Annotated in this window: 43 protein-coding genes and 1 pseudogene (2 of these 44 cut by a window edge); 26 read left to right on the top strand and 18 right to left on the bottom strand. The window is 43.0% G+C overall.

Going from position 1 to position 57,671, the window contains the following annotated elements; all coding sequences use genetic code 11:
• Together ACVW2L_RS08620 and ACVW2L_RS08615 are read right to left on the bottom strand one after the other, a co-directional pair.
• Positions 1-1,360 carry the 5' portion of a sulfatase gene (locus tag ACVW2L_RS08620; protein WP_457127559.1) on the bottom strand. Its footprint begins 194 nt before the window's first position, so only the first 1,360 of its 1,554 coding nucleotides appear in the window; its start codon is at positions 1,358-1,360; the stop codon falls past the left edge of the window.
• 18 nt (positions 1,361-1,378) lie between these two features.
• Positions 1,379-2,542, bottom strand: coding sequence for a formylglycine-generating enzyme family protein (locus ACVW2L_RS08615; protein ID WP_457127558.1), 1,164 nt, complete (start codon positions 2,540-2,542; stop codon positions 1,379-1,381).
• 355 nt (positions 2,543-2,897) lie between these two features.
• On the opposite strand from ACVW2L_RS08615, the gene ACVW2L_RS08610 reads away from it, so the two are divergent.
• The 3 genes from ACVW2L_RS08610 to ACVW2L_RS08600 all read left to right on the top strand — a co-directional run bounded on the left by ACVW2L_RS08610 (position 2,898) and on the right by ACVW2L_RS08600 (position 6,824).
• Positions 2,898-5,396 carry a TonB-dependent receptor domain-containing protein gene (locus tag ACVW2L_RS08610; RefSeq protein WP_457127557.1) on the top strand — a complete coding sequence of 833 codons (2,499 nt, stop codon included), beginning with the start codon at positions 2,898-2,900 and terminating at the stop codon, positions 5,394-5,396.
• Between the two features lie 76 nt (positions 5,397-5,472).
• Positions 5,473-5,799, top strand: a complete 327-nt coding sequence (locus ACVW2L_RS08605) for a hypothetical protein (RefSeq protein WP_457127556.1) — start codon at positions 5,473-5,475, stop codon at positions 5,797-5,799.
• A complete protein-coding gene (locus ACVW2L_RS08600; protein WP_457127555.1) occupies positions 5,796-6,824 on the top strand; it encodes an IS3 family transposase in 1,029 nt (342 codons plus the stop codon). Before ACVW2L_RS08605 ends, ACVW2L_RS08600 begins: the two co-directional genes overlap by 4 nt.
• Before the next feature lie 42 nt (positions 6,825-6,866).
• Here ACVW2L_RS08600 and ACVW2L_RS08595 read toward each other — a convergent pair whose 3' ends face one another.
• From ACVW2L_RS08595 to ACVW2L_RS08585, 3 genes are all read right to left on the bottom strand, one after another.
• Positions 6,867-7,448 carry a hypothetical protein gene (locus tag ACVW2L_RS08595; protein ID WP_457127554.1) on the bottom strand — a complete coding sequence of 194 codons (582 nt, stop codon included), beginning with the start codon at positions 7,446-7,448 and terminating at the stop codon, positions 6,867-6,869.
• A gap of 175 nt (positions 7,449-7,623) precedes the next feature.
• A complete protein-coding gene (locus tag ACVW2L_RS08590; protein WP_457127553.1) occupies positions 7,624-8,121 on the bottom strand; it encodes a helix-turn-helix domain-containing protein in 498 nt (165 codons plus the stop codon).
• A 683-nt stretch (positions 8,122-8,804) separates the two neighbouring features.
• Positions 8,805-9,275 (bottom strand): hypothetical protein, encoded by a 471-nt coding sequence (locus tag ACVW2L_RS08585; protein ID WP_457127552.1) that lies wholly within the window; start codon positions 9,273-9,275, stop codon positions 8,805-8,807.
• Between the two features lie 59 nt (positions 9,276-9,334).
• Here ACVW2L_RS08585 and ACVW2L_RS08580 point away from each other — a divergent pair, with 59 nt between their 5' ends.
• The 4 genes from ACVW2L_RS08580 (at position 9,335) to ACVW2L_RS08565 (ending at position 19,135) form a co-directional block, all read left to right on the top strand.
• Positions 9,335-9,490 carry a hypothetical protein gene (locus tag ACVW2L_RS08580; protein ID WP_457127551.1) on the top strand — a complete coding sequence of 52 codons (156 nt, stop codon included), beginning with the start codon at positions 9,335-9,337 and terminating at the stop codon, positions 9,488-9,490.
• A gap of 33 nt (positions 9,491-9,523) precedes the next feature.
• A complete protein-coding gene (locus ACVW2L_RS08575) occupies positions 9,524-13,633 on the top strand; it encodes a hybrid sensor histidine kinase/response regulator transcription factor (RefSeq protein ID WP_457127550.1) in 4,110 nt (1,369 codons plus the stop codon).
• Between the two features lie 329 nt (positions 13,634-13,962).
• On the top strand, positions 13,963-17,181 hold the full coding sequence (locus tag ACVW2L_RS08570; protein WP_457127549.1) for a SusC/RagA family TonB-linked outer membrane protein: 3,219 nt from the start codon (positions 13,963-13,965) through the stop codon (positions 17,179-17,181).
• A 13-nt stretch (positions 17,182-17,194) separates the two neighbouring features.
• Positions 17,195-19,135 (top strand): RagB/SusD family nutrient uptake outer membrane protein, encoded by a 1,941-nt coding sequence (locus ACVW2L_RS08565; RefSeq protein ID WP_457127548.1) that lies wholly within the window; start codon positions 17,195-17,197, stop codon positions 19,133-19,135.
• A 688-nt stretch (positions 19,136-19,823) separates the two neighbouring features.
• On the opposite strand, the gene ACVW2L_RS08560 is transcribed toward ACVW2L_RS08565, so the two are convergent.
• Both ACVW2L_RS08560 and ACVW2L_RS08555 read right to left on the bottom strand, forming a co-directional pair.
• The gene (locus tag ACVW2L_RS08560) at positions 19,824-20,135 is read right to left on the bottom strand and encodes an RNA polymerase sigma factor (protein WP_457127547.1); all 312 of its coding nucleotides are present in this window, start codon (positions 20,133-20,135) and stop codon (positions 19,824-19,826) included.
• A 65-nt stretch (positions 20,136-20,200) separates the two neighbouring features.
• The gene (locus ACVW2L_RS08555) at positions 20,201-20,359 is read right to left on the bottom strand and encodes a hypothetical protein (protein ID WP_457127546.1); all 159 of its coding nucleotides are present in this window, start codon (positions 20,357-20,359) and stop codon (positions 20,201-20,203) included.
• Positions 20,360-20,417: 58 nt separating this feature from the next.
• On the opposite strand from ACVW2L_RS08555, the gene ACVW2L_RS08550 reads away from it, so the two are divergent.
• Complete coding sequence (locus ACVW2L_RS08550) at positions 20,418-22,001, top strand: RHS repeat-associated core domain-containing protein (protein WP_457127545.1); 1,584 nt, start codon at positions 20,418-20,420, stop codon at positions 21,999-22,001.
• Entirely contained in the window at positions 21,998-22,336 is a 339-nt protein-coding gene (locus tag ACVW2L_RS08545; protein WP_457127544.1) for a hypothetical protein, read from the top strand. Before ACVW2L_RS08550 ends, ACVW2L_RS08545 begins: the two co-directional genes overlap by 4 nt.
• Positions 22,337-22,373: 37 nt before the next feature.
• Here the strand turns inward: ACVW2L_RS08545 and ACVW2L_RS08540 are convergent, their stop codons facing one another.
• From ACVW2L_RS08540 to ACVW2L_RS08515, 6 genes are all read right to left on the bottom strand, one after another.
• A complete protein-coding gene (locus tag ACVW2L_RS08540; RefSeq protein WP_457127543.1) occupies positions 22,374-22,523 on the bottom strand; it encodes a hypothetical protein in 150 nt (49 codons plus the stop codon).
• A gap of 185 nt (positions 22,524-22,708) precedes the next feature.
• The gene (locus ACVW2L_RS08535) at positions 22,709-23,071 is read right to left on the bottom strand and encodes a YncE family protein (RefSeq protein WP_457127542.1); all 363 of its coding nucleotides are present in this window, start codon (positions 23,069-23,071) and stop codon (positions 22,709-22,711) included.
• Positions 23,062-23,541, bottom strand: coding sequence for a YncE family protein (locus tag ACVW2L_RS08530; protein ID WP_457127541.1), 480 nt, complete (start codon positions 23,539-23,541; stop codon positions 23,062-23,064). Before ACVW2L_RS08530 ends, ACVW2L_RS08535 begins: the two co-directional genes overlap by 10 nt.
• Before the next feature lie 527 nt (positions 23,542-24,068).
• Positions 24,069-24,296 carry a hypothetical protein gene (locus ACVW2L_RS08525; protein WP_457127540.1) on the bottom strand — a complete coding sequence of 76 codons (228 nt, stop codon included), beginning with the start codon at positions 24,294-24,296 and terminating at the stop codon, positions 24,069-24,071.
• A 250-nt stretch (positions 24,297-24,546) separates the two neighbouring features.
• Positions 24,547-25,239 (bottom strand): hypothetical protein, encoded by a 693-nt coding sequence (locus ACVW2L_RS08520; protein ID WP_457127539.1) that lies wholly within the window; start codon positions 25,237-25,239, stop codon positions 24,547-24,549.
• Positions 25,236-32,285, bottom strand: coding sequence for an MBG domain-containing protein (locus ACVW2L_RS08515; protein ID WP_457127538.1), 7,050 nt, complete (start codon positions 32,283-32,285; stop codon positions 25,236-25,238). Before ACVW2L_RS08515 ends, ACVW2L_RS08520 begins: the two co-directional genes overlap by 4 nt.
• Positions 32,286-32,799: 514 nt before the next feature.
• On the opposite strand from ACVW2L_RS08515, the gene ACVW2L_RS08510 reads away from it, so the two are divergent.
• The 5 genes from ACVW2L_RS08510 to ACVW2L_RS08490 all read left to right on the top strand — a co-directional run bounded on the left by ACVW2L_RS08510 (position 32,800) and on the right by ACVW2L_RS08490 (position 38,616).
• Positions 32,800-32,961: a hypothetical protein gene (locus ACVW2L_RS08510; protein WP_457127537.1), complete on the top strand. Its 162-nt coding sequence runs from the start codon at positions 32,800-32,802 to the stop codon at positions 32,959-32,961.
• A 373-nt stretch (positions 32,962-33,334) separates the two neighbouring features.
• On the top strand, positions 33,335-33,667 hold the full coding sequence (locus tag ACVW2L_RS08505) for an HNH endonuclease domain-containing protein (RefSeq protein WP_457127536.1): 333 nt from the start codon (positions 33,335-33,337) through the stop codon (positions 33,665-33,667).
• Between the two features lie 172 nt (positions 33,668-33,839).
• The gene (locus ACVW2L_RS08500; protein ID WP_457127535.1) at positions 33,840-34,037 is read left to right on the top strand and encodes a hypothetical protein; all 198 of its coding nucleotides are present in this window, start codon (positions 33,840-33,842) and stop codon (positions 34,035-34,037) included.
• Between the two features lie 386 nt (positions 34,038-34,423).
• On the top strand, positions 34,424-36,646 hold the full coding sequence (locus ACVW2L_RS08495) for a tetratricopeptide repeat-containing sensor histidine kinase (protein ID WP_457127534.1): 2,223 nt from the start codon (positions 34,424-34,426) through the stop codon (positions 36,644-36,646).
• Positions 36,647-36,666: 20 nt separating this feature from the next.
• Positions 36,667-38,616, top strand: coding sequence for a sigma 54-interacting transcriptional regulator (locus tag ACVW2L_RS08490; RefSeq protein WP_457127533.1), 1,950 nt, complete (start codon positions 36,667-36,669; stop codon positions 38,614-38,616).
• 30 nt (positions 38,617-38,646) lie between these two features.
• Here the strand turns inward: ACVW2L_RS08490 and ACVW2L_RS08485 are convergent, their stop codons facing one another.
• On the bottom strand, positions 38,647-40,017 hold the full coding sequence (locus tag ACVW2L_RS08485) for an alginate export family protein (protein WP_457127532.1): 1,371 nt from the start codon (positions 40,015-40,017) through the stop codon (positions 38,647-38,649).
• A gap of 462 nt (positions 40,018-40,479) precedes the next feature.
• On the opposite strand from ACVW2L_RS08485, the gene ACVW2L_RS08480 reads away from it, so the two are divergent.
• From ACVW2L_RS08480 to ACVW2L_RS08460, 5 genes are all read left to right on the top strand, one after another.
• Positions 40,480-41,262 (top strand): alpha/beta hydrolase, encoded by a 783-nt coding sequence (locus ACVW2L_RS08480; RefSeq protein ID WP_457127531.1) that lies wholly within the window; start codon positions 40,480-40,482, stop codon positions 41,260-41,262.
• A gap of 4 nt (positions 41,263-41,266) precedes the next feature.
• On the top strand, positions 41,267-43,030 hold the full coding sequence (locus ACVW2L_RS08475; RefSeq protein ID WP_457127530.1) for an amidohydrolase: 1,764 nt from the start codon (positions 41,267-41,269) through the stop codon (positions 43,028-43,030).
• Between the two features lie 23 nt (positions 43,031-43,053).
• On the top strand, positions 43,054-44,058 hold the full coding sequence (locus ACVW2L_RS08470) for an MBL fold metallo-hydrolase (protein WP_457127529.1): 1,005 nt from the start codon (positions 43,054-43,056) through the stop codon (positions 44,056-44,058).
• A 27-nt stretch (positions 44,059-44,085) separates the two neighbouring features.
• Entirely contained in the window at positions 44,086-45,015 is a 930-nt protein-coding gene (locus ACVW2L_RS08465; RefSeq protein ID WP_457127528.1) for an alpha/beta fold hydrolase, read from the top strand.
• Positions 45,016-45,175: 160 nt separating this feature from the next.
• The gene (locus tag ACVW2L_RS08460; RefSeq protein WP_457127527.1) at positions 45,176-45,970 is read left to right on the top strand and encodes an SDR family NAD(P)-dependent oxidoreductase; all 795 of its coding nucleotides are present in this window, start codon (positions 45,176-45,178) and stop codon (positions 45,968-45,970) included.
• A gap of 270 nt (positions 45,971-46,240) precedes the next feature.
• Here the strand turns inward: ACVW2L_RS08460 and ACVW2L_RS08455 are convergent, their stop codons facing one another.
• The 3 genes and pseudogenes from ACVW2L_RS08455 to ACVW2L_RS08445 form a co-directional block, all read right to left on the bottom strand.
• Entirely contained in the window at positions 46,241-46,930 is a 690-nt protein-coding gene (locus ACVW2L_RS08455) for a hydrolase (protein ID WP_457127526.1), read from the bottom strand.
• A gap of 717 nt (positions 46,931-47,647) precedes the next feature.
• Entirely contained in the window at positions 47,648-48,010 is a 363-nt protein-coding gene (locus tag ACVW2L_RS08450) for a nuclear transport factor 2 family protein (RefSeq protein ID WP_457127525.1), read from the bottom strand.
• 244 nt (positions 48,011-48,254) lie between these two features.
• Positions 48,255-49,112: pseudogene (locus ACVW2L_RS08445) on the bottom strand (sigma-70 family RNA polymerase sigma factor).
• 478 nt (positions 49,113-49,590) lie between these two features.
• Here ACVW2L_RS08445 and ACVW2L_RS08440 point away from each other — a divergent pair.
• The 5 genes from ACVW2L_RS08440 to ACVW2L_RS08420 all read left to right on the top strand — a co-directional run bounded on the left by ACVW2L_RS08440 (position 49,591) and on the right by ACVW2L_RS08420 (position 54,715).
• Positions 49,591-49,731, top strand: coding sequence for a hypothetical protein (locus tag ACVW2L_RS08440; RefSeq protein ID WP_457127524.1), 141 nt, complete (start codon positions 49,591-49,593; stop codon positions 49,729-49,731).
• A gap of 284 nt (positions 49,732-50,015) precedes the next feature.
• Complete coding sequence (locus tag ACVW2L_RS08435) at positions 50,016-52,565, top strand: TonB-dependent receptor domain-containing protein (RefSeq protein ID WP_457127523.1); 2,550 nt, start codon at positions 50,016-50,018, stop codon at positions 52,563-52,565.
• Between the two features lie 38 nt (positions 52,566-52,603).
• The gene (locus ACVW2L_RS08430) at positions 52,604-53,119 is read left to right on the top strand and encodes an RNA polymerase sigma factor (RefSeq protein ID WP_457127522.1); all 516 of its coding nucleotides are present in this window, start codon (positions 52,604-52,606) and stop codon (positions 53,117-53,119) included.
• A 4-nt stretch (positions 53,120-53,123) separates the two neighbouring features.
• Positions 53,124-53,924, top strand: a complete 801-nt coding sequence (locus tag ACVW2L_RS08425) for a hypothetical protein (RefSeq protein WP_457127521.1) — start codon at positions 53,124-53,126, stop codon at positions 53,922-53,924.
• A gap of 20 nt (positions 53,925-53,944) precedes the next feature.
• Complete coding sequence (locus ACVW2L_RS08420) at positions 53,945-54,715, top strand: DUF4097 family beta strand repeat-containing protein (RefSeq protein ID WP_457127520.1); 771 nt, start codon at positions 53,945-53,947, stop codon at positions 54,713-54,715.
• A 263-nt stretch (positions 54,716-54,978) separates the two neighbouring features.
• Here the strand turns inward: ACVW2L_RS08420 and ACVW2L_RS08415 are convergent, their stop codons facing one another.
• Entirely contained in the window at positions 54,979-55,188 is a 210-nt protein-coding gene (locus ACVW2L_RS08415) for a hypothetical protein (RefSeq protein ID WP_457127519.1), read from the bottom strand.
• Between the two features lie 1,133 nt (positions 55,189-56,321).
• Here ACVW2L_RS08415 and ACVW2L_RS08410 point away from each other — a divergent pair.
• Both ACVW2L_RS08410 and ACVW2L_RS08405 read left to right on the top strand, forming a co-directional pair.
• Positions 56,322-56,888: a hypothetical protein gene (locus ACVW2L_RS08410; protein ID WP_457127518.1), complete on the top strand. Its 567-nt coding sequence runs from the start codon at positions 56,322-56,324 to the stop codon at positions 56,886-56,888.
• Positions 56,889-56,893: 5 nt separating this feature from the next.
• A protein-coding gene (locus ACVW2L_RS08405; RefSeq protein ID WP_457127517.1) for an RtcB family protein crosses the window boundary here: on the top strand, positions 56,894-57,671 show its 5' portion. 623 nt of this gene lie beyond the right edge of the window; the window shows 778 of its 1,401 coding nt (coding positions 1-778); the start codon lies at positions 56,894-56,896; the stop codon falls past the right edge of the window.

The following is a 57,671-nucleotide window of genomic DNA, read 5'->3' as shown; positions in this document are numbered from 1 at the left end:
CTTCTCTTTCATTAATATATAATTTATAATCCCCTGAGCGAATGGCTTTAGCCCAGCCCGATTTCCAGTATAAAGTATTATGCGGATTACCTTTATTATTCCCTGCAACAAACGGCAATAAATTAACGCCATCATACTTTACACCTTTTGGCAATTCCGCTCCTGCTGCTGCTGCAACGGTAGGTAATATGTCAAGCGTAGAAACAGGGGCGTCATACACTTTGCCTGCCGGTATTACCCCAGGATATTTAATAAAATACGGCACCCTTATTCCACCCTCGAAATGTGTGGCTTTTCCAGCGCGTAACGGCTCATTATCATAAGCATGGGTGTAAGAAGCACCTCCGTTATCGCTGGTAAAGATGATAATCGTGTTTTTATCAAGGTTCAGATCTTTCAGTTTTTGGGTAATAATGCCAACTGCGTTATCCAAGGATTTTACCATGGCCTGATATACCCTTTTAGTGCTGTCGGCAACTGTCGTTACGCTGGCAAAATCTGCTTTTGTAGCCATAAAAGGATCATGAGGCGCATTGAAAGGCACATACAGAAAGAAGGGTTCATCTTTATTTTTCTCGATGAAGTCGGCAGCTTCATTCGCGAAACGGTAAGTAAGATACTCGGTGGTTTTTACCGCTTCACTATTCTTGCGTAAGGTAACCGGCCCTTTACCATATTTTATTATGCTGGCATTCCAGTATAAATGAGGCAGATCTTTTGTTATCAGGTCAACGTCATCTACCGAACCGTAACGTGAACCGCCGGATAAGAAGCCGTAGTGATAATCAAAGCCGTGTTTTTCCGGAATAAAATCATCCGTTTCACCTAAGTTCCATTTGCCGACAATACCCGTTTTATATCCACGCGCTTTCAACAGTTCAGCAATCGTGGTTTCCTTTTCAGGTATGCCCTGTTTTATCTTTCCGTAAGCTTTATAATCTATGCCGTCGGTGTACGTAACACCAAAAGGTTTTAACGTCTTCCTGGAATCCGCTGCGTGGGCGCTATCCTGCACGCCCCAGGTTTCCGCCGTTGCCGCGAAGAACTCAAATCCGAAGCGCTGTTGATAGCGACCGGTGATCAACCCGGCGCGGGATGGTGCACATATAGGCGCAGATACATAGGCCTGCGAAAATTTTGCCCCCTCTTTTGCCAGTGCATCAATATGGGGTGTTTGAATCAGTTTACTTCCGTAAGAAGAAAGATCGTTATAACCCAGATCATCTGCCAATATGAAAACCACATTGGGTCGGTCCGTTCTGCTTTGTGCCTGCGATGTAAAACCCACAAGGGCGGTTAAGGCCATTGCTGCTATACTGCGGTTTATCAATTTGGTTGAGTGTTTAGATGCCTTATTCATATGAAATGATTTATTGAACTATTTATCCTGAACACATCTGAAACCCAGATGCTCCATACCACTATCTTCTGATGTTTTCATGCGCCTTGCTACCCTGTAACCCGAGCAGTAATTATCATTACATAAAAACGAACCACCCCGAACCACCCTTTTAACAGCGTAAGGCTCATCGGGATCATAAGATTTTGAGGGTCCCTTGGGATTGGAAATACCTTCGGGCTTATTTATAGTTGCGTAATACTTATTATCATAATAATCCGCACACCACTCCCAAACATTGCCGGCCATATCATACAAACCATAGCCGTTTGCAGGGAATGATTTTACGGGCGATGCGTAATAGAATTTATCCTGCAAAGTGTTTTTATAAGGGAAATCACCTTGCCAGTAATTGGCTTTTGCTTTGCCTGTAGTAATAGATTCATTACCCCATGGGTAAATATTATTCTTTAATCTACCACGGGCCGCCCATTCCCATTCTGCTTCCGTTGGCAGGCGCTTACCGGCCCACTTGCAATAAGCCAGCGCATCGTAATAAGAAATATGAACTACAGGATAGTTCTCTTTTCCTTTGAGATCGCTTTTGGGTCCGTGGGGGTGTTTCCAGTCGGCTCCTTTAGACCATGACCACCATTGCGCATAATCATCCAGATTAACCGGTTTTGTTGACGGTACAAAAACCAGCGATGCAGGTACTAATAATGATGCGTCAGGCTTGGGTGTGCCGGGAGGTACCTGTTTCTTCAATATTTCCCAGTCCGGCTTTTGCTCTGCAGTAGTAACATAACCGGTAGCTTTTACAAACTTGAAAAATTCTCCGTTGGTCACCTCTGTAACATCAATCCAAAAGCCTTTAACACCGACTTTATGCTTGGGGTACTCGTCTTTAGCGGCTTGCTTGTTATCGCCGCCCATCATAAAACTTCCTGCATCCACCCATACCATGTTAGCATGTTTGGCATCAGCAGTTAGTCGATTGCTTCCTTCCTCAAGGGCCACCTCTATGGGGTTCGATGCAAAGCGCTTAGGGATATTGGACGAGCAACACACTTTAGGCGCTTTCAGGGCAGATGAAAATGTGGCATCTACCACCGGTACCGGTGCGTTTTTTTTCTGTTTGCATGAAGAAATAATGATTACAGTAATTAATGTAAAAGCCCAAATTTTTGTAATGCGAATCATTTATGGTAAAAATTAAAATAAGAAAAATTAGATTGACGAAGTCGTAAACTTTGAGCCTGTGGATAGTAAGCCTCAAACTTTTTATTAAAGCAGATTGCAACAACAGTTGAGGACCATTGTCTGTTGATAGCGGTTCATAGCTAATATTACAATAGATGTGTTTTCAGATAAATGGTTATTCATAACAGTATTGCTCGTGCCAAATATAGTAAAATCTATAAATTCTATAGATTTAATATATTTTTTTGTTGTTTTAAAAATGGTAGCTTAGATTTGGCGCATAAAGATTAGGATGAGGTGCCATCTAACCCTTTAGTTTTACTACTTATTGTTTATTCATACTTTTCACTTTTAAATGTCTTACATCCTTAAAAAAGCGTTTACCCAACACTTCCTTAAAATCACGTTTATTGCCATTCTGGTTTTTTCTTTTTCTTCGTTGTTTGCTCAAAATGCTGTTATCAAGGGTGTTATTGTTGATCAGCAAAGTAAACAGCCGGTTGAGTATGCCAGTGTTGCCTTACTTACGAGCGCCGATTCTTCGTTAGTAAGTGGCACCCTATCAAAAGCAAACGGTTACTTTGAGTTTGATAAATTACCAGCTGGCACCTACAAACTCAGGATAGCCTTTATTGGTTATCACAATAAAAATACGGCACCTGTTACGTTAAACACGGGTACACAGATAGACCTCGGTAGCATCGCTTTAACCCCCAGTCAAAAACTTTTAAACGAAGTGCAGGTAAGCGGGCAGGGGGCAAATGCATTGAATAAAATAGACAAGCAATCCTACCGCGCAGGTCAGTTTGAAAGCGCCCGTGGGGGCACCGCCATTGATGTGCTGAAAAATCTACCTTCAGTTACCGTGAATGGCGAAGGTGCAATAAGCGTACGCGGCTCGACCGGTTTTTTAGTGCTGGTAAATGGGAAGCCTGTATTAACCGATGCGCAAACCGTGTTAAGCCAGCTAGCGGCAAATAGCCTGCAAAATATTGAGTTGATAACTTCACCATCCGCAAAGTATGATCCGGATGGCAAGGCCGGTATTATAAATATCATCACAAAGAAGGGTGCAAATGACGGCTTTACCTTATCCGCTAATGCGCAGGCGGGTTTGCCGAGCACAACTGACCATAACAACAAGGAAAAGCCGCAACGCTTCGGCGGCGATCTGACGCTTAATTACCGAACAGGCAAGTGGGATATATCTGTAAGTGGCAACTACCTGAGGGCCGATGTTAACGGCTATCGTGAAGGCGATGTTTATACGCAAAACTTTGCTAACAATACCATTACCCGTTTCCCGTCAAACGGAGAGCGCAGTTTTGACAAATACAATTACGCCGGCAGAGCTTCAATCAGCTTTACTGCTGATCAGAATAATACATTCTCCGCAGGCTTCTTTACCGGCAAACGGTTCCAGTCGCGCCGGGCAGATCTTATCTATAACAACACTACATCTGACCTTACAACCAACCAGGTGATTAAAAGTCTTACTTATTATAATTCCAATCTACAAACCAAAGAAGGTGCATTCGCATTGGCTAACTTTGATTACACACATACGTTTACCGATAAATCGACATTAACTACATCATTGTTGTACGAGCACGCCGACCTGAATGGTGATACAAAAAACAGCAATGTACATTATCCCAACACCGCAAACCTTATTCAATATGTTTATAATCCTTATAAAAACCCTATAAAAGGTTATCGGTTTAAGTTGGATTATGCAATAGACATTGGCAAGGGAAAGCTGGAAAGCGGATATCAATGGAGATATGACACGCAGGATGGGCAGTTTGGTTACGAGGTAGCACCGCCTGCCTCGCAAAGTGATGCAGCGCGTTTCCGGGGCAGGGCCGAGGCGAAGAATCAGATCAACTCCTTTTACTCACAGTACTCCGGCGAACAAGGAAAACTTGCCTATACAGCCGGTTTACGCTATGAATATGCCGCACGGACAGTTAATTTATCGTATGATCCTCTTCCGCATAAACTAAATTTATCCAATTTATTTCCTTCGGCCAACTTGCTGTATACGTTTAAAGAAGGTTGGCAGGCCAAAGCCGGATACAGTAAACGTGTGCAGCGCACCACTAATTTTGAACTGAACCCGATACCGGAAAGGGAACACTCAGAAACGTTGGAGCAAGGTGACCCGGACCTGTTGCCGGAATTTGTGGATCTGGCCGAATTGGGTCTGATCCGGACTTTCTCTACAAGATCATTTTTTACCTCCCTGTACTATCAAAATATTAAAAACCCGATACAGAGGGTAAATAGTGTTTATGCTGATACCATTTTGAACCGTGTATACACCAACGCCGGCTCGGCCCGCTCTATCGGTTTTGAAGCTGGAGCTAACGTTCAGCCGCTAAAATGGTGGACCTTATATGTAGGAGCCAATGTATACAACTATAAGATAAACGGCGATCTGTCCATTTTGGGTGTACGTTCAAACGTATCCAATGCACGCTGGGTATATTCCCTAAATGCTAATACCAACTTCAAGATCAGTTCTACATGGAGCGCGCAAGCCAATGTAAATTATTTATCTAAAAGACCCACGGCGCAGGGCGAAGATTCTGACTTCCTGGTTCCGAACACTTCAATAAAAAAGACCTTTATGAACGGCCGTTTTTCGGCGACCCTCCAATGGCAGAATATGGATTTGGGACTGAACAAGGCCAACCGGCAGCGCATCACCACGCGTGGACGCGATTTTTATACGACTACAAATTACATTTACGAGACAGATGTCGTCCTGCTGAACTTCAGCTTTAATTTGAATAAGCTTACCGGGAAATCCAAACTGCCCAGCAGCGAATTTGGGGATAAAGAGTTTTAAGTCAACTGGATAAGCTGCAATGCGCCTGCGATCCGACTTGACTTGTCGTGAAATGGGTTGACAAAAAAGGTCAACCATGAGCAAAAATAGAAACAAGCAAGAGATTATAGCAGAATATTTGTTAGGAGACACAAGTACACGTAAATTAGCCATGAAGTATGGCTATGGCCGTGTTACCATATCAAGATGGGTTATGGCATATCAAAGACAAACAAAGAACCACCCTTTAAAGTATTCCAAAGCTATTTTGGAATCAAAGGAAATGCCGGTTACTGTAGAGGAGCTACAGGAAGCCTTGCGCTTAAGCCAGCTTAAGGTTGAGCTGCTGGAAGCGATGATCGATATCTCGGATGAACAGTTTGGTACCGATATCCGAAAAAAAGCTGGAGCCAGGCAGTCATGAGAATAGAGCAAAGCAGCGGGCGTAGTTTATTGCTGCTATGTTTACTGTCTGGCCACAGCCGTCAGGCTTATTACAAACAACGTTCACAAGCGGAAAAGGAGCCATTACAAGAAGATCTCATTGTTCAGCAGGTGCTCAAACACCGCCGGTTGCAGCCTCGCATAGGTGGCCGTAAACTGTATTTTTTAATCAAAGGTTTTATTGTTAATCGGGGAATAAAGATGGGCATGGATGCCTTTTTTAAGCTGCTGGGCAAATATGAGCTGCTCAATAAACGCCGCAGACATAAAGTACGCACAACCAATTCTAGCCATTGGATGAAAAAACATCCCAACCTGATCAAAGATGTCACTCTCACCGCTTCCGACCAGGTATGGGTGAGCGATATAACCTATATGGCATTACAGCATAAAGATGCTTTCCTGAGTTTAGTAACTGATGCATACAGCCGTAAGATAGTTGGGTTTCATTTAAGCAATAGCCTGTCAGCCGAAGGGACAGTAAAGGCGCTTAAAATGGCTATTGCAGGGCGCAGGGAACTACCCGGGCTTATCCATCATTCGGACCGGGGCGGACAATATTGCTGTAATGACTATGTAAGTGAACTCACCCGCCGTCAGATCAGCATCAGTATGACCCAAAGCGGTGACCCAAGGGATAATGCTATAGCTGAAAGAGTGAATGGAATACTCAAGATGGAATTACTTGAACCGGTATATCAGGATTTACAAACCGCCAGAGAAGCCGTTGAGAAGGCGGTAAACACTTATAATTACCTTCGTCCGCACAGCAGCATATCTATGTTAGCGCCTGCACTGGTTCATGGCAGGGATATTCCGGTAAAACGACGCTGGAAAAACTATTACAGAACTGCCAGAGAGAACAGGCAGGATGTAGTTATCAACAAAACAGAATCATCTTTGAAAAAGAAAAAAAGAAGCAAAAAAAGAAAAACGCATCAGGATGTGAACAACGCTGCGCGTTCCCCACATCCTGACACGACAAACAAACAAGCAATTAATTAACTTTATTAAAAATCACTGTCAACCTTTTTTGTGACAAGTCAACTACGACCAAAATCCTTTGACCCTGATACGGCTGTGTCCCATGTCCTTAAGGGCTCTCCGTAGCTTGTTCACCAGGTGATGATTGCCCGTCAGAAAAAAGCGCGTGTAGTCAGTACAATAGTTTTGTCGCTGGAGCCACGCAATCATTTGCGCTTCGTCTACTATCGGTTGTAACGGCGAGCGGAAATAGTCTTTGAAAAGCCCCTGTTGTTCCTGGTTTTGAAGCAGCACGGCACCGTCGAAGCGGCTGAGCGGCAGCGTAAGTTGTTGTAAGGCTAAAAGATGTGCAAGGCTGCTGGCATCGCCCAGGGCGACTACCAGATCCATGGCATGCAGCGGCTGCCTGGCGCTCACTGCCTTAAAGAAATAAACGGTATCTCCGTTGCGCAAACTCTGGGCCCACTGACTGCCGGGTCCATCATGCCCAGTGTCAACCAGCAAGGAGCAGGTGCTGGTTTCCGCATCCCAGGCAAAAGGCGTATAATCACGGTAAGTAAAGCCTGCTACTTTGAATTTAATATAAACGGCTTCTGTCCAGTTTTCCATCGCCGAACCCGGAAGGTGAAGGTCGATTTCCGTCATACCTGCGTTTGTTCAGTGCCGTACTTCCAGTAGCCTTCCGGAGTTGAGCAGCAGTTCGGAAGTCTTCTTTTTTATTTTTTGTAAAATGGATGTTTCCATGTCTTTGCATTTTAATGATACAAAGAAACGGCCTAAGCGAAGCTAAAACAATGCAGACGGCAAGGTAATGACTGGACTATTCGTGGTATTGCGCACGGAAGGCTAATGGCGTAAGCCCTGCATGTTGTTTAAATAAACGGAAAAAATAGGCGTGGTCCGCATAACCCAGTTCCTGGGCGATCTCTTTTACGCTAAGTGAGGTGTAGTATAGTAGACGCTTGGCTTCCAGCATCACTTCCTGGCTGATCCAGTAACTGACCGACAAACCGGTTACCTGTTTCAGTGCTTCATTAAGATAAGCCGATGAAACGTTTAACTTATCCGCATATGCCGAGGGGCTTTTAATGATTTTATACGACAAACTCAATTCCTGCTTGAATGACTGGGCAAGTTCAAATTTACGCGAACGCTGGCCTTCTTGCTTGTCCAATCCCTTATATTCAGCAGCGACCATCCCGGTAAAAGCTTGCAACAACGCGTAAAGCACCTGGCGATAAAATGCGCTGCCCGAATCACTTTGATAATGAGCTAACAATGGTAGCAAAACATTACGGTACCGCTCTTGTGCTGCCACGTCTAAATGGATCGGTTGCTGTAAAAGAAGTCGTACCTAATAAAGTTGCAATATAAATATTGTTTGCTCATGTGATTTAATGTATTTAAGTTCCAGATATCTTGGTTATACTAATTTTGTAAAGTTATTAACCTTTTAATATCCTAAATGGCTTATAATAACCACATTACCATGAAAAATGACAGTGATCTTTTTAAATTCTAATTACTCTCTCAGCCATTGTCCACAACTACAAATGGTTCCCTTGTATTTAAAGAAACAATGAAATTTGTTATAAAATTGTCTGCACATGAAGGGGAACGGTTGGTTTTACAGACAATAATCATCAATCCGGGTCACGCACGCACCCGGCTTTAAAGAAATTTTCTTGGCAGGGTTCATTACGGCACTTGCAATAAATGGTGTTATTCCTGAAAGCGTGTCTGCCATCAATGCGGATGACCGGCGCATCCATCGCTTGACCTGGTATTGCTTGGGTAGGCGCCTTCCGTTCCGGATTTTTTGGAAGGCGCTGTGGTTAATGAAAAGATTATTTGGATGAACAGACTATCATCTGCGATGGAGTAGGCGCCTTCGGTGTGGCGGCTACAGGTATGTTCATTTTTTGGGCGGGCTGAAGATGTCGCCCGAGGACTGCGAGTGTTTAGTTTTTACGACTCCCTAAGGTCCTTGACTTTTATTCATTATTTCAATAATTTATGTTTTTTACCTTCTGATAATATTTGTTTCACGCTTTCTGGTTGAATAAAACATCTGATCAGGCTGCCGGTTTTGCCATACATAGCGACAAATGGCGTGGTTTGTATGGGATAGAAGTCATTCACGAGATAGTTAGGGTACTCTGTTCCGACTGTAATATTTCTGAACCTGGCCAGCTGGTATGTTTTGCTGAAGTCCTGCAAAAGCTTCAGATAGGGGTATTCGGTTTTAGTGCCGGTGATCATAATAATCTGAAAATCTTTAAAGGAAGTAATATTTTCAATAAGATTTTTGGTGAAATTGTGACAATGATAACAGTCCGGCGTAAAGTAAATGAGCAGTGTAGGGTGGCCTTGATTGAGGTCCGTCCAGGATGAATGGCTACCGTCAGGTTTAGTGATATCGTAACGGGGAATTAAAGACCGAGTTTCGGGATTTTGCGCAAATCCGCTCACGCATTGAATTATCAAAACTGCCGGAACAAGTATATGGAAATATCTTTTGATCGCTGATAATGGGAAAACAAGCATATAAGAAACCAACTGGCTATTTTTTCGTAAAAATACTTGGTGCTGAAGTCAGCGAACCGACACAGACAGGTTTTTTTATAACACAAATGTTTGATTTGTCGTGGCAGCAATTGCCTTTTAGTGGAAATGCCATATTTTAACCACCCTCGAACCAATAATTATTTCAACGTTGAATGCGACAAGATAATTCTCATAAACATGTACCACTACAAGTTTCTCGTTTTTGCATAACATTGCTTTGTTGTGTCTTTATCGCTCTAACAAGCCGCGCTCAAGAGAAAATAAAATTTACATCTCTTACCACAATACAAGGATTATCCTCCAATACGGTCAATGATTTACTAAAAGACAACGACGGCTTCTTATGGATTGCAACGAATGACGGCTTAGATAAATTTGATGGAACAAACATCACCGTTTATCGCAATGAGCCGGGCAATGCTTCGAGTTTACCTAATAATGAGGTCACGGTGCTGTTTAAAGATCGGCGTGGCAGGATATGGATAGGCACCTCCAACGGCATATGTTATTATGACACGAATCTTGATAAATTCATAAAATGCAAAAGTCAAGGCAAAGTTCCGGGAGTTGACGACATGGCGGTCAGGGCGATCTACCAGGATAGCGCCGACCTTCTGTGGTTCGGAGGCTACGCGAACCTGGTCACGTTAGATCCTCAAACGATGAAGTTTGATGCTTTACCTATCCAACTCAAAAAGCAAAATACTTCGGCTTTAACCGTGTACCTGAGTTTTTTTGAAGATGAAAGTAAACAAATTTGGATTGGCACAAATAAAGGGTTAGTTATTTACAATAAGCGCACTAAACGTTATGTTCATTTTATACATGATGCCAGCGATAAAAACAGCATTAGCAATAATATAATTAAAAAAATCATAAGGGATAATGAGGGTCATATCTGGATAGCAACCTTTGAGGGTTTAAATAAAATGAATCCCGATAGGAAAAGCTTCCAATTGTTTCCAAAGGACAAAGGATTCAGCAGCTTGGACCAACAGATTCACGCTGTATTGAAAACAGCAGGAAATACTTTTTGGCTCGGAACCGAAAATGGGCTTAATATTTTTGACCTTAAAACAACAACAATAACAGGAATAAAATCCGATCGGGGGAATCCGTTCGGGCTATCAAATCAAACTGTCAAAAGTTTATTTTCAGATGCCGATGGGATCATTTGGTTAGGAACGGCTCAGGGAGGGTTGTTTAAGTATGATCCGCACTTAACGCTTTTCAACTTACAGCAATATAATGAAAGTAATCCGAATAGTCTTACCGGACCTGTCGTTACTTCCTTTGGCCAAGACGCGACAGGCAAAATTTATGTGGGGACCGATGGAGGCGTGCAATTATTTGATCCGGAAAAACGAATTTTCAAGCCAGGAAAGATCAAAAATGTAAAGGCACTTAATGTTAGGTCTATTCTAGTAAGCAAGGAAGGTGTTTTGTGGCTCGGAACAATTCATCAGGGTCTGCTAAAAGTGAATCCCGAAAGCGGAGAATATCAGCGGTATTTACTTCATACCGCTGATAAAAATATTGGGGATAATGACATTTATTGCTTTGCGCAAGATAAATCGGGTCGTATTTGGGTCGGGACAAATGGCGACGGCGTTTATGTTTACGATTCGATTAAAGATGACTTTGTACGCTTTTATGAGCCAAACCAAAGCAAAGAAAAAACTGACAGGCCAGTAAATGGCTACATGCGCGCGTTGGCAGAAAAAGTAAACGGCGATATGTGGATGGGGACTATCGGTGCGGGTATTGAAATCTATCACCCGAAGAAAAACTTGCGGAGGCTAAATAATGCTAACAGTGGCCTGTCAACCGACGCTGTTCTGAGTATTTTTCATGATAATACGGGTCACACCTGGGTCGGTACGCAGGGTGGCGGTCTGAATCTTTTTAATGAAAAAACAGGAAGATTCAAATCTTTTACAGAAAAGGACGGACTTGCGAGCAATATTGTCGGCAGTATCTTGCAGGATAGCAGTGGTAAGATCTGGATGAGTACTGCCAAGGGCATTACTTGTTTTGATCCTGCCAAAGAGGTCTTTAAGAATTTTGATTCGCATAATGGCGTGCAGCCAGGTTCGATGATGGTGGGTGCAGGGCTAAGGTCGAGGGATGGCTCATTGTATTTTGGCGGATATGAGGGTTTCAATTATTTCAAGCCATCTCTTTTACCAAACGATAATTACAGGCACAACGTCAAGTTTACGGATTTGAAAGTTGCCAACAGTACGATCACGCCAGGCGCTGAGTCCCCGATCCAGGCGAATATCAACACGGCAAGGAAAATCGATTTGTCTTATGGGCAAAACTTTTCAATAAGTTTTGTCGCAATAAATTTTACCAATCCTGAGCGAACAAGATACTCCTATCAACTCACTGGTTTTGATAACGATTGGAACTTTACCGGGAAATCACGAACAGCCTATTATACCAATATTGATCCGGGGAGTTATTTGTTTAAAGTCAGAGCTTCAGATGATAAGAGCGGATGGAATGGGAATATGGCCACTATAGAAGTTGTTATTCACCCTCCGTTTTGGAGAACGACTTACGCTTATGTCATTTATGTTATTGCAGCAGCTGCTTTGTTACTTTTTATCAGAAGCAGAGGCATAAAACGGATAGAGGAAAAATACCATTTAGAGCAGGAGCGGTTAAAAAATAAGCAGTTAATTGACGAGGAGCGTAGGGAAGCTGAACGCTTACATGAGCTTGACGAACTGAAAATAAAATTTCTGATCAACTTAACGCATGAACTGCGCACACCGGTTGCGCTGATTATGGCAACATTGGATAACTTATTTGTTGCACCGGCAAAATCGGAGGCGAGCCAAATAAAAGTTATCAGAAGAAATGCCAGGCGCCTGCTTAATTTTGTTAATCAGTTGCTTGATTTCAGGAAAATTGAAGAACATAACCTAAAGCTGAATCTAACGGAAGGGGACCTGATGTTATTTGTCAGAGAATCAGCGGACTCGTTTCGCGACATTGCTGAGCAAAAGGGTATCCGCCTTGAAATAGAAAATGATCCTGAAAGTATAATAGCTCGTTTTGATCAGGACAAAATAGAACGTATTATATATAATATGCTGTCCAACGCTTTGAAATTTACGCATAAAGGCGGGCTGATTAAAGTTGCGTGCTCTGTATTCTTTAAAGAGAACGCTCCTCACTTGATTTTGGTCGTCTCTGATACAGGGACAGGGATCAATGCCGACGACAAAAGCAAAATTTTTGAAAGATTTTTTCAGAGTGGAGGAGATAGTGCTGTACTTAATCAAGGAAGCGGAATTGGATTGTCCATCACCAAAGAATACGTAGAGTTTATCGGTGGTCATATTACCGTTGATAGCGATTCGCGCGGTACGACATTTACAGTGGTGTTGCCCATAATCGAATACCAACTGGCTTCAGCTATACCTCAGGCGACCGGTGATGAAACCGATGCGGATGACGCTGTTTTTGAAACTTCAGCTTTTTTAACTACACCCATCCTGATTGTGGAGGATGATGACGATTTCAGAGCCTACCTTAAGGATTCTTTAAAGGACTATTACCAGGTAATAGAGGCTGCTGATGGTTTGGAGGGATGGAAAAAAGTACTTTCTCTTCATCCCCAGCTTGTTGTGGCCGACGTTAATATGCCGAATATGAGCGGTGTAGAGTTAAGCCAGAAAATAAAGATGGATAAAAGAACGAATCAATTACCTGTTATTCTCTTGACTGCCCTCGGGGGCGAACAGGCCCAGATCAGAGGCCTAAGGTCGGGTGCGAATGATTATTTAACAAAGCCATTTAATTTCCAGATCCTGAACGAAAAAATAAGAAATTTATTGATGTTGAGCCAGGTTTCAAAAGAGACATATTCCCGGCATCTGAGTTATGAGGGGCCTGATATTGTCATTGAATCCGAAGGGGAGAAATTGTTAAAGCAGATCCTTGCTTTTATAGAAGACAATATGGTAGATCCTAATTTATCAGTTGATCAGCTCAGTAAGCATATCGGCATGAGCAGGACGACGCTTTACCATAAGATCATCACATTAACCGGTAAGACACCAATTGAATACATCCGAAAAATAAAACTGGAACGGGCCGCACTGTTGCTTAAAAAAAGTGGAAAAAACGTAGCGCAGGTATCTTTTTTAACCGGTTTTGCATCGCCCAGTTACTTCTCCCGGAAATTCAAAGAAGAGTTTAAGATGCTACCTTCCGAATTTGTAAACGCAACGTCCGAAAAAGGATAGGCGATACTTAATTTCTCCTTCTGCGCCGTTCAAATAAAACATTTGTTTTATTAATTCACCTGAATTGCTAATATTCGGACAATCTCTTCTCTACATCTTTGTAATAATACTGCGACAATAAACCGCGCGGGAAAACCAAATATTAACGAAAATCTAGTCTATGTTGGCGACGCTGCAAGGCATAAGTGCCATGATCAGTATCGCGATAGCTGATTGAACCTAAATACGGGCTTATGATAAGATAACGCACTACATCCATACAATGGCTTTCCAGGAACGGCTTTGTATATGAATTCTGAATTTGGATGATTAACAATTTTATTAATTATATGAAAAAACTTAAACTTATTAAATGCTGGAAGACTTTGCTTTTACTATTGAGTATGGGCATGATTTCAGGGAGTATTTTTGCACAATCTGTCACGCTGCGTGGCCGCGTAATCGATCAAAAAGGTCAACCGCTGGTGGGTGCAAGCGTTAAACCTGCCGGATCAACAACTACAGGTACAAATACGGATATCAGCGGTAACTTTGCTTTACCGGTAACGGGTAGCATTTCATCGCTGACGGTATCTTATGTTGGGTATATTACACTAACGGTACCTGTTAAGCCAGGCGCCACGAGCCTTGGCGACATTATTTTAGCCAACGATGCTACTAGCCTTACGGAAGTAGTGGTTGTTGGTTACGGCACACAACGGAAGCGTGATGTAACCGGCGCAACAGTTAGCGTTGACGCTAAAACGCTGGCGGAAACGCCATCACCCAATTTTGCCGATGCATTACGGGGCAGAGTTGCAGGGGTAGAAATTACAGCAACAAGTGCAAGGCCGGGTTCGCCTCCCAATATACGCATCAGGGGCAACCGCACCATAGGGCAGGGTGCTAACAGCGCTGCTGATCAGCCCTTATTGGTTGTTGATGGGGTACCATATGTATCAGGTAGTCTTTCGGATATTAACCCGGATAACATTAAAAGCATGGAAATTCTAAAAGATGCTTCATCTACCGCAATTTATGGATCAAGAGGTTCCGGTGGCGTGATTCTGATCACTACCAACAGGGGAACAGTTGGTAAACCGGTTACTACATTGACTACTTCTTTAGGCGTGAGGACGGTGCCTCGTTACCTTAAAGTTTTTAACGGCGCACAGTATGCACAGTTTAAGCAGGATGCTGTTACAGGCTCTATCATGCAAGGTAACGGAGCTACAGCTTCCTATCCCTTGTCTGCGCTTGAACAAGAGGGTATCAAAAATGCTGTTGATGTAGATTGGCAAAAATATGCTTACCGCACAGGCATTAATTCTGACCAAAACCTGAGCATAGCAGGAGGTAATGAAAGCACTACCTATAATATGGGTGTAGGTTATACCAAGATGACAGAGGTCATACCAAGCAACGATTACACGAGATATTCCGTTTTAACTTCCGTAGATCATAAATTAAGCAAAGTCATCCGTGTCGGTTTAAACATGACGAATACCTTAAGTTACCGCAACACGCCAGGAGGATTCCCTGCCGGCGGCGCTGCCGCCACCACTCCATTGGTAACTCCATATGATGAGAGTGGTAATTTGCGGGTATTCCCCTGGGTAGGTGCCTTCGACGCTATCAACCTGAACCCGCTTTATTTTAAAGAAAACCCAAGTAATCAAAAGAACCAGCAGCGGGATTTTCGCAATTTCACCAGTCTATATGCTGAGTTTAAGCCCATCAAGCATTTAACCTATAAAGTAAGCTTCGGTTATGATTTTAACCAAACTTTCCAGGGAAATTATAGTGGTGGAAGCATCACTCCGGCTGGTATTGACCAAAAGTTATCAACCGCATGGCAGAGAAATAACGAACGCTACCATTACACATTCGATAATTTGCTGACTTATGACAATACTTTCGCCGAAAAGCACCACATTAATTTTACCGGGTTGTTTGGTATAGAAAAAGATCACTACCAGTCGATGCGTGCTGAAGGAACCAATATTCCTGCCGACCTGAACGAGTATTATAATCTTAATTTAACGACTTTCAGTAGTTTTCCTGCAGGAAACGACAATACTTACCGCGAATGGGGTCTGATATCTCAAATGGCCCGTCTGGTTTATTCCTATGACAGCAGGTATGTTTTAACTGCTACCATGAGGGGAGATGGTAACTCCACTTTGCCTGCCGGTAATAAATGGCTATACTATCCGGCGCTTTCTGCTGCCTGGAACGTAACCAACGAAAGTTTTATGAAGCAGTATGAGTGGATCAATAACTTGAAGTTACGTGCCGGCTATGGGGTTACCTCCAACGGAGGTATCAGTCCTACGCCTTACCAAACTTTGGGCGCATTAGGGATTCAGCAATACCAATTTGGCAATGGTGCCGGTGGTAATACCCTGGCCGTATCCAATGGCAGCATAGCTGTTCCGAATCTACGCTGGCAAAAGACGGGTCAAATCAACTTAGGTTTGGAGTTTGGCTTATTCAACAACAGACTATCCGGTACCATAGATGCCTATTCAGAAAAGACCACTGATATTATTCTGGGTTACAGCAATCTGCCATCTTACGGGGGTCAGGGATTTCAAACCAATCTGGCATCTACCGCTTCCAAAGGTATCGAGCTTAGCTTAAGCAGTATAAACCTGCAAAACCAGGGAGGATTTACCTGGGCGACAGATTTCAACGTCGCTTTCGCCCGTGAACGCATTACCGGACTGCCGAACGGAATTATGGCCGATGTGAACAATGCCCTGTTTGTCGGTTCACCGCTGAACGTTATTTATGATGTGAAAAAAATAGGCATCTGGCAAATATCAGATTCGCCAGGCATAGATCCTACCAAGAGCCAGGCTGCGGGTCCGGTTTACCAGAAAGTTAGCGGCCAGGTATACCCGCAGTATCCAGGTCAGATAAGAGTAGAAGATGTGAATAAAAACGGTACGATAGACAATGGTGACAACCAGATTTTAGGAACGGACCGTCCGCAGTATCAAGGTGGTATCACGAACCGTTTTACTTATAAAAACTTTGATCTGTCGTTTAATGTCAACTTCCGGATGGGAGGTTTAGTAATTGTACAGTACCTGACAAGCGGTGGCTCGATCGGCGGATGGGGCTTTTTGGGCACAGGCAGGACTAATCAGCCTTATACCAATTACTGGACACCCGCCAATCCGACAGGTACTTTCCCGCAGCCTAATATGAACCTGCAAAGCTATCCGTTCTCTTCTACTACAGGATATTTCAACGCATCGTACATCAAATTGCGCACAGTGAATTTGGGTTACACATTGCCGGCGAAAACTGCAAATAGTTTAGGTATAAGCTCTTTAAGAGTGTTCGCGCAGTGCCTTAATCCGTGGATCATTTACAACCCTGCGGGCAAAGCTTCGGGAGGAACAGTTTTCGATCCTGAGACCCAGTCGAGCGGTGGTGCCGTTGGCGGTACATTCAGCGGTAATCCTGCAGGATCCAATGGTGGTCGTATGGCGACTGTTGGCTATGGAGGTAGCCCCATCACTACAGATTTTGTTTTTGGTTTAAATCTTAAATTCTAGGAATAATATAGTTATGAAAATATTTAAAAGAATTTCGTTGATATCGGCGATCGCCATAGCGATTACGCTATCCAGTTGTAAGAAGCTCCTGGACGAAAACCCCAAAGCGCAGTTATATCTTGATTATATTAAGACCGAACCGGGTATCCGGGCTTCAATTGCGTCCGCGTACCGCCAGTTATCTGGGCATTATAGTTCAGATGGCGGGCAAACCCAGCAGAACCAGGGAACAGATGAATTCATCAATGGAGGTTCCTCCACTTCGCCGCAATTTGGCAATTACTCAATTACCGCAACTAACGGACCTGGGTTTACCACAGAGTTTCAGTACATCAATACCATGAATGGTTTGATCGGAAGCTTCATTACTGAATCCAACAGTTCTGCAGATAACAAAAAGCTCTATATGGGGCAGGCGCAATTCTTACGCGCCTTTTATTACTTCTATCTGGTTCAACTGTTTGGCGGCGCTACTGCCAACAATCCAAGCGGCATCCCATTGCACACGGCGTTTGCTACTGAACCCAGCACTGCGGATTCACCGGCAAAACTAGCGGATATCTATAATCAGATCATCATTGATTTTACTGCCGCTGCCACTAATTTACCAAATACAATTACCAGTACTAATCCCTTCTCTGCTTCAGGTAACGGCAAAACGGCTACTTCCGCCGTGGCTCAGGCTATGTTAGCGAAGGTTTATTTAACCCGTGGTTATACCTCGGCAGGCAGCGCGGCTGATTTTCAGAAAGCGGCTGATCTGACCAAATCGCTTATAGATAACAGAGCAATTTATGGTCTGGATCTATGGGAGGATTTTACAGATGCGTTGAAGCAATCGAATGACTATGGTAAAGAAAACATGCTGATGTTTGATGTAGGTTCTGACCCTACTTACAGCGGTTATTGCTGTGGCAACGGCAGGGGTACAAATACTTTGCCCGTATTGTACCGCTGGTCTTACAATCTTGCGGGTGTAAGCAACGGGGTAGGGGTTGATCAGCCTAATCAAAGGATGAGCGGACCAAATCCCGTTATAAGAGATGTTTATAACGGCAGGTCATACGTGCGCGTGGCCGTTAACCGGCCATATGCAATTGACGTTGCTTTTGCTAACCAGACCAACGACTCCCGCTTTGACGGTACTTTTCAGACCTTTTGGATAGCCAATCAGCCAGCTGCGTCCGGTACCAAATTTGACGGAACGCCTAAAGGCGCACTGACCATCGCCAGCAACGTATCGTTAACATCTTACCAAGTGCCGATAGGTGGAGATACAGCGATATTGATGCCGCAAGGAGCGGCGCTTGCAGCCGTAAACAACGCTCGTAGAGATGCTTTTAAAGGCGTCATCATTACACCGGTGCAGTACAATAACAACGTTTACCCGGCTATTAAAAAATGGGATGATCAGACAAGAATAGCTATAAATGACCACTCAACAAGACCTGTGCTCTACATGCGTTTTGCAGAGGTATACATGATTAACGCCGAAGCTAACTATATGGCTGGCAATATTCCACTGGCCGTTCAGTCGTTGAATGTGATCAGAAGCAGGGCTTCTTTTAGAAAACCAGAGGATGGCCTTTTGATCCCCAAGAGTCAGTATCGCGTAACCGCTGCTTCGCAAGCTGCGGATAATGCCGCAAACCGCGCTGCTATGCAATTGACCCCTGCTCAAATAGCCCAGTTAAGTATCGCTAACAACACTGCTGTCGGTTCCGGACCCTGTGGCATGGACCTGATATTGGAAGAATATACCCGTGAGTTTTACGGGGATCCCCGCAGGTGGATGGATCTTGTACGTACTGGTCAATTGTTACGAAGGACCAAAATGTTCAACAGCGAAGCTAGTGCTAATATCAAGGACTATCACGCGTTGAGACCGATACCCCAGGGTCAGATCAATGCGGTTTTAACGGGGCCGAAGTACCCGCAAAATCCCGGTTACTAACTTGTTGATATCAAATTAACACTTACTTTAACCTTCAGATTTTTAGAGGCTGTCTTGGATTTCAAGGCAGCCTTTTTTTGAATAATACCCAAACTAATAAATTTTCTTCCGGACTCATTTTAAAGGTCGGTTTCTTTTGGTAATACGAGCCTCAGTTTTAAGGAGTATGTTTGGTTTTTTAAGGTTGTCGCGGGCCGACCGGATGAGTCATTATAAAAGGTTGCCTCCTGTTTTTGGGGAGTTACTGCGGAACAATTGGATGAAGTGTGTGAGCAGAGCGGGGAGGAGTTAAGGGATGGTGGAGCGGCAATGATGGCTTATGCAAAGATGCAGTTGTGGATATGGCGGATGAGGAGAGCGCCTTGTATTATAATGCTTTATTGATTATTGTGAATGGGATACCCTGGTGATGGTGATGATCTATAATTATCCTAATTTGTTGAGAAGGTTTAATATCGGATCTTCTAAATTTCGCCGGCGCTGAGCTTGCTGCGGTCGCGCCCGTCTATTTGCTTTTATCGTCCGCCTTGTTTTTTCGGATGTGGTGGATAACAAGTCGGCCGGCGGATGGTTTTATTCCCATGAGCTGGACCTGTCCTAAATGTGATCGTAAATCCAACGTTTGAGGACACACTACCTAAGAGGAGTTTCTTTTGGGTATCCTTATAAAAACAAGACGGTAATATTTTTAAGACAAGTTCTCAGGTGTTTTATTGCTAATGTCAATTGATTTTCGACTGTGCGTTTTGAGAACTAGTTTTGAAGCTATTTCCTGGTTACTAAGTCCATCAGAACGGCTTAGTTCAAATATTTCCTGACATCGTTTGGGTAGTTGAGCAACGTAATTGCCCAACTTATTGTCAAGCTTTATTTTACTTATCCGCACCTCTCCCTCGTTGGATTCATAACGATTGTGAGCAATTACCCCATCCTTAAATACAATATTAAGCTTGGTTGCTTTGCGGCGTTTATATATTTGATAACGTACCGAAGTTTTCATAAATCCGGAGAAAGAAGTGATTTCCAAATTTTTTCTTCTGTTCCAAACACTTACAAATACATCATTCACGACCCCGGCCAATTTCCCGGAACTACAATATCACTCCAGACTGATGCGTCAAAGTTAGCTTGATAAAAATCTTTGCTACGATGATCCGGATCAACCGCCCAGCTAACTTCCACATACCTGCTGAACACTGTTACCGGGCTAACTGCATTTGCCAAGTACAACTACCAGAACAATACTCCGCAGATTGTAAGCTACAACGCCTTTAAAAGCCCGGTGGAAATTAGCGTAACAGGCAAGGAGAAGTTGAGCTTTCAGTACAACGGAAGCGAAAGGCGCGCCCATATGTACTATGGCGGCGAGCAAACGGATTTTACCACTCGCCCTTTTCGCCGGCATTATAGCGAGGACGGTAGCATGGAGATAACGGAGGATATCCTTACCGGCAAAACAGCCTTCGTTTTTTATTTGGGCGGCGATGCCTACAGCGCACCCGCGATTTGGAAGCACGAGCAAACCAGCAGCGGCACAGCGGCGGGAATGTATTACCTGCACCGCGATTACCAGGGAAGCATTTTGATGATAACCGACGCAACAGGCACCATTCGCGAAAAGCGGCATTTCGATGCGTGGGGTAACATTGTAAAGTTGACTGACGGTGTAGGAACCAATTTAAGTGCCTTTATAATATTAGACCGCGGATACACTGGTCACGAGCATCTGCTAGGTGTGGCATTGATTAACATGAATGGCCGGTTGTATGATCCGTTACTGCATCGCTTTTTAGGACCCGATAACTTTGTTCAGGATGTTGACAACACCCAGAATTTTAACCGCTATGGATACGCATTAAATAATCCTTTAAAGTATACGGATCCAAGCGGGGAAATACTATTTGCGTTTTTAGCACCGGTATTGGGAAACTTCTTAACCGGCGTTGTGACCGGTGCCGTTTTAGGCGGTGCAGCCTACACGGTTAGCGTTGCGTTAAGCCCTGGGGGGTTTAAAAACTGGAATACTGGACAGTTTTTGAAGGCGGTTGGACTGTCGGCTCTATCTGCCGGGGCAACCGGAGCCATCGGAAACGCCTTTGGGGCTGTAGGCAGTGCGTCCGCCAGCGGAATGGTAGTCAATTTTCTTGGAGCTACAGGCAATTTTGGGTTGGAGTTGGCACGGGCATTCACGCATGGTATTGTAGGCGGCATCTTATCAACAGCCGGTGGAGGTAGTTTTGGAAGCGGTATGCTTTCTGGAGCCTTAAGTTCATTGTCCAGTAGTGCTCTTCAATCTTGGGCTCCAGATCTTTTAAAAAGCGAGATATTTACATATCTACTTGCAGCTGGGTCTGGGGGCATAGGCGAGGAGTTGGGCGGTGGTGATTTTTGGCGAGGGGCAGCGAGGGGAGCAATTGTTGCGGGATTGAATCACTTAGATCATTTAGGGCCAGAGCCACAACAGCGAGGCAGAGAGGTAACTTTAAAATCTTTAGCTATAAAACCTGGTGATACTGCTGAGGCAATGATTAGTAAAATTATAGCAGGTACGAAACCTGGAGATTATGCTTCAGGAGATCTGTTTTCATTTATTAATTCAAAAATTGGCGATTACGCCAAAACAATAACAAGAGTAGATGGGAATAATTTTAGAATTACTACTAAAGGAATGATTACAGGATTAGCTTTAAGAAACAATTCTACTATTACAATATCAAAAGTTAAATCGGGAGATTACAAGGTTTCTATGAATGGCCTAACACCAGCTGGGAAAAAACTGTTTTGGGAAACTACGTATATTAAGGATAACATGCGATATATGTATGATAAGAATGGCATGTGGGAAGCTAAAATAGGAAAAAAATGAAAAGCATCTATCAAAAAATCATTATTGTATTATTCATTTTATTGTTTAAGATATTAATTTGGTATGTCTTTGAAATTCAATTCGTTGAATTATCGATCTATATTTGTGAAAATTTAGGAATTGTTCCTAAAGGTAAGCAAGATTTATTTAATGGATTACCAAAGGCAGTAACAGTATTTAAAGTAAGTTTTCTAATCGTTGATATTTTATTAGATTTATTTATTTGGATGGCTATGAGGTTTATTTTTAAGGAGTTTACTTTAAAGCGTTTTACTTATAAGTATTTGATTATTAGTTTTGTTCTTTTAGTTTTTATTCTTTGCTTTTTAAACTAATGTTATTAAGCTTTTCGATGGGCATGTTGTAAAGCGGCTACAGCTTCAGCATGTTTTTCAAACTCGGCGCCATCCATTCCCCCTCCGGGTGCGAGATACGGTCATTTGAGCTGCGGCCGATCAGCACCACCACCTGCTGCTGCGTCAGATCCGGTTCATCCGTAGCTCTCCCAGGTTGTTCTTCCATGTCTGCTTCACATACTTAGTATAGAGATCTGCTATGACTCGTTTGGAGGCCTCCTTTCTGAACCTTGACCCGAAGTTTTGGTCTGTTCAGTTCTAATGCGTTCCCACAGCCTCCGCAATGTGGTTCAGTCGTGAAAATGGTTTTTTTCAAATGTCGTGAACGTTCGTTGCAGTGATATTCGAATCCTATGGTGGCACTGCTTTTACTGCACTTATAGTACCCTCGGTATTAGAAGTGTAGATCATTTTAGTTTCAGGGTCAAATACCAATCCGTCCGAATCACCAATGTTTACTTTAGCAACGGTCTTACCATTTAGGGCATTCATAGCCACCATGGTTTTTGATCCGGCGCAGGCAATAAACAAACGATTGGTGCTGCGATCAATAGCAAGGCCTGTAGGTTCTTCGCCGCCGTCAATTTTATAACGGGCTACCTCTTTATACGTTAAGGCGTCAAATACAATAATATTGCTGGTGGTTTCGCCATTAACAAAAATCTTACCCTTGCCGTCAGAGACAGCTGTTTCTGGCTTATCACCTAATGGCACGTACCTACTACTTTGTTACTGGCCGGATCAAATATTGTAGCGTCTTTACTACCACCATTGCAAGTGATGATCTTTTTTGAGAAATCATCATAAAAAATAGCGTAAGGATTTTGACCAACAGGCACTTCGGCAAGCACTTTATAAGTTTGAAGATCAAAAACAGAGATGGTATTAGCTCTTCCGTTACTGGTATAACCTTTCCCTAAAGCTTTTACAATGGCAATACCGTGCACGCCCTGTACGTTTGGAATTACGCCAACGGAATCTCCCCGCGTATTCAAAATGTTCACCCGGCTGCCGTGAGAAACAAACATTATTTTAGCGGCACCGTCAACATTGATGTAATCCCACCCGCCGTTACCGGCTATGGCGATATCTTTTATAATATGAAAGCCGGTTTTAGTTTGTGCCTGCGCCGCTGTACTTAAGGCAACAATAGCCGCGATGGAAAAATATCGTAAACTTTTCATGATGGGTTTTTATAACCAATTTGGCTAAACAATCTGTAGAAATGTTGGATAGCATTGATCAAGAGTTATTTCCTTCCGCAATTGAAAGCATTCGAATGCTAATAGCGGGAAGTTAAATCTCCCGCTATGATATCGACCATATTATTCCTTTTACGATCTGGAAGAACAATGACCTTGGACCCTGTTTCCGGCGCGGTCGGACCTGAATAACAAGAAGCGCGATAAGATTCCGAGCCCGGCGCTGATCGACAGGCACAGCGGGCTGATCACGTATTAAGGGAGGTAATCCAAAGGCATAGCGGGCAGCGTTTCCGGAGGAGTTGCTTCGGCGCTGTTTAGTTATGATACGTCAGGTGATTGGCATGCTGCGGCGATGCGAGCTTTAATGCGGAGTTGTGAGGAACTGATCGGGACGAGGGGTTTTGAGGGCTTGGATAATTGATTGTTGATGGATTTCTTAAGGTACGGTGAGCCGTTTTTCGGGGTTTATTTTTAGCGGCGAGTGATGCGCTGACGGGGGATTTTATTTAAGGCATTTGCAGATAAATGGTATTGTTCCAGAAGGCGTGTTTGCCATCGATGCGGATGACCGGCGCATCGGCACTGTTTCGATTCCATTGTTTAACCTGGTATTGTTGGGGTAAGCGCTGTCCGTTGCGTATTTTTTTGAAAGCCGCTGCGATTAATGATAAGTTCGTTTTAGATGATGAGGGTATGATCGGTGATGGAGTAGGGGCCTTCGGTGTTATGGACATACATAGGGCTGTTGGCCTGGCAGGCGGTAAAGAATAAGCAAAAGACCATGGTTTTTCATCCTGCAAAATTGGCTAGTGTGAATGCCGATCTCCACCCTGCAGCTGAAAGTGTGTTCTTTTTTTGTCGGGGGAGGAAGTCGCTGAGGAGGGCGTTATCAAAACTGTCTTTACAGGGGTTTATACCTAAGAGGAATCGAACCTACGATTTGACCCGCATTATCTTACAAGTTCAAACCTGATCGGCATTAGCCTAATTTACCCTAAAGTAATTAATGCTTGACTCAGACTTGTTGCCTTTTTTGTCTTTGGTAACTACTTTCCAGTAATACTGTTTACCCGATACAACGGCAATATCATTTAAGGTATTTTTGGTAACACCGCTTGTTAAAAGTGCAGGTGTTGTTGCATCGCTTAAGTAAACGTCATAGCTTTCAATGTCGTTATCAACGTCATTACCGGCCCAACTTATCGCGATTTTACCCCCCACTGCGGTTATAGATTGGCCTAAATCCGGGGCGATCAAGTCAGCAGGAAATGGCGCGTAATTAACTGCTGCGGGCCCGGCATTATAAAATTTCCACACATCGCTTTGTGCTGTGGCGGTAGTTAGCGAAGACCCCGATTTTACATACCAGGAATAAGGCGTATTCCTTTTTAATGTTATTGACAGCTGAGTGGCGGTTGTTAACCTTGATGTAGTTGTACCTGCTTCAAGATCCTTAATGTTAAGTTCATATCCCTGAGCATTTGAGGCAGCATTCCACTGCAAAGTTACTGTACTTTCTGCGGCCGATACAACTGTACCCTGTGTGCAAAGTTCATTTTGCGCGGGTGCAATTAGCACAGCTTTAGTGGGTGGTGGTGCTATCTCCTGTTCCTTGTCGCCATTTCCGGAACAGCCTGTTATAAATGCCGTTATAATTATTAAAAAAAACCTTCTCATTGCTTTATAACTTTATAAATTGATTCGCTACTTCCTTTAATCACATGGACCGAATAGATGCCCATTTTTAACTTGGATACATCAAGCTTTATTACTCCGCTAATATTCTTAAACTGTTCAGATAGCTTTAGCAAACCGTCGGTAACACTGTAAATTTTAATTGAAGTAGTCACTTCATCAACCCCCACATTTACAAAAAGTTCATTATTGAATGGATTTGGATACGGCACCGGATTACCGGAATAATTGATTATCTGCTCCACTTTACCCTGGCATTCTTTGTCGGTAGCTACCTCAAGTTTGTTTGAGCCCCTATTAAGTTCAAGCGTAATGCTGTTATTGCGTGTGCTGTACATTCTACCGTTAAATGTTACCTGGTATTGATTTCCGCCGGCTAATGATATGTTTACCAACGATGTGTTTTTTACCACCGCTATATACACAGAAAGATCTTTAGGTTCAGTAATGGTAAGATCGAAACATCGTTTCTGCCCGGGCAAAGCGGCGTCAGAAACGCAAACATTGTAAATTCCGGGTGATAAATTATCGATGTTTAAATTGGCCGTAAAAGTGTAACTCTTGTTGATACTGTTACCCGTAAGCACTGCCGCGTAAGAGGCTGTTTGGTTGGCGGCAATAGCAATGATGCCATTACCCTGCCCCTTACAGGTTACATTTGTTGCGGATATTTTAAGGTTATCAAGTGCCGGAGTAATCGTTAATTTTCCGGTATTATAAGTGAGGCTATAATTATTAGATGCTGCGCCTGACGCAACTATATCATATATACCCGCGACGCTGGCGGCCGTCGCCGTGGTAGTAATAACAGGCGATTGGCCAAGTATTGCTGATTTCTCACCTTTAACAAACCCCTGGTAAGTTACCGTAAACGCAGGATCAGGTTTACCGACAGCTCTTGTTTTGTCATCGGCAGTGATAACCAGAGCGGCTTTATCAATTACTATTGTTTGTTGCACGCTTTCGGCAGGCTCATAAAAACTATTTCCTTCCTGTTTCGCTGTAACTTTAACGCTGCCTGCTTTTAATATACGTATCTTATTGTTAACCACCGCGGCAACATCCGGATTGTCTGTGCTATATGTAAGCGGCATACCCGCGTTGGTACTGGTAGCGGCCAATTCAATGTCAGCATCGCCATAACGGCGCGCTGCTATTGCAGGGAAGGTGATAAACGGTTTATCTTTTGTAATGGTTAGCTTACCTTTATTATAAGTGATGTCGTAATTATCTGCCATAGCTCCTAAGGCTATAATGTCATAAACACCCGCGCCACTTGCGGCTGTTGCTGTTGTGGCAACAACAGGTTGCTGAGTAAGTATTCCTGATGTCTCGCCGTTTACAAAGCCGTTGTATGTTAAGGTAAAAGCAGGATTTGGTTTGCCGGCAACTTTTGTTTTATCATCGGCGGTAACTACAAGGGTTGCTTTGTTAATTATTACGGTTTGCTGCGCGGCTTCGGCGGGTTCGTAAAAGTCATTTCCCTCCTGACTCACTGTAATTTTAACGGTACCAGCTTTCAGGATATGTATCTTATTGTTAACCACAGTAGCAACGTCAGGATTGTCTGCCACAAATTTAATTGGCACGTTAGTGTTGTTGCTGGTAGCGGCCAGTTCAATGTCAGCATCGCCATAACGGTGTGTTGCTATTGCCGGGAAGGTTACAACAGCTTTGTTCGGTAAAACATTCAGCTTGCCTATTGTATAAACAAACTCGTAATTTTCTGGCTCTCCACCAGATCCAACTATATCATATAAACCCGCCGGACTTGCCGCCGTTGCTGTTGTTGTCCAAACAAGTGTCTTAATAAGGTTATTTGTGTTTTCGCCATTAACAAAGCCGTTAGCAGTACCTTTTAATAAGGGGTTAGGTTCGCCCGCCTGGCGGCTGATATTATCAGGTATAAGTGTAAGCACCGCTTTTGATATGGTTAGCGTTTGCTTTACATCACCGGCAGACTCGTAAAACTCGTTTCCAGGTTGGCTGGCTGTTATCGTAGCACTTCCGGACTTAATAATATGTAGTTTATTTGAATGAATAACTCCAATATCTTTATTGTCGACCGAGTAAACAATCGGAATGCCCAAGTTAGAACTTGAGGCATTTAAAGTAATGTCAGCGGCCCCATAGGTAGCATCGGGAATATTGGCAAAAGTGATTGTTTGCGCGGTCTTTCCAACTTTGCCCGTATATGTTGCAACACCCAGCGCAGTGTTTACGCTAATAGTGCCCGTTAATCCCGTAGTAAAAACGGCAGTAATAGTAGTGGCTGAATTCACGGTAAAAGACGTGGCAACAGTACCACCAATGGAAACGCTTGTTACGTTATTGAAATTGCTGCCATTTATTGTGATTGAGGCAGGTCCTGAAGTTGAGTAAGCTACGGCGTTTATAACCGGCATTGGTATAAACACAAAGTTACCAATTGATGAGGTACCACCAGGCGTGGTAACCTCTATAGTCCCACTTGCAGCGGTTACAGGCACTTTAGCTACAATAGAGGTACTTGAGTTAACGGTAAAGCTTTGAGCAACCACACCCCCAAAACTTACAGACGTGGCGCCTGTTAGATTATTTCCAAATATGGTAACTGAGGCATTAGGCCCCGCACTGCCCGGCGAAATGAAGTTTAATACAGGCTTCTGATAAAACGTAAAACCAGAAAGTGTGGCAACACCATAGGTACCGGTAACAGCAACCTCTCCGCTCGAGCCTCCTCCAACAATCGCTGTTATACTGCCTGACGAGTTAACCGTGAAGGACTTAACAGGGACGTTACCAAATGTAACATCAGTAATGTCGTTAAAGTCTTGTCCGGAAATTGTTATCGCGGTGTTAGCACCACCGGCCATTACACTAAGAGAATTTATAATGGGCGGAGGAGCATATTTAAACAGTGTAGTTCCGGCAGAATTTGTCACTTCTATATCGCCTGCAGCTACTGCTCCTAAGTTTGCTGTAATGCTGGATGGTGAACTGATAACAAAAGAAGGCAAGACCACGCCGCCAACCTTAACCTGGATGAAATTCGTAAAATTACTTCCGTTAATTGTAATTGCTTTTAAGGATGCTTGTCCCTTTATATAATAGGATGTTATAACGGGTTTAGGCTGCTCTGACACTACCACATTCATAATCCTTGCTACACCATTGCCGCAAGCTACTGTAGGAGTAACTGTAATTGTATAATTGCCCTTTTGTTTCCAGGTTACGTTTAATCCGCCGCTAGTATATTCTACATCTGCAGGGCCTGAAACTGCCCAGATAAATGAAGTGTTAGGGATTGAAGGGATAGTGTAATTGCTTTTATCGGAAACGTAAACATTTGTTGAACCAGTAACGTAGCCCGCATTAATGCTTGCATTGTTACCCGCGCTTAACTTAACAACCGATCCGTCATAGCTACACATAAACACGTTGTTTCCTGTAACGTGCATCGCTGTGGCGTAGTTGCCCACAACGAACTTCCATGTTAATCCCCCATCATGAGTTTCTATAAGCGTTCCGGTACCCGAATTTTGATTCAAAAACGCATATCCATGTAAATCATCAACAAAAGAGATGGTTTTGATCATTGTATTAGTTGTTGGAGTGACAATCAGACTCCACGTTACTCCCCCGTCTGTAGTACGTGTTATCAGTCCATTACTATCGCCAACTACGCCAACATCCGCACTGAAAAAATATATGGCAGTGTAAACATTGTTCACTCTATAGGGTAGCGCAATAGTGTTCCAGGTATTTCCGCCATCAATTGTTTTATAAATTGCATTGCCGTCTAAAACAAAGCCCGTTTCTGGGGCTATAAAATGAGAATCCCATGCTCCATTAGTAGGCCTTGTACCGGCCGCTTTTTGCCATGTTAACCCGCTATCAACTGTTTTGTACACACCACTGAAGGTTGTTATAAATCCAACATTGTCGTTAACAAACATAATTTCGCTTCTACTAAATAAGTCAGTCACCCCGACGTCATGCCATGTTTTGCCGCCATCTGCTGTTCTGTAAACTTTATCGCTACAATAAAAACCAACATTTTTATTTATAAAAAAGCTCGAATTAATTCTTCCAAATCCAGACAATGTCGCTTGCCATGTTACGCCACCATCGGTTGTTTTATATAACCCCTCAACACCAAAGACATACCCGTTATCCTTGTCAACGAAATTAATATTATTGTAATCGTGCCTTGGAATCAGCGATCTGGTGTTCCAAATGTCAGTACCATCATTCAAATAAATTCCGTTAAAAAAGCCTACCACGCAATATTTGCTGCTGGTTTTGCTAAATGCGAGGCCCTTATATACACTTCCTTCTAATTTTTTTTGCCAACTAACGCCAGCGTTTGTAGTTTTATAAATAGTTGAGCCACATACTACATAACCTTCTGTCTCATTTTTAAAATAAATTCTTCCGTAGTCACCCACTATACTTATTCTACTCCAGGTATTTCCCCCATCTTTAGTTTGCAAAACGTCGCCTGCGCTGCTTACAATATAACCCGTATCAGCATTAGTAAAAGTAATATCAACCAGGTTGGTACCCTCCCCTAATACGCCCAGGTCAGCAGCTTGCCATGTGTCTCCTCCATCTGTGGTTTTGAGATAAGTACGGCCGCTCCCGCAGATGAAGCCATTATTAGCGTCAATAAACCAGGCGGAGTTTAATGTCGAAGAATTTGTTGCCGCGATTGCCTTTTTCCATGTTTTTCCGCCATCACTTGTTTTAAAAATTCCGCCATCACCCAGCATAAACCCAATATTTGATGAGTAGAAATAAATAGTTCCGCTATTGGGGTTTGGAGCATCAAGTGCAAACCATGTTTCTCCGCTATTCTCCGTTTTCAATAAGGTGCTTTGGCCGTACGCATATCCTATATGGTCGTCTGTTACCTTCAACCTCCCTAAACCTTGATTGTAGCCGGTATTAACCTTATACCAATCCAGCCCATTGTTAGGAGACCTGATTATACCCTCTGAGCCCACAGCCACCAAAGCGTTGCCAAAGTATCCTACATCATACAACTCGGGAGTTAATTTAGAAACTGACTTAATGCAATCAGCTGCTACCACAGGCTCGGGAACATCTAACACCTTTACAACAAATACTTTCTCTATTGCATTACCTGGCCCGGTAGCTTTCACTCTGATGGTGTACGTGCTTTTTGTTTCATAATCCAACGGCGCAGCAGTTTTAATTTCACCATTAAGAATGGTAAAGCTTGGGTTATCAGTGTCACCGGTTCCTGCAATAAAGCTATATGTATAAGTATCTGTTGTGCCACTAACTTGAAAAGAGCCCACGCTTGAACCCGTGCTTAGGTCTTCAGCAATTGTATTGCTGCTAAGCGTGAATGAGGGTTGAGCGTCATTAAATAAAATTTGCTTTGCAATGCCTTCTGTAATAAGACTTGGTTTTTTGGCTTTGCCGTTTGTTGTACCCGTTAAAAGAACCGTAAATACGTTTGCACCATTATTACTTTTGATATTTAACGTTCCCTTTAAAATTTCTTCTTTAGATGGGTAATAAATAAGTTTAAAATTTGCTTGTGCACCCGGCGCCAGCGTTTGTTCGCTTTTACCACTTACGTAAAAAGATGCTCCGGTAACATTTATCTCACTTAATATTAATGTTTTGTTGCCCGTGTTAGATATGACCATATTAGACACCGACGCGCTGTCTTTCTTTGAGGTAAAGGCTGTGCTGCCGGAGTGTTGCAAACTTTGATTATCTCTGGTTACGGTTAGCCCCGGGCTGGGATCGTTATTCCACAAGGTTTTACTATACTCATTACCAACAGTAAAATATACCGTTCCATTAAAATCAAAAAACTCCTGGGGGTTAGTTGGCTGATCAAATTCTTTTTTTAAAACAGAACCGTCATAGCTCCATAATTGGCTGTTTGAGCCTAAGAATATTTTGCTGTTGGACAGAAAGGGCCGTAAGCCTTGAGTTAATATAACATCAGATATCTTATTAGTTCCTGCGTCGGTACCATCGGTTGTGTATAGCTTATGCGGGACAGTTGAGGAGAAGTATAATTTATTATTGTAGGCTATAAATCCCTCCATGTTCGAGCCCGAACTTCCACGGCTCCAGCTGTATGCCTTTACCAAAGTCGTACCCGAAGGCGTTTTATTACTTTTCCATAGAGCATCTGTACCCTGCCCATATTGATCAACACTTCTTATTTCAAAGTAAAAGTTACTGCCCACCGCAGTAATATTATCAATGTCTATATCCCCGTAAAGAGGTTCGTCAAAAGCCTGCAACAAAACAGGAAGATCGTCAGCAGGATTAAGTTTGTACAGCCTTATGTTTTGCCTGTTAGTTGTATTCTTAATAAAAACAAGTTCGTTGTTTATATTTCTAAGTAAATCGATAGTATAGTAATCATCCGTTGTGATTTTTTTTGTACCGGTTACTGTTCCATCGGTCTTCCATAGGGCATGGCTTCCATTTTTCGTAAAATAAAGCGCATGTCCAACAACAGTAAACTGGCCAATGTCAGAATATTCGCCCTCAATGAACTTAACGGTTCCTTCGGCGGTGCCGTCCGTCTTCCACAAGTTGGTGATGCCAAAGTTTTCGGATACAGTGAAGTAAAGAACCCCGTTAAAAGCCGTAAAACGTTTAGGGTATGAACTTCCCCTTACCGTTACGTTAATGTTTTTAAGCATCACTGTACCCTCCGTGGTACCGTCTGATACCCAAAGTTCTGCTCCGTTAACGCCATCGTCTGCCGAGAAATAAATTTTCCCATTAAAGGCAGTTAAGTCTGATACGCCTGAAGATGGGCTGCTGCTAACCTTATTAAGATCCTTTACTAAAACCGTCCCGGCAGAGGTGCCATCGGTTTTCCACAGTTCTATGCCAGTGGTGCCATCGTCAGCAGCAAAAAACAATGTATTGCCAAGTTTAGCGAATGAACCAACCGAAGTAAACTTTCTAAGAAAGGTTTGCGCTTTTAACGGCAGAGCAAATAATGCAGCAATTATTGTAACAAGAAGTATTCTTTTAAGCATAGTGTAAGGGCAGGCCAGCGTCAGATCTATTTATCTATGCTTTAAAAATAAATAATTTAATTAAAAGCAGTGGTGGAAAATTGAAAAGTTTGGTTGTCTGACTCTGCTGACTATTATGAGCTGATAAAATTTAGTCATCAGTTTAGCCTGCAAATTCCAAACCCTCAGATTTCCGTGAGGGTTTGGACCCTGAAGTTGGGCTCGAGCCAGCGATCCTCTGATAAATCCGCACTAAGGGGCTCTACCAGCTGAGCTAAAATCCCAAACAATTCATCACCTGTAATCATTTTCTCATTTAGCGGTAACAAATAGGTAAAACTCAAATGATGCTAAACAACCCTGAGTTGCGTGATTCTGATGCCGAATAAAGCCCAAATGATACAAAACCACCATCAAATTAATTCCCCTACGGAATCGACCCTACGTGTTGAGGGGCGATATTAGGCACCAACGCTCATGGTAATTTATGCAGTGTCAAATTCTTCCGTCCAATTCACTATGTTTACGCAATACCATGAACCAGGAAACCTTCAGGCACATTAACCAGATACTGGCCCGGGATAATAAGTCTTCGACCTATAAGTTCGCCTTGTTGCGGGGCACGATCGAACTGATCGAGGATAATTCACCTTTTATTGTGATCAAAAACAACGGGCGCATTTTCCGCTGGAGCTGATGGTGAAGAAGTGGCTGCTGCATTATTATCCTTTGGCGAAGGTGCCGCAGATCAATAAAAGTACGCAACTCGCCTTTGCCGGGCCGCGGGAAGCGCTGGTGACTAGTATGAGTTGCGGGATAGGTTTTCGGCGTTTTACAGGGATCTAAAAACAGGTATTTTGCTGAAATCGAACCGGTGTTTTGCTGCTGAAGAATAAGCTGGCAGCGACCATTACGCTGATGCCGATGAAATATATCGGCACATCGATCTACGACAAACATCATGGTATTTACGAATATGAGCGGGGCAGTTTTTCGATTCCTGTGGACTATTATGAAGCTTTCAGGGTACTGTGCAGTTTTATCAGCGGGCAGGATGCGATCTTATTCAAATGGGCCGAATTCTCTCTGCAGGCCTCCGCTCAGACGCTTTCGGTTACCGAGGTGCTGAATGGAGTTTTAAAATTCCGATCACAGAGCGTGATATCGCCGAATCGAAGGCCTTATGTAAATCCATTTTACAGTCCGATGGTCAGATGCGTTGCGTCTGGAGTTGCGACACGATCTCCCGCTATGATATCGACCATATTATTCCTTTTACGATCTGGAAGAACAATGACTTCGGGAACTTGCTTGCGGCGCGGCCTGACCTGAATAACCGGAAACGGTATAAGATCCCGAGCCCGGCGCTCATCGACAGGCAGAGCGGGCTGATCACGCATTAAGTGAGGTAATCGATAGGCATAGCGGGCAGCGTTTCCGGAAGGAGATGCAGGCGGCGCTGTTGGGTTATGATACATCAGGTGATTGGCAGGCTGCGGCGATGCGCAATTAAAGCGGAGCTGTGAGGAGTTGATCGGGACAAGGGGTTTTGAGGGCTGGGATAATTGATTGTTGATGGATTTCTTTAAGGTAGGGGGAGACGTTTTTCGTGTTTTATTTTTGGCGGCGAAGGAGGCGCTGATGGGTGGATCTTATTTACGGTATTTGCAGATAAATGGTATTGTTCCAGTAGGCATGTTTGCCATCAATGCGGATAATCGGTGCATCGGGACTGTTGTGTTTCCATTGTTTGACCCGGTATTGCTTGGGTAAGCGCTGACCGTGGCGGATTTTTTGAAAGCCGCTGCGGTTAATGATGTTTCGTTTTGGATGATGAGGGTATCATCGGGGACGGAGTAGGGGCGTTCGGTGTGATTGACATAGGTACGGTTGTCGGTGTTCTTTATTTCTTGGGACGGGGAGAAAGTCGCTGTTGCTTTTGGATAACGTTATGCAAAAGCATATTGGTCAATTTTCAGCGATATTTCGTTTTTTATGCAGCTAAATATCGTTGCAACAAAAAGCGGCTATTGATTTTGATGCATTTTGGAAAGATGAAATGCCTTGATTCAAATAAAATCCCCTTATTTCATTTTTTCTCCCGATATTTTCTGATAATGGCAGCTTTATGGATAAGCTATCAAACATTAAAATTAAAAATGCCTAAAAGCTTATCTACATTTATAATATTATTACTCCTGGGTTTTAGCGGATATGCGCAATTATATAGTCCTGCATATGCAAAAAAACTAAAGCAGGAGCTTAGCATGAGCACGAAAGACTCTACCCGCGTAAGGTTACTTTACAATTTAGGCGAATATTATTTTATCAACACAGAGCCCTCTAAACAGAAAGGTCAATTTAACGAAGCGCTTGGGTATTTTAAAAATGCGCTTGCTTTGAGTGAACGGCTGAAGTTAAAAAACCAATACAATTCATACAACATAATTTGCAAACTGGGTGATATAGCTTATTTCGGGCAGGAGTATAAAAAGGGCAACGAGTATTACAAAAAAGCAATCAAATTTTACATCACTCAAAAAGATTTGTTGCGTGCGGGAGAATGCTATGGGAAACTGGCATTCACCGTTGCGCAGATTGGAAACGCAGAAGAAGCTCTGCGTTATTATAAAATGTCGAGGTCTTTATACAGCAAAGCCGCCAGCAGAGAAAAAGAGCTTGATGGCATAGTGAAAGTTGCCTTCACTTATTTCATGTTAGACAAAGGCGACTCAGCCAAGACAATGTTTCTGAAACTGATTAATGACAACAAAAAGACTAATTACAAGGCTGTTGGTTTTGCCTATCATGGCCTGGCTACTTATTATCGATATAAGGCTAATTTCAATAAAGCGCTCTTTTACATTTTTGAGAGTTATAAATGGGCCATCAAAACACAGGACACCAATCGTTTGGATATGATATATGGTGAGTTTGCGCAGATATATCAGGAATTGGGGCAAACGGATAATAGCATAGCGTATTATAAGAAGAGTATAGCGCTTAGAAACAAAAAACTATTACGGCAGAACTACATATTCAGAACGGCAGGATTTCTGATACAACAGTTAATAAAAAAAAACAGGCAGACTGAAGCATTGAAATACATTGAAAAGTTGGAGCGCGGTTACGGGCGTGTTGGAAAAGCCGCCAAGGCCAACATTGCACAGGCCAAAGCCTATTGCTACGATGCTTTGAAACAGCACAGCCTTGCAGAGCAATATTATAAAGATGTGGTAGATTATTATGCCAATGAGGACGAAGAGTTGTATGATATAGCCCTGTTTGATATCAGCAAATTTTATGTAACAACACGGGCATACAAAAAAGCTGCTAAATACCTGTCAAAAATAGTGGCTGATACAGCTAACGTGCAAAGGATAAAAGACACCCAATTATTACTGTACAAAGTTGATTCTGCCGAACATAATTACCTCTCGGCTTTGCAACATCTGCTTAGCTATCAAAGCTTAAATGATTCTATTTTTAACGCTACCAAGAATAAACAAATTGAAGAGCTAAATATAAAATATCAAACAGATCAGCAATTAAAAAATATTTTGGCTTTACAAAAGGAGACACAATTGCAGCGTGAGCGGGTAAAACAATCCGACAAAATAAAGAACCTTATTTTAGGTGGCGTTATTATTTTATTGCTTCTTATTGCGGTGCTTTATCATAACTATCGGCTCAATAAGCGAAATAATATAGAGATCAGTATGAAAAACCAAGCGCTTAACAGGCTTATAACAGAAAAAGAATGGTTGCTTAAAGAGGTGCACCACCGCGTAAAAAACAACTTGCAGATAGTTATGGGTTTATTGCAGCGCCAATCGGCTTATATCAACAACGAAGAGGCGCTGGCCGCTATTCAGAACAGTGAAAACCGGATGCACTCCATCGCGCTTATTCACCAGAAACTTTACCAGTCTGAAAACTTAGATCTGATAAGTATGCCCGAATACATTGAGGAGATGATAGGCTATTTAAAAGATAGTTGTGATGTTGATAACCGCATCCTTTTTGAAAAACATATAGAAGATATTTACCTTGATGTGGCCCAAGCCGTACCACTGGGCCTTATTTTAAATGAAGCGATAACCAATGCCATAAAATACGCTTACCAGCCACACCAATCCGGTACTATCTATATCACTTTGGTGAACAATGGTGAATGCTATAATCAGCTAACCATTGCGGATGATGGCCCGGGCTTGCCTGGAGGTTTTAATATTGACAAAGTGGAATCATTAGGTATAAACCTAATGCGTGGTCTGAGCAAGCAATTGGGCGGTAGTTTTGACATTTACAGCGAGCAGGGGTGTACCATAAATGTTGTTTTTAAAACAGAGATATTTAACAGGGAAAATGGCAAAACTTAATAACATAAATTAGGACAAAGATGAGCAGAAAGAAGATCCTTGTTGTTGAGGACGAATTTATAATTGCTGATGTATTGGTCAACATACTTAAAACGGCCCACTATGATGTTTGCGGTGTAGCCGACAGTATGAAAGAGGCTTTAGAATTGGTAAATGCCCATCAACCTGATTTTGTATTGGTAGATATTTTTTTAAAGGGGAAATCAACAGGTATTGATCTGGCTCACGGGTTAATGGAAATGGATATCCCGTTTATTTACATCTCTGCCAATGCCAATCAAAAAGTGTTAGAGGCCGCTAAGGTTACCCGGCCTTACGGTTTTGTTGTTAAGCCTTTTAGAGAGAAAGATGTGCTTATAGCACTGGACATCGCCGTTTACCGCCATGAAAATCAGCTGGAAAATGGCATGCGCCAAAATGCCGTGCTGCAAAAAAAAGCTACGGAAATACTAACATCTTCCCAGAGCTGGGAAAGCAAACTTTTGCAACTGGGTAAAAGTTTGCAGCCTTATATACCTTTTGAGTTTTTATCTGTAGGTACGAAACAGGAAGACGGAGAGGATTTTTATGAAATTGGATTTTCGCGGATCGGGTTTGATGAGTACCAGCTATTGGCCTGCCCCGAGCTGATGGTGGTTACCAAACAAAAAAAACACGAATTAGCGCTGTTGAAAGCTGCGGATGCAAGCCATCTAATGGCTACATGGTTTGATGAGACAGAACTGGAAGCATTGCTGCAATTACCCACTTTTAAGAAATTGCTGGTTGATATTTATGGGCTCAGGTCCCATTTATCTTTGCCTGTAAACATGGCTGACGGGCGCATATGCTATTTTAATTTTTACAGTCGCCGTGCAGGAGCATATCGGGCCGAGCATTTGGTATTGTGCAACAGGCTGTTGCCTTTGCTTACTAAATTTATGGCAGGCATGCTACAGGCGCCTGATTGCCCAATGGCAGACAAGGCAGGCAGTTATGCTGTAAAACATCCCGTATCAAAACCTGAGCAACCCAACCCCTTTAGCGGTATTATTGGCGGCAGCCATTTGCTGTTAACGGTTTTTGATCATGTAATGCAGGTTTCCCGGTCTGACTCTTCGGTATTGATACTGGGTGAAAGCGGTACAGGCAAAGAAAAGATAGCGGAACGGATTCATGCTTTATCAAATCGCAAGGACAAACCTTTTGTAAGGATAAACTGTGCGGCCCTGCCTACTACGTTGATCGACTCTGAGTTGTTTGGCCACGAAAAAGGTTCGTTTACCGGTGCTTACGATAAAAAGATAGGCAAGTTTGAGCAAGCACACAGCGGAACTATATTCCTGGACGAAATAGGCGAATTGCCTTTAGAATCGCAATCTAAGTTGCTGCGGGTATTACAAGAAAAGGAAATAGAACGCATAGGTGGCCGCTCAACCATTAAAACGGATGTACGCATTATAGCCGCAACCAACCGCAATCTGGAAAAAGAAGTGGCAGAAGGACGCTTCAGGCTTGACCTTTTCTATCGCATTAATGTCTTCCCGATAGTGATGCCTCCCCTACGCGAACGCAGAGAAGATATTGCCGACCTGGCCGCGCATTTCTTAAATATTTATGCCCGTAAAACAGGCAAAGTAGTACGCGGTATTGCTCCGCAGGTTTTAGAGAGCATGAAAAACTATCACTGGCCAGGCAACATTCGCGAATTAGAGAATTTGATTGAGCGCAACGTGCTGCTCACCCGGGATGATATGATCAATAGCATGGTGCTACCCACTCAGCTGGAACAAAGCAACGGCAGCATTACTGCCGAGGCCAAGGTAACCACAATGAGCGAGGGTGAACGTGCGCACATTATGGCAGCGCTTAAAAAGTGCAAAGGCAAAATATGGGGCGAGGGGGGTGCAGCCAGTTTGCTTAATATCCCGCCGACTACCCTTAACTCAAAGATGAAGAAACTGGGCATCCGTAAAGACTTTGGTATTTAAGCACCTACAATCGGCCTTGATACCTAATGATTAAAACTTAAAGGTTGCGGTACTGCCTAACATTAAAATATCTTTCCCGGGGCCGGTCTGCTTTAAATATTCGCCTGCGCTAAACCAGGTAAACTCTTGCCTTAGATAAAGATGTTTGTTGGCAGAAAATTCCAGGCCGGTGCCTAATTGTTTCCCAATTTGATTGGATGTGCCCGCGTTGCCCGGATAGATGATTTTACCACTAACAGCGTAAATGCCGTCATTACGACTCATGCGCCAAAAAACATCGTAATCAACATTAAAAACCAACTTCTTGGTGAGATTTAACTGAAAATACGGGTGTACATCTGTTAAATTTGAAGGACCAATCAGTGCTGCCAAACCAAAATATCCGCCCCGTGGAAATAGTGGATTAAAGGTATTCAGCCTGCCATCGTTATAATGCCTGTCGCCACTTATAACCTCAGTTTTCATACCAAATTGTGGTTTGTGTTTAGTTTGGTTGAAGGTATAAGAAATGTTAGCCGAAGCCGTCCACGCTGATATTTTGCTGCCGGCAAAATCGCCAAACTGATACAATGCTTCAATATCATATTGCCAGGTTGGTGTGTTTGCCCATATACGCGTGCCCGCAGAATGCCTGGTTTCAGGTCCCGTACCCGCGTTAAATACAGCTGTTTTTTTATGGATGCCTAAATAATATAAGTCAACATTTTGTAGCACCGGCACTTTGTTAAATGCGCTATATGTGCCCCAAAATTGTGTCCCTTTGTTAAACCCATCGTCAAAAATATTGGGTTTGGCCGGTACATAGTAAGAATAGAAAGCGTCAACCCTAATCTTTGGGCTGGCATAGATAAACCGGGCGGCATCAAATGCCTGCCGGTTATTAGGTGCATCGCGCACGGCTATCAACCTTTGCGAGCCATACAAAAACTCTTGCCTGCCAAGCCGCAATGTGAGGTTCTGCCCATTTTTTACACCAGTAGAAAAATCAGCAAAAACCTGATGCAGATCAAGCACATTTTGGTCAACCGGCGAAGGCGTTCCCACTTGCCCGTTAGCCAGGCTGCTTTGCAGCTGTACAAAGGTTCTGAAGTGTTTACCTGCATGCCAATCAGCGTGGGCAAGGTAGCGCGTTAGTACAAAGCCATCTTTATCTTCGGGTGCCTCACCCCAATCCTCATTAGTAAAATGAAAATATTGGTAACGGATCTCTCCGCCAAAACTTACATAGTTTGCTTTATCGGCTGATAAGGGAGCAAACTTGAATCGCTTATACCAGCTGGCAGAAGTATCCTTAGCCAATGGTGCATAATTTTCATCAAATCGTAACGATTTAAAAGGTATGTCCTGCGCAAGGCAGGACACTGATGTAGCGATAAGAAATAAAGTGATTAGCTTTTTCATAGGTATTGAATTGCAGGGTCTTGATTTAATCCGGTTTATCCAATAATAATACCTTCAAATTAATCTATTGAAATACAGCACCTTAAGTGGGATAAAAAGATTACCGCTGCTATATTTCGCAGTTTGGCGTGGGTATTCAACGATATAACGTTAATCCGGATTGATATAATTAACAAGAGATCATCTCACCACACTCATTCGATAAGTAATCATTTTTTATGGATAATAACTTTATGTCGTTAATGCAGGGGCGCAAAGCAGCGATATAAAGTAAATGGAAAACCTCGATAAAAAACAACGAATTGATTATCAGCAATTTAACTTAATGGCCCCACACTTGTAAAGCTGCTGTTCTAAACAGCTACTATGAACCCTTTAAACACCAAACAGCTTTTATCAGATAAAGTCACGTTGTGTTTTATGCCGATAGCAGTGAACCCTGCAATGATTTAACCTAATGCCATGAAAAACAGTCCATCTAAAACCATTGTATTTATTACCGGTGCCTTCGTAAGTAGCGATTGCTGGAGCGAATGGAAAATTTATTTCGAGGAGAGGGGTTATACTACGCTTGCGCCGGCCTGGCCCTATAAAGACGCACCAGCATGTACCCTTCGTGAACGCCACCCCGATGCAGATATAGCCAGTCAGCGTTTGGCTAACCTTACAGCATACTTTGCAGCCATAGTAAAACAGCAGCCGGAGAAGCCCATATTAATTGGCCACTCAATGGGCGGGCTCATTACCCAGTTGTTATTGCAAAAAGATCTTGCAGTAGCCGGTGTAGCTATTCACTCCTTACAGCCTAAGGGCATATTTACATTTAAATTCTCTTTTTACAAAGCAGGATGGCCGGCGCTGGGCTTTTTTACTAATGTCCATAAAACTTACCTCATGTCGTTCCGCGAGTGGCAGTACGCTTTTACTAACGGCATGCAGTATGATGTGCAAAAGGAAGCTTATTATAAACTGTTGGTTCCCGAATCAAAATTAGTGGTACGCGATGCAACTACTGATGCGGCCATGATAGATTTTGCCCGGCCGCATGCGCCTTTGCTTTTTCTTTCCGGTAGTACCGACAAATTTATACCTGCTTCGCTTAACTACAGCAACTACAAAAAATACAGCCATAGTAACTCGATAACAGATTACAGAGAGTTTGCTGGCCGCAACCATTTTGTGCTGGGGCAACCGGAATGGGAAGAACTAGCTAATTACATTTTAAACTGGCTTAATAAAAAATAAGACCATGAAAAACTTAATCATTTTATTATTCACCGCAACATTATTCACAGCCCAGGCTCAGCAAAAGGCTGACATGATTATCTACAACGGGAAAATTGCCACTATGGCAAAACCGGGAGAGTTTAAACAGGCTATAGCCATGCAAAATGGGTTGATACTGGCAACCGGCAGCTCGGCTACAATATTTAAACGCTATAAAGGCACTTCTACCAAATTAGTAAACGCAGGCGGCAAAACCGTTATCCCCGGCCTGAATGATAGCCATATGCATGCTATACGCGAAGGGCTTAACTTCAATATGGAACTGCGATGGGACGGGGTAAAAACGCTGAAACGCGCTATGGAAATGCTTAAAGAGCAAGCCGCCAGAACACCGCCGGGTGCATGGGTGAAAGTAGTTGGCGGCTGGAACGAATTTCAGTTTGCCGAAAAACGCCAGCCTACTATTGATGAGATCAATGCCGCAGTGCCCGATAAACCTGTATTTATTACCTATCTATACGGCAAAGCCTTTGTAAATAAAAAAGGCATTGAAGTATTGGGCTATGATAAAAATACCAGCTACCCCGGCAGTTTAGTAGAATTGGATAACGAGGGTAAACCTACCGGCCTTCTATATGCCAAGCAAACGCCTATGGCTATCTACAAAACGTTGGCGTTAACGGGTACGCTGAGCCCTGAAGAACGTATCAACAGCTCTGAACATTTTTATCGGGAGATAAACAGCTTAGGGATAACCAGCGTGATAGATGCTGCCGGTGGTTCGCAAAATTATGATGCCGACTACCAGGCATCGCTTTCGCTGGCAAGGGCCGGTAAACTCACCGTACGCACAGCTTACTATTTATTCGCCCAGCAAAAAGGTAAGGAGTTAGAGGATTACGAAAGATGGATCAATCAAACCCATCCTAACAAGAATGATCATATCCTGATGGATAATGGTTATGCCATGGAGGGAGCCGGCGAAAACCTAATCGCGTCCGGAGCAGATTTTGAAAATTTCCTGGAACCACGCATTGAATTATCGCCCGAGATGGAGACCGATCTTGAGCCTGTTATACGTTTATTGGTTAAAAACCACTGGCCCTTTCGCCTGCATGCTACTTACGGCGAGTCTATTGACCGCATGCTGAACGTGTTTGAAAAAGTAAACAAAGACACACCCTTTAACGGCTTGCGCTGGTGTTTTGACCATGCAGAGACCATTACAGATGCCGAACTCACCCGCGTTAAAGCATTGGGTGGTGGCATTGCCGTACAATTCAGGATGTACTATCAGGGCGAGTTATATAACAAAATGTATGGCCAACCAAAAACACAACTGCCCCCCATTAAAAAAATGCTGGCTATGGGTATTCCGGTAGGCATGGGTACAGATGCGCCGCGGATATCAACCTTTAATCCTTGGATGGCGCTACATTGGTTACTTACAGGCAAAACCATAGGCGGAATGCAGTTTTGGCCAAAAGAGCAGATATTGGATAAATATACCGCGCTTAAGTTATATACATCAGGCAGTGCGTGGTTCTCTGGCGAGCAGGCGGTGAAAGGCAAACTGGTAAAAGGCATGTACGCAGATATAGTAATATTGAGCGACGATTATTTTAGCACTACTCCTGACAAGGTTAAGCATATAAGTGCTTTAATGACTGTGGTAAATGGCAGGATTGCATATGCATCAGGTAAATACACTGCTGACTGCCCACCCATTGCCGAGGTCATTCCGGCATGGTCGCCTGTAAAGTATTACGGCGGCTATCAAAAATAAATTCACCATAAAATTATCACTCAATGAAAACCCGTATTTTAAAATTCACCTTTATCTGTACAGTTTTATTGTGCTTACTTAGGGGTGCCTTCGCCCAGTTACCTCCAACCGTACCCATATGGGATGCCAATAAAGTAACGTTGGGCTTACACAAGATCAGTAAAAACATTTACGCGATAATACCTACTACCGCACAAACAGAAACCATTAAAGGCATTCCGCAGGCAACTACGGGAGGCTTTATTATAGGCGAAAAAGGTGTGTTGCTGATAGAGGTGATGTTGACCAAACGCCTGTATGATCAACAGATAAAACTCATCCGGTCGGTAACCAGCAAGCCCATAATTTATGCTGTTAACACCAGCGACCACGGCGATCATTGCTTTGGCAACTACCTGCTGCCAAAAGCTACCACCATTATCCAAAACGAGTTTGCCAAAGATAACCTGGCCAACAACTATGCTGCAATTAAACAATTTATGGTGGGTTTGTTCGGCACCGGCCGTGGTATTGAAGCAACTGTTTATCGCCCTGCAGATATTGTCATCCCCAAAAACAGTAACCTTAAACTGGACATGGGCGGCGGAAAGATTGTTGAGCTATTGAATGTTGGTACAGCACAATCTCCGGCAGATTTGTTTGTGTGGATGCCCAACCAGAAGGTTTTTTGGGCCGGCAATCCGTTTATTGCCGAAAGTCCTGCCATTCCGTGGTTGTTTGACGGTTTCTTTTTGGAACCTGCAGCTAACCTAAAAAAAGTATATGACTTTTTGCCAGATGATGCCATAGTGGTGCCCGGCCATGGCCGAATTGCCAATAAAGCCGGTATTAAATACACCATTGATTATGTGGCAGAGCTTAAAAAAGAAGTGGAGGACGCCGTAAACAAAGGCCTTACGCTTGAGCAAACCAAAGCAGCTGTAACCATGAAGAGCTTTGACAAGGGCTATGTGCTGTTTAACTGGCTACACTACAATTTTAACTTACCGAATGCTTATAAAGACATCAGCAATAACAGCAAAAAATAAAGTCATTACATATAAACCAACAACAATATGAAAACAATAATCAACATTAAACAACTGATTGCAGCACTGCTGTTCATGGTTCTAGCAGTAAACGCAATAGCGGCTGATGCTCCGGCTAACCCGCCTGCAAACTTCAAACACCAGTACGCTACTGTTAATGGGGTTAAACTCCATTATGTAATTGGCGGTAAGGGCGAACCATTATTGCTGGTGCACGGCTTTGGTCAAAACTGGTATATGTGGAACCGCTTACTGCCCGAATTGTCTAAGCATTTCACCGTAATAGCGCCTGATATGCGTGGCGTAGGCGAATCTGCTAAAACCGCTACAGGATATGATAAGAAGAATATGGCAGTAGATATGCACGAATTGATGAATAAACTGGGCTACAAAAAAATTAACCTGGCCGGGCACGACATTGGCCTGATGGTGGCATATGCCTACGCGGCTCAGTTCCCGGGCGATGTAAAGAAGCTGGCTTTAATGGATGCTTTACTGCCAGGTATCGAGCCGGTTTGGAGCCAGGTAAAAGCACAGGCATGGTGGTTTGGTTTTTTTGCTCAACCTCACGCTGGCGAATTAGTGTCGGGCAAAGTAGGTTTGTTTTTTACAGATTTTTGGCCGGTGGTAGGATTCAAAAATAATTCATTCACAGCGGCAGAGCGTAAAGAGTTTATCCGTGCTTATTCTACACCCGGCGCAACCACAGGTGCGTTCCACTGGTTTGGTTATTTTAATCAGGATGCAAAGGATAACGTACAATTTGCAAAGAAAAAATTACCAATGCCGGTTTTAGCTATGGGCTCAGATCATTTTGCCGCAGCGTTTTTAGCAGCCCACACCAAACTGGTTGCCAATAACGTACAGGAGTCTGTTATAAAAGATTCTGGGCATTGGGTCGTACAGGAAAACACCCCACAAGTGCAAAAGGACCTGTTGGCATTTTTTATAAACTAATTCTTAATTTATAAAAGTTACTTTAATGGCAGGCGCTGTGCATCAACGCGCAGATGCTTGCCATTAATAGTTAATTGTCAACGGCATTCCATGTTTCTAAAATCAGGTTGCAGCAGCGCAATTTAATTTTAGCTTCGTTTTACATTAATCTTGAAACACCATGAATCTACAGTTAGAAAACAAAAAAGCGCTGGTGACCGGCTCAACCGCCGGGATAGGTTATGCCATTGCGCTTCAATTGGCTAAAGAAGGTGCCGAAGTGTTCATCAACGGCCGCACTGCCGAACGCGTAGACAAAGCAGTAGCGCAAATTAAAAAGGAAAGCGGTAATGATAAAGTGAGCGGCGTTATTGCTGATTTTGCGAGTGGCGAATCAATAAGAAATCTTATCAGCCAGCTTCCGCAGGTAGACATCCTGGTGAATAACGTAGCCATATTTGAACCCAAGGCTTTTGCCGATATTACCGACGAGGACTGGTTGCGCTTTTATGAGATCAATGTAATGAGTGGAATCCGTTTGGCTCGTGCTTACTTCAGTCAAATGCTAAAAAATGGCTGGGGACGGATCATTTTTATTTCGAGCGAATCAGCCATACAGATCCCCGAGGAAATGATACATTACGGTATGACCAAAACCGCCCAGCTGGCAATCGCCCGCGGCCTTGCCGAATTGACGAAGGGTACCGCAATTACCGTAAATTCTGTACTGCCCGGCCCCACCTTGTCAGAAGGGGTGGGTGGTTTTATAGATAGCCTTGCCAAAGATCAGAACAAATCTGTAACCCAGGTAGAGGCCGATTTTTTCAAAACCATCCGGCCGACTTCTATAATCCAGCGTTTTCTGACCACCACCGAAGTGGCTAATATGGTAACCTATCTTTCCAGTCCGCTGGCATCGGCTACCAATGGCGCTGCGATCAGGGCTGAGGGGGGCTTATTGAAAGGAGCAGTTTAAGTGTCCGACATAAAAGCGGTGATTAAGTAGCTGAAGGACACCGGTAGTCATTTGTTCGGCGCGGGAGGGTTCGCTTCGGGAGGGCGGAAGTCGGTTTTCGCCCGCTTCCTTTTCGGCTAAAGCGAATTATTTTAATTTTTCAATTTCCGGAAGATGCAGATTGTTCCCGCATTTCCAGTTTGTTTCCATGAGCGATGGATAGCCGCAAGGACTATAACATGGAACACATGATAAATGAAACGGGCGGAAAATTACCCGCCCGTTCACATATTAGTGTTTAATCATTTCCTGCGAATATTGAATCCCTATACCATATGCACCGCCATATTTCTTGATCAGGTCGTTGGTCGCATTATAAGTCTCCCGACGGGCCCAGTCACGTTGCAGCTCCAGTAAATATTGGATGGAAGTTATCGGATGAGCCCCTGCCTGAACCATTCGGGTCACTGCCTGGTCGTGCGCTTCTTTGGAAACATCGCCGCAGGCATCTGTGATCACGTAAACGTTATACCCTTCATCGATGGCGGATAAAACCGGCCCAACAACACAAACACTGGTCCACAGGCCACTCATCACCAAAGTCTTTTTGCCTTTTGCGACGATCGCCTTGTATGCATTAACATCTTCCCAGGTATTCATAGTCGTACGGTCTATGTAACCGGAAGTTGCCTGCGGATAAAATTCCTGCAATTCAGGAAATACCGGGCCACTGAATGATTTTTCGGCGACCGTTGTTATCAGGATTGGGATCTTAAATATTTTGGATGCACCGGCTACGATCGCAGTATTGTTCCTTAACTGATCGACTGTAATACTTTGTAATGGAAAGGCCATCTGGCTTTCATAGTCGATCATGACCAGTGAATGGTTGGTCGGGGTTAGTAAAGCTTGACTCGGTTTTTGAGCAAATAAGCTCGAGCAGGCCAGCACGATCGCTGCCGTTAGGATTAACTTTTTCATGTTCTTGTTTTTTGAAATTATTGATTGAGACGATAATAGCACAGTGTGTGCCACCTTTGTAAGTCTCTGATTAATAAATAGATGAGGTATTTATGCCTACGATTAATCTCTATATGTCGTTGTTGGTTGAAAAATGTAATGAAACTGAATTGTTTAACGGGGCAGGATTTCTTCCAGCGATCTCTTTCGAATACATGCGCTTCCAGCTCATTTCAAAGATCTGTCGGTTTTTGGGGGTAGAGCCCGTATCTCTTTGCTATACAGGCTTTCGGTTTGTTTTTTGCTTACCCGAATGATCGGTGTGTTCTTATTCAGTTTTTAACGGGTCAAGGTGTTTGGTCTTTACCTCTTTGTGGGTGGGTTTTGTTTTTGTCGGGGAGAAAGGCTCGCTAGGAGGCAGGTTCGTCATCAAACCCTCGGTTTTACAATGCGATAGTCGGGTTAATGGGTAACGTAGTAGAAAAACTCACCGTAGCTTTTGCCAAACCGATAAATAAAATAGGCAGATAGCGCAACCATGAAAATTTTAATGTACTTGCTTTCGCTTAAATATACTAACCTTTCCATATGCTAATAATTAACCACTCTTGCTTTCAAATTTACACAGCATCTTAAAAAAATCAAGGTCTGCAGATAAATTGATAATAATATTTAAAAGCCACCCATGATCGGTCCGCAATATTACATTATGTATAACCGCTCAGTTGACCATGCTATTCAGTCGGCCTCAATATCCATTTGTAACAGCAGATCATTTTTTACTTGATACACATGATTGACGTTACCATCAAATAGTATATTGCCTGCAAGGTCTTTGACTAATTGATGTACCAAAACGGCTACTTTCCCGTCTTCACGTACCGTGATCGTTTGCGGTTTTACTAAAGGATTGATTTCACTCCATTGTCTCGTCCAATATGCCCTGATGGCTTCTTTGCCTATTACGTATCCGCCTTCAAAAGCTTTCGGCCAGTGAATATCCTTATCCATGAGCAGCAGAACACTATCAATATCTCTGTTATTAAAGCCGTTATACGCTGCTTCAATTAAGCGTTCCGTTTTCATCTGGTCTGCGTTCATATGTTATGTTTAAATGTTGAAACTAATAAGGATATGTGCAATATGAATAGCAAATATCACCCGGAATATTTGCTATTGGTGGATAAAACTTCCATGATGGAAATTTCTTCTGTGACGCGCCATCTTTAGCGGGTAAATGTGTTTGGTTTTTACCGGTTCGTCAATAAGGCGTTTTTTACGCGGAACGGTCGCTGACGAGGCTTAATAACCTATCTTGCCCTTTTTGCACCAGTGGTAAATGCGCTTATAAGTAGGATCGGAGCAGTCTTGATTTACTGCCTTGGCGTAGCCGCGTAAGTGCCTTGTCCTTAATCTGACGGACACGCTCCCGGGTAAGGTTATATTCTTCGCCTATTTCCTCCAGTGAATGCGGGGCGAAACCATTTAAACCAAATAATAAGATCAGCACATCCCGTTCTCTTGCTACCAATGAGCCGAGTGAGCGCTTGATCTCCTGGTTCAAAGAATCTGTCATTAATTCGCTGTCCGTAGTGGCCTCACTATTTTGTAGGACATCCAGTAATGTATTTTCTTCCCCCTGGATGAAAGGTGCATCCATGGAGATATGGCGGCCGGCATGGGCCATTGAATCGGTGATCTTGTCCACACTGAGTTCAAGGTCCTCTGCCACTTCCTCGGGTGTAGGTGCACGTTCGAAGCGCTGTTCCAGCCGGGATGAGGAGTTTCTGATTTTATTGAGTGAACCCACCTGGTTCAGGGGCAGCCGTACGATTCGGGATTGTTCGGCTACGGCGCTCAGAATGGCTTGACGTATCCACCAGACAGCGTAAGAAATAAATTTAAAGCCTTTTGTTTCATCAAAACGGCTTGCCGCTTTGATCAAGCCAACGTTCCCTTCATTGATGAGGTCGCCCAGGGTCAGACCCTGGTTTTGGTATTGTTTGGCTACAGAGACGACAAAACGAAGGTTCGCTTTAGCCAGGCGTTCCAGTGCCATTTGGTCGCCTTCGCGGATTTTTTAGGTTAAGCGGACTTCTTCCTCGGCCGTGATCAGGTCGACTTTCGCAATCTCGGCTAAATATTTATCCAGGGACTGTGATTCACAGTTGGTAATAGATTGGGTGATCTTTAATTGCCTCATAGAGCGCAAAGGTACCCTTTTAAGATGGGGTACTGACTATAAATAGGAAACAGTTTCTGTTTAAGATCGTTCGGGTCGTTTAGTTAGCATCCCGTGGTTTCATCATTTAAATACATTAAGTATGATTTTTTGGACGGCATTGAAATGTTTAGCTCCGAAAATGTTGGGTTATGATACGTCAGGTGATTGGCAGGCTGCGGCGATGCGAGCTTTAACGCGGAGTTGTGAGGAACTGATCGGGACGAGGGGTTTTGAGGGCTGGGATAATTGATTTTTGATGGATTTCTTTAGGGTAGGGTGAGACGTTTTTTGGGGTTTATTTTTGGCGGCGTGGGAGGGCGCTGATGGGTGGATCTTATTTACGGTATTGCAGATAAATGGTGTTATTCCAGTAGGCGTGTCTGCTATTAATGCGGATGACCGGCCCCTAGGGTCTGTTGCGCTTTCATTGTTTGAACTGGTATTGTTTGGGTAAGCGATGACCGTTGCGGATTTTTTGATAGCCGGTGCGGTTAATGATGAGATCGTTTTGGATGATGAGGGTATCATCGGCTATGGAGTAGGGGCCTTCGCTGTGATTGACATGCACACGGCTGTTGGCCTGGCAGGCAGTAGATAGTTTTTTGGCGGGGGGTGGGTGGGCGCTGAGAGTGGGTAAATAAGTGGGAGTGGATATGTAATTAGTACAACTTTTAAATCATTGATGATCTCTCTCTTACCCGGTGACCGATTGGTGCGGTAGTATGTGTGGTTATTCAGCTTTTAGCGGGTCAAGGTGTTGGTGTTTATTCAAAAATCCAAGCTTTGAAGTAATCGCAATAATCTTCCCGATTTTTGTAACCTCGACCCTTCTCAAATGTACTCAGTTTAAAATCCCCTCATTGGGATCTTAAACGATACATGATGAAAAAACTTATTCTACTCTGCCTGATCACTTTTACAACGGCATTAATCGCATTGGCGCAAAATAAAACCAGTGCAGGAAAGGTGTCGGGCAAGCTGCTGGATCAAAAAGGTGAGCCCGCGCCCTTCGCTACGGTAATGTTACTGAAAGCACAGGATTCAACTATGGTTAAAAGTGCTTTGAGCGATGATTCAGGCAACTTTGTGTTCGATCAGCTGTCGGATAACGAATATATCATCTCCATCACCTATATGGGGTATCAAAAATATGTTTCTGTTAAATTTATGATATCAGGCGATCATCCATCGGTACCATTGCCTGCCATATCGCTAATACCGCAGAGCAAGTCCTTGCAAGGCGTTACCATTGTCGCGGCAAAACCATTAATAGAAATGCAGGCCGATAAAATGGTGATGAACATACAAAGCAGTATAGCTGCTACAGGCAATACCGTATTTGAACTTTTGCAGAAAGCGCCGGGGGTAGCTATTGATCAAAATGATAACATTATGCTCAATGGCAAATCGGGCATAACGATCTACATGGATGGCAAGCCAACCTATATGTCACAAAGCGATCTGACCAATCTTTTGAAAAATATGCGAAGTGACCAGATCGCTCAACTGGAGATCATCGCAAATCCTTCAGCAAGATATGATGCTGCCGGTAAAGCAATCATCAATATCGTAAGCATTAAAAACAAAAGTTTCGGTACCAATGGCAGCATCAATACCGGCGGGGGGCTCAATTTCGCACCGACTATCCCTATAGCTGAAACGAAAGGAGGATTTGATTATAAGCGTTTGGGCAATTTTCCACGCTATAATGCCAGCCTTAGTTTGAATAACAGAAAAGGAAAAGTGAACTTATTTGGGAACGCCACCTTTAGCAATACGCAAAGTTCAAATAACAGTATATCTTCAAGGATTACCAATAACACCTTATATGATCAATACACCTACCGCTTAAACGCCAGCCACAATTTAAACTATAAAGCAGGTGCAGACTATTTTATAAATAAAAACACAACCATTGGCGTATTGGTAAGCGGCAACGACGGGCATTTTGAAAACCCGGAGCCATCTAATATGAACGGCTATATTAAAACCACCAACGGTACTTTGCAAAGCGAACTTAGAACAATTTCAAAAATTGAATATAAGTGGGCAAATACAACAATCAATGCTAATTTTAAACATACTTTTGATACAACAGGGCGGGAGTTATCGGTTGATCTCGACCGGTCGTTCTACAATAATCATGGTATGGAGCATGGCATGGTAACCCGCTTTTACAGTGCAAATGGTGTAGAAAATGATGTGCCTTTAAATATTACCAATGATATTCCTAATGTTTATAGCATTACTGCAGGCAGGGCTTATTATACCATACCTATGGCGGAGCATAAAGCAAAATTGGAAATCGGGGCAAAAAGCAGCTGGGTAAGATCAGATAACGACTTTAAATATTTTAAGAACCAGCAGGTTGATGTTGGGCGCACCAATCACTTTGTTTATACCGAGAATATTAATGCTTTGTATGGCTCTTTTAATAAGGAATTTAGCCCCCATTGGAGCCTGCAAGCCGGCCTGCGGATGGAATATACCAAAACCGATGGCAACTCGCTAACCATTGATCAAAAGACGGAAAGAGAATACTTCAATCTTTTCCCAAGTATATTCGTAAAACAGATCATTGATAAAAATAACGAACTATCCTATTCTTATAGCCGCCGTATAGATCGCCCGGCTTATAATAAGCTGAATCCATTCGTTTATTTTTCTGACCCTTACAATTACGAGATCGGTAACGAAAAACTGCAGCCCTCATTTACCAATTCTTTTGGTATAAATTATACCTACAAGCGCACTATTATAACAAGTTTGGGATACAGCAGCACCAATAATTTTATGGCGGAGCTTTACAAAAATGCCGTTGACGACCCCGCAGCTTATGAAAAGATAAAAGCATCGACCGTTGGTACTAACATAGACCCAGCCAAGATCACATTTTTAACTACAGAAAACCTGGCTTCTTCCAAGGTTTTAAACCTGGGCGTTACTTTTCCTGTTAACCTTACTAGCTGGTGGACCGCCAACAATAACTTTACAGTACTTTATGTAAGCTATAAAGGCAAGGTGGCTAATTCGTTTTTAGATTACGAGGTGGTACCCTATAACTTTTATTCAAGTCAGGTATTTAAACTACCACGTAAGATCAGTTTAGAGGCTTCCGTACACTATAATTCAAAAAACATTTACGGCCAGATCAAGGTAAAAGAGCAGTACGCTGTAAATTTTGGGATCAGGAAATCGCTTTGGGATGGTAAGGCAAATTTAAGCATAACAGCAAATGATATTTTTGCTACCAATCGTTTTTATGGTACGGTAAACACTACCGGCGTTAACAGCACCTCAAGTAATAAATCAAACAGTAGATTAGTGGCGGTTAACCTGAGTTATAAATTTGGAAATAATAACGTAAAATCTGCCAGGTCCCGCTCAACCGCTACCGAGGATGAACGTAACAGAGTAAAAATTGGAAACTAAGCAAAGAACAATTGGAGGCACTTTCAGACAATAGTTTAATGTTGATGGTAAAGAACGGCGACCTCGGTAAAATGAGTTTGCTGTTTGAGCGGTACCATAAGCCGTTGTTTGCTTATTTATTTCATCAAACCGGAAGAAAAGTTGAAAGCCAGGATCTGGTACAGACGGTGTTTTATTTGATGCTTAAAAACCGGCACACGTTTGCTGCCGATGGCGTTTTCAGGGCCTGGATGTACCAGATAGCAAGGAACACTTTAATAAACGATGCGAAACGAAACAGCAGAATGGTTTACAAAGACGATATGACGGATAACGAACATCGCCTTGCTAACCACGAAATAGAGAGCAACCTTGAACAGCATGAGGAAAGAAAACAATTGGGAAGTACAATAGCTAAAATGCCTGCCGACCAACGCGAAGTACTGATAATGAGCAAATATCAGGAATTACCCTATAGCGAGATAGCCGCTATATTGAAAACCACCGAAGGCAATATTAAAGTAAAGGTATACCGGGCCATACAAGAGTTAAAAAAGATGTACAATAAACAATAACGCTATGGAAGATATAGGAATTGAACTCAAGATATTAGATTATTTACAAGACCGTTTGTCAGATACAGAACGACGGGAAGTAGATGACTTACTAAATTCGTCGCCTTCTTTTGCTACCAAATTTAGCGAAGTAAAACAGGTGTGGGAGGGATTGGATCTGCGGACAGTGCCTGAGATGGATCCATCTGTTAAAAATGATTTTCAGGCGATGCTAAAGACTTTTGAACTGGAGCAGGTGCATAAAATAGAAAGCATTTGGAATTCAGTTACCGACCTGTTTAGGTATAAGCAGCAATACAACTGGGTATATGCTATATTGTTAGTAGGTTTTGGAGCGATGATCTCTTATGTTTTTTTGAAAACACAAAACAATTCTGACGCAAAACTCAGCCAAAATCCAAACGATGTACGGCAAACACAAATGCTAAGTATGCTGGAAAACCCGACTGCCGCAGAACGTATGAAAGCTGTTGGTTATACAGATGAATTAAACAGCGTTAATGACAAAGTGATTAATGCCTTGCTCGTTACCCTAAATACAGATGCTAACGAAAATGTAAGGTTGGCCACGCTGGACGCATTAACGCAATTGGCAGATAACCCTAAAGTTCGCAAGGGTCTGGTTAATTCCATTGTCAGGCAGGAATCAGAACTGATGCAGGTGGCATTGGCTGATGCTATGTTACACTTACAGGAGAAACGGTCTCTTAAATCTTTTAAAAAGCTACTGAATGGTGAAAGCGTTACTAATGATATGATCAGGAAAAAACTGGAACAAACCGTAAGACAACTGGAAACGATCTAATATTACAAATTAGCAGGAACATGAAAATAGTAGTGATGATATGGCTGGCGTTATTTTGCTTCAAATCAGTAAAGAGCCAGAACAAAGAGGAATTGACCATTAAATTATCCGACCCTTTGAAAGCCGGAAAACTGGATGTAGAGCTTTTTAACGGAACAATAAAAGTGATAGGCTATAGCGGAAGGGAGGTGATAATCAGTGCTACAGGGCCGTATTACCCTAATAATTACAACAAGATAGCGGGTGCGACAGCCACAAACAGCGAAGCAAAAGACGGCCAGGGTAAAGCGCTTAATGTTTCCCGGCAAGACAACGTTGTAAAAATCAAGGTGGAAAAGCCCAGGATCATGAATTTGATCATCAAGGTCCCCCAGAATTTTTCAGTTGTTTTGAAAGTCTTAACTGCGGGGGAGATCAGGGTAGAAAAAGTGGATGGCAATCACGAAGTTTCCATAATAGCCGGGAATATTACCATGTCAGCTATAGATGGCTCGGTATTGGCCAATACAAAAAACGGCAATATCACCGTTGATATGACCTCGGTAAAAAAAGAAAGCCCATTAGCTTTAAGCAATGTTGGGGGCGCGATAACTTTGAACTTACCTTTAAATTCTAAAGCCGACGTAACACTTCGGACAGAATTTGCTGAGGTACATTCGGATTTTAATATCTCCGCTTTAAACGCAAAGGATATTTCAAAAAATAGTGCGACCGGGAAAATAAATGGCGGGGGGACCAATATCTTAATGCGATCAGTCGGAGGAAATATTGAGGTAAAGAAAACGAAGTGATAGTAATTTCAAATAAAGATGCAAGGTTCAATAGATAAGGAGGAAGTACTCTTAAATATATGGATTCCAAAATCATTTTTAACAGACTTAAAATCCTTCGGTGTAGAAAATGATTTATCCATTAAAGACATTACTACCACTGCTCTGAAGTTTTTTTTAAAAGCAAATTCAAAGCGACCTTAACATCGCTACTTTATGAAATACCCGGCATGAAAATAAGCGGTGCCAAAACTAAGGACAAACAGGAACAGTTTCTTTAAGTCTTAAATGGCTGGTGTCAAATCGCGTTTAAGCTTAACATCTTTTAATGATGTAAGGATCTTCCGGCCGCCATACTTTACCCATATGCTCGCCCATCTGCTGCGATCGAAACCTAAAAAGGTCACGAATGGGTTCTCCTCTGTAAATCCTGCAAAAGCCTTCCCGGTATAAAAAAGCTCAAGTCCCTCTAAAAGTTCGTTCTTAGTGATCATATTTAAAAATGTTAACCTTACTGGGATAACATCATTAGTCCTCAACTGTTTGAGATAGGATCACCCGGCGGTTTTATCGGAGATCCCGCGACCACTCCGGAAGAGTCCTGTCGCATGATTTGTTTGATCAGGTAGCAGGGGGTTACTATTATTGTCGGCGAGTGGGGGCGCTGATGGGTAAATCCTGTTTACGGTATTCGTAGATAAATGGTATGCTGCTTGCGGATGGCAAGTAATTCATTTTGATGTAAATTAATTTGCAAATCGCTTAACTCAACCGGATGAAAATGCAGCGGGGACTGGATACCACCGGATTGTGCACAATGTAAAAGATTGCCAACGGTAGGATTGCGGCTAATTTACCCCGCTATGCTGAATTTAATTCTGCGGTTAATAAGCTAGCTAAAAATGGTGCTGGTTTTACTGAGATTGCAGGGAATAAAGGTGCTATCGTGCTTACCATTTAACCGACGAGCCTTTAAATGTAACTGGCAATTATATTGCATTGTTTCTCAGCCAATTTTTACAAGGCCCGGTTTAAACAGGGTTGCTGTAGTAACCATGGTGGGCAACCTAAGTAGTACGATCAAAACACTTTTGGATGGGAATGTTATTATTGAGCATGTGTATGATTGATATTTGTGCTCGTTTTAGAACTCCAAGACTGCATTTTTTTGATACTCAATTAAATTTCTATCTTTGCATCCAATTCCTGATTTGTTAACTTTTTAAATATCAAGGGATCATGACAGAGCTACGCTACATATCGCCCCTTTCGCTCATTGCCCATTAGGTAGGCAAACACCATGCTTTTTATTAAATAATTAAACGGTTGCATCAGTAACCTGCGCATTATTTTGCCTGCCCCAAATTCATGGTTTTTCTTGAGCGCTCTAAAAAGGGTATATCCTTACTCACGGACGAAAGAGATTTAAAATCAAATTCAAGAAAAAATTAAATAAAAGTGTGATGAACACACATGAATGGCCGCGCTGTATCAAATCGGCACGGCGCAAAAGGCGGCTCGTTAAAACAGATCGTGATAAGCAATTAATTCAACTGGACAAACGGCGCGACGAACTTTGGGAGCAAAAAACGCTTTTGCCAATGGTTACGCTTGAACATCCTTACCAATGTGGCTGGAAACGTTTTTTTGTATTGCGGAAGACTTAAAACATAGCCCAAGGAAGGACTTTTATGAAGCGTTGTTACCGAAAATCAATACAGTTGAATATCATCAGGACAGATCCTTCAAACGGAAGAAACGACGCAAACAACGTTACGTTTACCATGTAAAAGCGCAGATGCTGGGTGAATTATCGCAGCATAGCTGGGATATAAACGGGATAAACTTAACCGAAGAGGAAAGGGTTTGCTTTACCTGCGTTGAAACGTTTGATGTTAAAACTTACCGTACCGATGTAAAATACGTGTTTGCCGAACCGTGGCGGTATGTGCTAAAGATAGCGCCACACATTGTTGCGCATACCAAATTGATGGACGCGGATATTGAAAAGGACCTAGCGTACATCAATGATCATATTGATAACAACCATTTATGGCCGCGTATCAATCTGTTAACCCGTGGCCGGAGCTATCGCGGCAAAGATGAGTTTAACGAGCAACCAAAATTCATTAACAAATTTAAAAACATATCCAAGTATAGCAGCAAAGAAGCTTACCTGGAATTAGAAACATAACCCACATGGGCAATTTAAGAACAAAAGATTTAAGTAAAATAGGTTACCATAATGATCAGCTGCGAAGCCTGGTGATTGGTATAGCCTCTAAAAATTTCAAGCACCACAGTAAGCAACAATTGCTGGATCTGCTGGTGAATATTAAGAATGATCCGGAAGCATTTTTGGACGATGAATTAACAAGCAAGATAGCTGAAAAGGTAATTGGCAAAGCAGACGCGCCATTGTTTAAAACGTTTGAATTGCGAGATGAACCGGTATACTGTAAAACATATGGCGGCAAGGGTATTGAGCAATCGGCCAAAAAACAAATGGAGCTGGCTAACCTGCTGCCTGTAAGCGTGCAAGGTGCACTAATGCCCGATGCGCACATGGGTTTCGGTTTGCCTATTGGCGGAGTATTAGCTACAGATAACGCGGTGATCCCGTATGCAGTAGGTATGGATATCGGCTGCCGCATGGCACTTTCAATTATTGACGAAAGCGACGGGTATTTGAAACGGTTTGAATATCAGATTAAGCAAGCTTTGAAAAGCCATAGCCATTTTGGGATGGAAGGTGGTTTGGATGTAAGGCAGGAGCATGAAGTGCTGGATAGCGCGGTGTTTAAGGATATTCCGTTTTTGAAACCATTGCGTAGTAAAGCGGTAAGACAGTTAGGCACATCGGGCAGCGGCAACCACTTTGTAGAGTTTGGCGCAATCGAGCTTTTGGCTGGTAATACCTTAGGCTTGCCGGCTAAAAAGTATACGGCCTTGTTAACACATTCAGGTAGTCGTGGTT

It is taken from the genome of Mucilaginibacter sp. HD30, from assembly GCF_054061755.1.
This window is presented reverse-complemented; position numbering and strand designations above follow the sequence as displayed.

Excerpts from the sequence above, each read along its gene's own strand:
- ACVW2L_RS08575 (WP_457127550.1), top strand. The coding sequence starts at position 9,524 with ATGCGACAAGATAATTCTCATAAACATGTACCACTACAAGTTTCTCGT.
- ACVW2L_RS08415 (WP_457127519.1), bottom strand. The coding sequence starts at position 55,188 with ATGATCACTAAGAACGAACTTTTAGAGGGACTTGAGCTTTTTTATACC.
- ACVW2L_RS08440 (WP_457127524.1), top strand. The coding sequence starts at position 49,591 with ATGACCGTTGCGGATTTTTTGATAGCCGGTGCGGTTAATGATGAGATC.
- ACVW2L_RS08525 (WP_457127540.1), bottom strand. The coding sequence starts at position 24,296 with ATGTCCATAACACCGAAGGCCCCTACTCCATCACCGATCATACCCTCA.
- ACVW2L_RS08570 (WP_457127549.1), top strand. The coding sequence starts at position 13,963 with ATGAAAAAACTTAAACTTATTAAATGCTGGAAGACTTTGCTTTTACTA.
- ACVW2L_RS08545 (WP_457127544.1), top strand. The coding sequence starts at position 21,998 with ATGAAAAGCATCTATCAAAAAATCATTATTGTATTATTCATTTTATTG.
- ACVW2L_RS08470 (WP_457127529.1), top strand. The coding sequence starts at position 43,054 with ATGAAAACCCGTATTTTAAAATTCACCTTTATCTGTACAGTTTTATTG.
- ACVW2L_RS08605 (WP_457127556.1), top strand. The coding sequence starts at position 5,473 with ATGAGCAAAAATAGAAACAAGCAAGAGATTATAGCAGAATATTTGTTA.
- ACVW2L_RS08480 (WP_457127531.1), top strand. The coding sequence starts at position 40,480 with ATGAAAAACAGTCCATCTAAAACCATTGTATTTATTACCGGTGCCTTC.
- ACVW2L_RS08615 (WP_457127558.1), bottom strand. The coding sequence starts at position 2,542 with ATGATTCGCATTACAAAAATTTGGGCTTTTACATTAATTACTGTAATC.
- ACVW2L_RS08450 (WP_457127525.1), bottom strand. The coding sequence starts at position 48,010 with ATGAACGCAGACCAGATGAAAACGGAACGCTTAATTGAAGCAGCGTAT.
- ACVW2L_RS08430 (WP_457127522.1), top strand. The coding sequence starts at position 52,604 with ATGTTGATGGTAAAGAACGGCGACCTCGGTAAAATGAGTTTGCTGTTT.
- ACVW2L_RS08465 (WP_457127528.1), top strand. The coding sequence starts at position 44,086 with ATGAAAACAATAATCAACATTAAACAACTGATTGCAGCACTGCTGTTC.
- ACVW2L_RS08595 (WP_457127554.1), bottom strand. The coding sequence starts at position 7,448 with ATGACGGAAATCGACCTTCACCTTCCGGGTTCGGCGATGGAAAACTGG.
- ACVW2L_RS08530 (WP_457127541.1), bottom strand. The coding sequence starts at position 23,541 with ATGAAAAGTTTACGATATTTTTCCATCGCGGCTATTGTTGCCTTAAGT.
- ACVW2L_RS08560 (WP_457127547.1), bottom strand. The coding sequence starts at position 20,135 with ATGAAAACTTCGGTACGTTATCAAATATATAAACGCCGCAAAGCAACC.
- ACVW2L_RS08510 (WP_457127537.1), top strand. The coding sequence starts at position 32,800 with ATGAACCAGGAAACCTTCAGGCACATTAACCAGATACTGGCCCGGGAT.
- ACVW2L_RS08455 (WP_457127526.1), bottom strand. The coding sequence starts at position 46,930 with ATGAAAAAGTTAATCCTAACGGCAGCGATCGTGCTGGCCTGCTCGAGC.
- ACVW2L_RS08610 (WP_457127557.1), top strand. The coding sequence starts at position 2,898 with ATGTCTTACATCCTTAAAAAAGCGTTTACCCAACACTTCCTTAAAATC.
- ACVW2L_RS08565 (WP_457127548.1), top strand. The coding sequence starts at position 17,195 with ATGAAAATATTTAAAAGAATTTCGTTGATATCGGCGATCGCCATAGCG.
- ACVW2L_RS08495 (WP_457127534.1), top strand. The coding sequence starts at position 34,424 with ATGCCTAAAAGCTTATCTACATTTATAATATTATTACTCCTGGGTTTT.
- ACVW2L_RS08420 (WP_457127520.1), top strand. The coding sequence starts at position 53,945 with ATGAAAATAGTAGTGATGATATGGCTGGCGTTATTTTGCTTCAAATCA.
- ACVW2L_RS08410 (WP_457127518.1), top strand. The coding sequence starts at position 56,322 with ATGTGGCTGGAAACGTTTTTTTGTATTGCGGAAGACTTAAAACATAGC.
- ACVW2L_RS08460 (WP_457127527.1), top strand. The coding sequence starts at position 45,176 with ATGAATCTACAGTTAGAAAACAAAAAAGCGCTGGTGACCGGCTCAACC.
- ACVW2L_RS08600 (WP_457127555.1), top strand. The coding sequence starts at position 5,796 with ATGAGAATAGAGCAAAGCAGCGGGCGTAGTTTATTGCTGCTATGTTTA.
- ACVW2L_RS08580 (WP_457127551.1), top strand. The coding sequence starts at position 9,335 with ATGGGAAAACAAGCATATAAGAAACCAACTGGCTATTTTTTCGTAAAA.
- ACVW2L_RS08500 (WP_457127535.1), top strand. The coding sequence starts at position 33,840 with ATGGATTTCTTTAAGGTAGGGGGAGACGTTTTTCGTGTTTTATTTTTG.
- ACVW2L_RS08540 (WP_457127543.1), bottom strand. The coding sequence starts at position 22,523 with ATGGAAGAACAACCTGGGAGAGCTACGGATGAACCGGATCTGACGCAG.
- ACVW2L_RS08490 (WP_457127533.1), top strand. The coding sequence starts at position 36,667 with ATGAGCAGAAAGAAGATCCTTGTTGTTGAGGACGAATTTATAATTGCT.
- ACVW2L_RS08475 (WP_457127530.1), top strand. The coding sequence starts at position 41,267 with ATGAAAAACTTAATCATTTTATTATTCACCGCAACATTATTCACAGCC.
- ACVW2L_RS08520 (WP_457127539.1), bottom strand. The coding sequence starts at position 25,239 with ATGAGAAGGTTTTTTTTAATAATTATAACGGCATTTATAACAGGCTGT.
- ACVW2L_RS08485 (WP_457127532.1), bottom strand. The coding sequence starts at position 40,017 with ATGAAAAAGCTAATCACTTTATTTCTTATCGCTACATCAGTGTCCTGC.
- ACVW2L_RS08425 (WP_457127521.1), top strand. The coding sequence starts at position 53,124 with ATGGAAGATATAGGAATTGAACTCAAGATATTAGATTATTTACAAGAC.
- ACVW2L_RS08505 (WP_457127536.1), top strand. The coding sequence starts at position 33,335 with ATGGGCCGAATTCTCTCTGCAGGCCTCCGCTCAGACGCTTTCGGTTAC.
- ACVW2L_RS08435 (WP_457127523.1), top strand. The coding sequence starts at position 50,016 with ATGAAAAAACTTATTCTACTCTGCCTGATCACTTTTACAACGGCATTA.
- ACVW2L_RS08515 (WP_457127538.1), bottom strand. The coding sequence starts at position 32,285 with ATGCTTAAAAGAATACTTCTTGTTACAATAATTGCTGCATTATTTGCT.